The following is a 55,810-nucleotide window of genomic DNA, read 5'->3' as shown; positions in this document are numbered from 1 at the left end:
CCTTCCAGGTGTCGACGGCCAAGCTGCCCTTCGGTGGCGTCGGCGCGTCGGGCATGGGCGCCTACCACGGCAAGTGGGGCTTCGACGAGTTCAGCCACCGCAAGGCGGTCCTGACCAAGCCCACCCGGCCCGACCTGTCGAGCTTCATCTACCCTCCATACACCGAGCGGGCCTTCAAGATGGCCCGCCGGATGTTCTGACCCGGCTTCGCCGAACCAGTTGCTAGACAAAGTTTTTCACAGCAGAGAGGAACCTAATGCCCGGAGTGCAGGATCGCGTCGTCATCGTCACCGGAGCCGGTGGGGGACTGGGCCGTGAGTACGCCCTGACCCTCGCCAAGGAGGGCGCCAGCGTCGTGGTCAACGATCTCGGTGGCGCCCGCGACGGCACCGGCGCCGGCCACAACATGGCCGACGAGGTGGTCAAGGAGATCAAGGACGCCGGTGGCCGGGCGGTCGCCAACTACGACAGCGTCGCCGAGCCCGAGGGCGCCGAGAACATGGTCAAGACCGCGCTCGACGAATTCGGCAAGGTCGACGGCGTGGTCAGCAACGCGGGCATTCTGCGCGACGGCACGTTCCACAAGATGTCCTTCGAAAACTGGGACGCCGTGCTCAAGGTGCACCTCTACGGTGGGTACAACGTCATCCGCGCCGCGTGGCCGCACTTCCGTGAGCAGAGCTTCGGCCGTGTCGTCGTCGCCACCTCCACCAGCGGGCTGTTCGGCAACTTCGGGCAGGCCAACTACGGCGCGGCGAAGCTCGGCCTCGTCGGGCTGATCAACACGCTGGCCCAGGAGGGCGCCAAGTACAACATCAAGACCAACGCGGTCGCGCCGATCGCCGCCACCCGGATGACGCAGGACATCCTGCCGCCGGAGGTCTTCGAGAAGCTCACCCCGGAGTACGTCGCCCCGGTGGTGGCCTACCTGATGACCGAGGAGCTGACCGACACCGACTCGGTGTTCATCGTCGGCGGCGGCAAGGTGCAGCGCACCGCGCTGTTCCAGAACGACGGCATCACCTTCGACAGCGTGCCGTCGGTCGAGGACATCGCCGCCAAGTGGGGCCAGATCACCGACCTGTCCGCCGCCCAGCAGGCCAGCTTCAAGCTGGGCTGAGCCCGGCCTTCCCGAGTGGTCGGCGGGTCAGGCGAGCAGCGCCTCGCGCAGGCGCTCCACGTCTGACTCGCTGACGCTCGCGGCGCGCAAGTAGGCGTCCAGCGACCCGAATTCCTCGTCGATGGTTTGGCGCGCGGCGGCCAGGTAGACCTCGCGGACCCCGAGCACGCCGTCGGACAGCCGCGCCTCGGTCCAGGTCACCACCTCCGGGGTCAGCTCGGCGTCCTGGCGCTGCGCGATCATCGCGGAGATCTGCGCCCGCAGGGCGGGCGCGGCGTCGTTGCTGCGCAGGAAGTCGGCCAGGATGGTGTCGCGGTCGATGCCGATCGCCTCCAGCACGGTCGCCACCACGAAGCCGGTGCGGTCCTTACCGGCGAAGCAGTGCGTCAGCACCGAATGCCCGTCGGCCAGCAGCGAGATGACGCGGTGCAACGCCCGCTGCGCCCCGTTACGCGTTGGGAATTGGCGGTATTCGTCGATCATGTAGCGGGTGGCGGCCTCGTTGACCGACTGCTCCGATTCCTCGACGCCCTCGCCGGTGAGCAGGCGCTGGAAGGCGTGTTCGTGCGGCGCCGCGTCGTCGGTCCCGGCGTCCTGCTCGCCGAGATCGGGGAAGGGCAACAGGTGCACCTCGACGCCGTCGGGAACCAGCCCCGGCCCGCGCCGCGCGACCTCGCGGGCCGCCCGCAGATCGGCGACGTCGGTGATGCCCAGCCGGCTCAGCGTCGCGCGGCCGTCGTCGTCGAGCCCGCTCAGTTCGCCGGAGCGGAACAGCCGCCCGGGTTTGAGCGCCGGTGCGCCATCGGAGACGTCACGAAAGTTCCACGCGCCCGACAGTTCTCGCAACGCCTCAGTCATGCGCGGTGACCGCCGCGGCGAGCGCCGACTTCTCCCGGCCCAGCTCGGCGCGCGCGATGGTTCGCATGTGCACCTCGTCCGGGCCGTCGAAGATCCGCATGGCGCGGTGCCAGCCGTAGAGGCGGGCCAGCACCGTGTCGTCGCTGACGCCGGCAGCCCCGTGCACCTGGATGGCGCGGTCGATGACGTCGCAGGCCACCTGCGGGGCCACCGCCTTGATCTGGGAGACCAGCAGGTGCGCGGCCTTGTTGCCGTGCTGGTCGATGGTCCACGCCGCCTTCTCGCACAGCAGCCGTGCCTGGTCGATCTCGTTGCGGGACTTGGCAATTGACTCCCGAACCACGCCCTGCTCGGCCAGCGGGCGGCCGAACGCCACCCGCTTTTGGGCCCGGTCGGACATCAGGGCCAGGGCGCGCTCGGCCCCGCCGAGGGCGCGCATGCAGTGGTGGATGCGGCCCGGCCCGAGCCGGGCCTGGGCGATCGCGAAGCCGCCGCCCTCTTCGCCGAGCAGGTTGGTGGCCGGCACGCGCACGTTGTCGTAGACGATCTCGCAGTGGCCGTGCTGGTCCTGCCAGCCGAAGACCGGGGTGGAGCGCACCACCGTCACGCCGGGCGTGTCCATCGGCACCAACACCATCGACTGCTGCTGGTGGCTCGCGGCGTCGGGGTTGGTGCGGCCCATGACGATCAGGATCTTGCAGCGCGGGTCGGCCGCGCCCGACGTCCACCACTTGCGGCCGTTGATCACGTAGTCGGCGCCGTCGCGCACGATCGAGGTCTCGATGTTGCGGGCGTCGCTGCTGGCCACGGCCGGCTCCGTCATGGAGAAGGCGCTGCGGATCTCGCCGGCCAGCAACGGCTCCAGCCACTGCTTGCGCTGTTCCTCGGTGGCGAACAGGTGCAGCGTCTCCATGTTGCCGGTGTCGGGTGCCGCGCAGTTGAGTGCCTCGGGGGCGATCTCCAGGCTCCAGCCGGTGATCTCGGCCAGCGGCGCGTATTCGAGGTTGGTCAGGCCCGATTCGGCCGGCAGGAACAGGTTCCACAGGCCCTGCTGCTTGGCCTTGATCTTCAGTTCCTCCACGACGGGCGGAACCGTGTGGTCGCGCGGGCCGGCTTCGTGACGGAACTTGTCGTAGTCGGCCTCGGCAGGGAACACATACTCGGTCATGAAATCGGTCAGCCGCTTGTGGTAGTCGCTGGCCTTGGCCGACATCGCGAAGTCCATGCCCGTCACGATAGGTCACGCGCGACAAGGGGGCGCGAGCAGACGCAGAAGCACCGCGACACGCCGTTGAGGAGGTGCTCGGGTGTCTGTTCGCGGCAGGATTGGGGCGTGACCGAATCCCGCCCCCCGTTCCCGCCGTTCACGCGGGAGACCGCGCTGCAGAAGGTGCAGGCGGCCGAGGATGCCTGGAACACCCGCGACCCGCACCGCGTCAGCCTGGCGTACACGGTCGATTCGCGGTGGCGAAACCGCGGCGAGCACATCGTGGGCCGCGACGAGATCGTGGCGTTCCTGACCCGCAAGTGGCAGCGCGAACTGGATTACGCGCTGCGCAAGGTTCTTTGGGACTTCCACGACAACCGCATCGCGGTCCGCTTCCAATACGAGTGCCGCGACCAGTCGGGGCAGTGGTATCGCAGCTACGGCAACGAGCTGTGGGAGTTCGCCGAGTCGGGGCTGATGGCCCGCCGCGAAGCCAGCATCAACGACGTGCCGATCGACGAATCGCAGCGACGCATCTTCGGGCCCCGCCCGTCGTCCGAACACGCCCACGACATCCCGCTCTGGTAGCGGCGCGCAACAACGACGCCTTGTGACCTCACAACGGTGTGGCCGCTACTGCATCGGCATGCGGCGGCGAACCATCGACCGGGAGTCGATCGCCCGTCGGCGGGGTATCCCGCCCCGGGTGGCCCAGAGCCGATCACCCATCCATGGCGGAACCTGGTTAAGGTAGCGAAGCGCGCGGCCGAGCCAGCGCCACGCCCATCGGCACGGACAGTACGTAAGAGTACGGAAAGTAGATGTACGCGCCATGACAGATGCGCAGACGACGGTAGGAGTGGTCTCCGAGTCCGGGGCCGACGAGCGGCGGGTCGCGCTGGTGCCGAAGGCGGTGGCGTCGCTGGTGGGCAGCGGCGTGGCGGTCGTGGTCGAGTCCGGCGCGGGCGAACGGGCGCTGCTGCCCGACGCGCTCTACACCGAGGCCGGCGCCACCATCGGGGACGCGTGGGCCGCCGACGTCGTGGTCAAGGTCGCGCCGCCGACCGCGGACGAGGTCGGCAAGCTGCACAGCGGGCAGACGCTGATCGGCTTCCTGGCGCCGCGCAACGCCGAGAACTCGATCGGAGCTTTGAAGCAGGCGGGCGTGCAGGCGTTCGCGCTGGAGGCCATCCCGCGGATCTCGCGGGCGCAGGCGATGGACGCCTTGTCGTCGCAGGGCAACGTGGCCGGCTACAAGGCGGTGCTGCTGGCGGCCTCGGAGGCGACCCGGTTCTTCCCGATGCTGACGACGGCCGCCGGAACGGTGAAGCCGGCCACGGTGCTGGTGCTCGGGGTCGGGGTGGCCGGGCTGCAGGCGCTGGCGACGGCCAAGCGGCTCGGTGCCCGCACCACCGGTTACGACGTGCGGCCCGAGGTGGCCGATCAGGTGCGCTCGGTGGGCGCGCAGTGGCTCGACATCGGGATCGACGCGGCCGGTGAGGGCGGATACGCCCGCGAGCTGACCGACGAGGAGCGCGCGCAGCAGCAGCAGGCGCTGGAGAAGGCCATCAGCGGTTTCGACGTCGTGATCACCACGGCGCTGGTCCCGGGCCGGCCCGCGCCGCGGTTGGTGACCGCCGCGGCCGTGGAGGCGATGAAGCCCGGCAGCGTGGTGGTGGACCTGGCCGGCGAGACCGGCGGCAACTGCGAGCTCACCGAACCCGGCAAGACGGTCGTCAAGCACGACGTCACCATCGCGTCGCCGCTGAACCTGCCGGCGACGATGCCCGAGCACGCCTCCGAGCTCTACAGCAAGAACATCACCGCTTTGCTGGACTTGCTGCTCACCGACGGCAAGCTGGCGCCGGACTTCGACGACGAGGTCATCGCGGACTCCTGTGTGACGCGGGACTGAGAGGACTACATGTACGACGAACTGTTGGCCAACGTGGCGATCCTGGTGCTGTCCGGGTTCGTCGGGTTCGCGGTCATCTCCAAGGTGCCCAACACGCTGCACACGCCGCTGATGTCGGGCACCAACGCCATCCACGGCATCGTGGTGCTGGGCGCGCTTGTGGTGTTCGGCTCGGTCGAGCACCCCTCGCTGGCGGTGCAGATCATCCTGTTCGTGGCCGTCGTGTTCGGCACCCTGAACGTCATCGGCGGGTTCATCGTCACCGACCGGATGCTGGGCATGTTCAAGGGCAAGAAGAAACCGGTGCCCGCCGCGAGTGAGGAGCCGGCCGCCAAATGAACTACTTGGTCATCGGCCTGTACATCATTTCGTTCGCCCTGTTCATCTACGGCCTGATGGGCCTGACCGGGCCCAAAACCGCGGTGCGGGGCAACCTGATCGCCGCGGTGGGCATGGCGATCGCGGTGGCCGCGACGCTGGTCAAGATCCGCCACACCGACCAATGGGTGCTGATCATCGCCGGCCTGGTGGTGGGCGTGGTGCTCGGTGTCCCGCCGGCGCGCTACACCAAGATGACGGCGATGCCGCAGCTGGTGGCGTTCTTCAACGGCGTCGGCGGCGGCACCGTCGCGCTGATCGCGCTGTCGGAATTCATTGAGACGCAAGGCTTTTCGGCGTTCCAGCACGGTGAGTCGCCGACCGTGCACATCGTGGTGGCGTCGTTGTTCGCCGCGGTCATCGGCTCGATCTCGTTCTGGGGATCGATCATCGCGTTCGGCAAGCTGCAGGAGATCATCTCGGGCGCACCGATCGGTTTCGGCAGGGCCCAGCAGCCGGTCAACCTGCTGCTGCTGGTCGCCGCGGTGGCCGCGGCGGTGGTGGTCGGGGTGCACGCCCATCCCGGCACCGGCGGGGCGTCCCTGTGGTGGATGATCGGGCTGCTGGCCGCGGCCGGCGTGCTGGGCCTGATGGTGGTGCTGCCCATCGGCGGCGCCGACATGCCGGTCGTCATCTCGCTGCTCAACGCGATGACGGGGTTGTCTGCCGCGGCCGCCGGTCTGGCGCTGAACAACACCGCGATGATCGTGGCCGGCATGATCGTCGGCGCGTCCGGCTCGATCCTGACCAACCTGATGGCCAAGGCCATGAACCGCTCGATCCCCGCGATCGTCGCCGGCGGCTTCGGCGGCGGCGGGGTGGCCCCCAGTGGCGACGGCGGGGGAGACAAGACCGTCAAGGCCACCTCGGCCGCGGACGCCGCGATCCAGATGGCCTACGCCAACCAGGTGATCGTGGTGCCGGGCTACGGCCTGGCCGTCGCGCAGGCGCAGCACGCGGTGAAGGACATGGCGGCCCTGCTGGAGGACAAGGGCGTGGAGGTCAAATACGCCATCCACCCGGTCGCCGGCCGGATGCCCGGGCACATGAACGTGTTGCTGGCCGAGGCCGAGGTCGACTACGACGCCATGAAGGACATGGACGACATCAACGACGAGTTCGCGCGCACCGACGTCGCGATCGTCATCGGCGCCAACGACGTCACCAACCCGGCGGCCCGCAACGACGCGTCCAGCCCGATCTACGGCATGCCGATCCTCAACGTGGACAAGGCCAAGTCGGTGATCGTGCTGAAGCGATCGATGAACTCCGGGTTCGCGGGAATCGACAACCCGCTGTTCTACGGCGAGGGCACCAGCATGCTGTTCGGCGACGCGAAGAAGTCGGTGACCGAGGTCGCCGAGGAACTCAAAGCGCTGTAAAGACTGCGGTCCTCCGCGCCGGGGCTAAACGGGCGGGTAGGCCGGCGGCGGGTACCCGTTGCCGTCGGTGACACCGCGCAAGCCCCAGGTGAGGTACCGCATGAAGAACTCGATCTCGTCGCTTCCGTCGTAATCCGGGCTCGGATCCATCGGTCCCACCTCTCGAATCTCGTTCGAGGAGGAGTCTAGTCGCATGCCCGTCGACGTGACACCCGGCGTTTTTGCTTAAACTGTCCAACCAGTTGATTGATAGTTATTCTTGGCCGAACCGGGCCTGGCCTGCCCGTACCGACGATAGTGAGAACAGATGCCCACCGACAGCGTCACACCCAATGGGCAAACGCGGCGCGAAGAGCTGCTGGCCGTCGCCACCAAGCTGTTCGCGGCGCGCGGCTATCACGGCACCCGGATGGACGACGTGGCCGACGTGATCGGCCTGAACAAGGCGACCGTCTATCACTATTACGCCAGCAAGTCGCTGATTCTGTTCGACATCTACCGCCAGGCCGCCGAGGGCACGCTGGCCGCCGTGCATGACGACCCGTCCTGGACCGCGCGCGAGGCGCTCTACCAGTACACCGTCCGGCTGCTGACCGGCATCGCCAGCGATCCCGAGCGCGCCGCGGTGTACTTCCAGGAGCAGCCCTACATCACCGAGTGGTTCACCAGCGAGCAGGTCGCCGAGGTCCGCGAGAAGGAAGCGCAGGTCTACCACCACGTGCACGGCCTGATCGACCGCGGGATCGCCAGCGGCGAGTTCTACCAGTGCGATTCGCACGTGCTGGCGCTGGGCTACATCGGCATGACGCTGGGCAGCTATCGCTGGCTGCGGCCCAGCGGGCGGCGCTCCGCCAAGGAGATCGCGGCGGAGTTCAGCACGGCGCTGCTGCGCGGACTGATCCGCGACGAGGCGATCCGCACGACGTCTCCGCTGGGTCCTTAACCGCGCAGGTGCTTGTCGAGGAACGCGAGCTGGTCGGCGACCGCCCGCTCGAACGCGTCGTCGACATAGATCGCGAAATGGCACTCGGGATACAGCTTGACCTCGCCGCGGGGCGCTCTGGCCGCGTGGCGCAGCGTCGCCGCCGCGGGGGCCACCGAGTCGGCCTCGCACACGCAGAACAGGATCGGGCAATCGATCTTCGGTGTCAGGCGTCCCGGGCGATAGGTGAAGACCTGCAACGCGATTCGGGCGGCGACCTCGTTGCGTACGTCGGCGCCGTCGGGCACCAGCCGCAGGTAGCCCTCGTACGCGTCGGGCGTGTTCATCAACGCGACCTCGCCGGGCCGCCCCGCCGTCGCGACCATCACCGGTGGCCGGCCCCGCTTGCTCGCGAGCACGTCGCGCACCGCCCGCGCGGTGATGCGCGCGGTGATCAGCGGGTTGGTGATGGTGCGCGCGGACGCGATGCCGTCGGTGAAGGGGCACTGGGCGACGGCCGCGGCGATGCCCGGCAGCCGCGCCGCCGTCGCGATCACGTGACCGCCGGCAAAAGAGGTGCCCCACAACGCGATTCGGTCGGGATCGACACCCGGCAGGGTGCGCGCGTAGTCGACGGCCGCGGCCCAGTCGGCGAGCTGCATGCCGACGTCGAGGACCTGACGGGGCCGGCCCCCGCTGTCGCCGAAGTTGCGGTAGTCGAACACCAGGCACGCGTAGCCGGCCGCGCTGAAGCGTTCGGCGTAGGCGTCCAGGCGCATGCTCCGCACGGCGCCCAGGCCGTGGGCCATCACCAGCAGCGGCGCGGGGCCGTCGCCCGGCGGGCGGTAGAGCCAGGCGCTGATCAGGTCGTCGCCGGACGGGAACCGAAGGTCTTCGCGTGTGGTCATCAACGGTTGATTCTGCCCCCGCGGTCCACGGGCGTCCGCAGGTATGCGCGCCCAAATTAATGGACTAGTGTCTAGAAACGTTTTGAGCGCTCAACGGACGGAGACTGTCATGGCGATCCGCGTCGCGCACGTCGGTACCGGCAACGTCGGTGGGCTGGCCCTCGCCGAACTGATCACCAACCCGCAGTTCGAGCTGACCGGGGTGTGCGTCTCCACCCCGGAAAAGGTGGGTAAGGACGCGGGCGAGCTGTGCGGCGTCGGCCTGGACGCCGGCGTGGTGACGGGCGTCGCGGCCGTCGACGACCTGGACGCCATCATCGCCGCCAAGCCCGAGTGCGTCGTCTACTGCGCGATGGGCGACACCCGGCTGCCCGAGGCGATGGCCGACGTCATGCGCATCCTGGCCGCCGGCATCAACGTCGTCGGATCCTCGCCGGGGCTGCTGCAGTACCCGTGGGGCGTGATGCCCGACAAATACATCGCCCGCGTGGAAGACGCTGCCAAGCAAGGCAATTCAAGCATCTTCATCAGCGGCGTCGACCCCGGGTTCGCCAACGACCTGATCCCGTTCGCGCTCGCCGGGACGTGTCAGCGCATCGAGCAGGTGCGCTGCATGGAGATTCACGACTACGCGTCCTACAACGGCACCGAGGTCATGGACTACATGGGATTCGCCAAGCCCATGGACGAGATCCCGATGCTGCTGCAGCCGGGCATCCTCAGCATCGCCTGGGGCACCGCGATCCGTCAGCTGGCGGCCGGCCTGGGCATCGAGGTCGACGAGATCACCGAGTCCTACCAGCGCGAGCCCGCGCCCGAGGACTTCGACATCGCGGTCGGCCACGTCGCCAAGGGGACCGTGGCCGTGCTGCAGTTCGAGATCCGCGGCATGGTCAAGGGCCACCCCGCCATCGTCATCGAGCACGTCACCCGGCTGCGGCCCGACCTGCGCCCGGACCTGCCCCAGCCCGCCGCGGGCGACGGCTCGTACCGCGTCGAGATCACCGGCGAGCCCTCCTACGCGGTCGACATCATTCCCAGCAGCCGCAAGGGCGACCACAATCACGCCGCGATCGCGGGCGCCGCGGGCCGCGTCGTCAACGCCATCCCGGCGGTGATCGCGGCGCCCCCCGGCATCCGGACCACGCTCGGCCTGCCGCTGGTCACCGGAAAAGGCCTTTACGCACCAAGCACTTTGGTGACCAGTTAATCGAAAGGAGACCCAGGTGGGTCGCGTTGACGGAAAAGTTGCACTGATCAGTGGCGCCGCCGGTGGGATGGGCGCCGAAGACGCGCGCCTGCTCGTCGAGGAGGGCGCCAAGGTTGTCATCGGCGACATCCTCGACGACCAGGGCAAGGCGCTGGCGGACGAGATCGGGGAATCCGCGCGCTATGTACACCTCGACGTCACCCAGCCCGACCAGTGGGAAGCCGCGGTCGCGACCGCGGTCGGCGAATTCGGCAAGCTCGACGTTTTGGTCAACAACGCCGGCACCGTCGCGCTCGGCCCGCTCAGGAGCTTCGATCTGGCCAAGTGGCAGAAGGTCATTGACGTCAATCTGACCGGAACATTCCTGGGCATGCGGGTGGCCGTCGACCCGATGATCGCGGCCGGCGGTGGCTCGATCATCAACGTGTCGTCGATCGAGGGCCTGCGCGGTGCGCCCATGGTGCACCCGTATGTCGCATCCAAGTGGGGAGTGCGGGGCCTGGCCAAGTCGGCCGCCCTGGAGCTGGCAAAGCACAACATCCGGGTCAACTCCATACACCCCGGCTTCATTCGCACCCCGATGACCAAGCACCTGCCCGAGGACATGGTGACCGTCCCGCTGGGCCGGCCCGGGCAAGTGCGGGAGGTCGCAACGTTCGTGCTGTTTTTGGCCAGCGACGAATCGTCGTATGCCACCGGCAGCGAGTTCGTCATGGACGGCGGCCTGATCACCGACGTGAACCACAAGGACTTGTTCTAGTGCGGTGCTATAACCGCAATCATGCTGCGTAGGCTGGCCGGCCTGGTCGGATCGAATCACGTCGTCACCGACCCCGACGTGCTGGCGGCGCGCAGCGTCGACCACACCGGCCGCTACCGCGGGCGGGCGAGCGCGCTGGTGCGGCCCGGCTCGCCCGAGCAGGTCGCCGAGGTGCTGCGGGTGTGCCGCGACGCGGGCGCGCACGTGACGGTGCAGGGCGGCCGGACCTCACTGGTGGCCGGCACCGTCCCCGCACACGACGACGTGTTGCTGTCCACCGAGCGGCTGCACGCCATCGGGGACGTCGACACCGTCGAGAGCCGCATCGAGGTCGGCGCCGGAGCCACCCTGGCCGCGGTGCAACGGGCCGCGGCCGCGGCCAATCTCGTGTTCGGCGTGGACCTGTCCGCCCGCGACACGGCGACCGTCGGCGGCATGGCGTCGACCAACGCCGGCGGCCTGCGCACCGTCCGGTACGGCAACATGGGTGAGCAGGTGATCGGCGTCCAGGTCGCGCTGCCCGACGGCTCGCTGCTGCGCCGCCATAGCCGGGTGCGCCGGGACAACACCGGCTATGACCTTCCGGCGCTGTTCGTGGGCGCCGAGGGCACGCTGGGCGTCATCACCGGGCTGGATCTGCGGCTGCACGCCATCCCCCCGCACCGGGTGACGGCCATCTGCGGATTCGCCGACCTCGACGCGCTGGTTTCCGCCGGCCGGATCTTCCGCGACGTGGACGGCATCGCGGCCCTGGAATTGATCGACGGCCGGGCCGCCGCGCTGACCCGCGAGCATCGCGGCGTGGGGGCCCCGGTCACCGGGGACTGGCTGCTGCTGGTGGAGCTGGCCGCCGATCACGACCAGACCGAGCGCCTCGCCGGGCTGCTCGAGAACGTGCCGATGTGCGGTGAACCGGCGGTGGGCGTGGATCTTGCCGCGCAGCAACGGTTGTGGCAGGTGCGCGAATCACTCGCCGAGGTGCTCGGCGTGTACGGCCCGCCGCTGAAGTTCGACGTGTCGCTGCCGTTGTCGGCGATCAGCGAATTCGAAAGGCACGCCGTCGAATTGGTCAGCACGCACGCCCCCGGGGCGGTGCCGGTGCTGTTCGGGCATATCGGCGAGGGCAACCTGCACCTGAACGTATTGCGTTGCCCGGGCGAGCAAGAGCGGCACCTCTACGAGCCGATGATGGACCTCATCGCCCGCTGTGGCGGCAACGTCAGCTCCGAGCACGGCGTCGGCAGCCGCAAGCGGCCCTACCTCGCGATGTCACGCGAGCCCGCGGACATCGCCGCGATGCGCACGCTCAAGGCGGCGCTGGACCCGACCGGCTATCTCAACGCCGCGGTGCTGTTCGAGTAGCGCGCCTTCGCGAGCCCCTCGTTACCGACGCTGCTACTCGGGAAACGCGCTGCCAGTTACAGTTTCGCGGGGCTAGGACGAGCCCTTGATCCCGACCGCGTGGCGCAGCTGCGCCAGGAACTGGTCGGCGTCGTCGCTGCGCACGATGTAGTGCGAGATCGCGATCCGGATCACCGTCGCCGCCTTCACCGCGGAGTTGGGCCCGGGCAGGTGCCGCTGCAAGCCCTCGCGCATCTGCGGGATCACCCACGAGAACTGGGCGATGGTGTGCTCGGGCTCGACGTCGACCATGCGCACGCCGGAGTACGAATGCTGGTAATCGACGATGAACCGCAGCACGGCGTCGAGCTTGTCCACGCCCTTGAGGCCCGCGGTGGCCTTAACGAGGCCGCTTTCGAAGATCTGTCGCTCGTAGGCCGAAAACGCCGACAGCAACTCCTCTTTGGACGCGAACCAGCGGTACAGCGTCGGGCGGGAGACGCCCGCCTGGGTGGCCACGTCGGACAGGCTCAGCTTGGTCTTGCCGTTGCGGCCGAGCACCTCGGCGGTGGCCGCCAGAATGCGCTGACGGGTCGAGGTGTCGGTGTCGGCGATCGTCGTCGACCGGATCGGGTGGCTCATGTTTTCGCCTCCACGTTAGGCCCGAGGCGGGCGCCGGCGCACCAGCACCGACTGCTGGATGGCGCCGACCGCGCCCTGTTCGTCGAACAATGTGCCGATCGTCGTCCCGATCCCGTCCGGCCCGTAACTGGTTTCCGCCCTGATCCCGATCCAATCACCGTCGGGGACACGAAACACGTGCACGGCCAGATCGGTGTTGAGGAAGGTCCATTTGGTGATGTCCAGCTTGCTGCCGATGCCGTTGGCGCAGTCGGCGACCGCGAACAGCCGCTCCAGTTGGGTCATGGACTCGCCGTTGACCAGGTCGACGGTCGGGTTGATCCACGATTCGCCCGGGCCTTCGCTCAACGGCTCGGTCAGCCACAGCCACTCGAGGCTGTGCACGTAGTTGCGGTCCCAGTCCTTGGCCTTGAGGTTGCGGTCGTAGGCCTCGGCCCTCGGCCGGGGCAGGGGAGCCGCGGCGTGCGCGAGCTCCTCGGTGTCCTGGTGCTGCAACCGCCAACCGGTGGCGCGCGCCACCGGCCGGGGAGCGCCGTCGGGACCCGGCGCCAGCATCTCGGCGCTGACGAGTTCGATCTGCTTGCCGGGCCGTTGCACCTGCGAGCGGACCCACAGGTCGCCCTCGGCCGGCACCCCGCCCAGCAGGTCGATCACGACCCGGGACAGGCGGGTGTCGTCGCGCAGTTCGCACCGCTCCAGCGCCCGGACCAGCAGCCCCGACACCGGACCGCCGTGCTGGATCGCCGCCGACCAGGTGCCGCGCGCCAGGTCGGTCGCCCGGAACTTCTCGCCCGGCGCGTCGGCCGGGTCGATCAGCTCGTAGTAGGCGTCGGTCATCGTCAACCTCTTCGGGGGTCAGGGCAGGCCGGCGCCGGGAGTGGTCACCGTGACGGCGTCCAGCCGGGAAAGCCGGGTGCCGGCCAGGCGCTGAGGATAGGCGTCCGTGCTCGACAACAGAAACAGGGTGCGGCGCTGCGGGCCGCCGAGCGCGCAGGCGATGGCGACCCGATCGCCCATGTCGATCCGGTCGGTCACGTCCCCGCCCGCCACGATCCGCTCGAACTGGTGGGCCAGGGTCATCGACGTCCACACCCCGCCCTCGGCGTCGAGCGCGATGCCGTCGGGCGGCCCGTCCAGGCCGTCGGCGAAGATCCGGCGATCGGTCAGCCCACCGTCATCGCCGATCGAAAACGCGGTCAGCCGCCGGCCCGTCGACTCGGCGACGATCAGCGTCGTGCGGTCCGGCGTGATCACCATCCCGTTGGGGAAGTCGAGATCCTCGGCGACGACGGTCGCGCTGTCGTCGGGGTCGAGGCGGACGATGACGCCGCCGCGCAGCGCCTGGCATCCGATGTAGGCGCGGCCCACGTCGTCGATGACCATGTCACCGAGGTTGGCCGGCGCCACGTCGGCGAGATCGGCGATGGTGGCGACGCTTTCGCCGTCGTAGCGCAGCACCCGCCGGTCCTCGGTCGACGCGATCAGCAGCGAGCCGTCGGGACGGAAACCCAAGCCCGACGGCGAGTGCCCGGGCAACGGCAGCGTGGTCAGCGAGCCCCCCATGGTCGAGGTGTGGACCGCCTCGCCTAGCATGTCGGAGAACCACAGCAGGCCCTCGAACCAGCGCGGCCCCTCGCCGAAGCAGAACCCGTTGGCCAGCGGCTCGGGGATCATCCGCTCATGCCTTTGGCCAACCTTCCGCTTTACAAAACACCGAAAAAGTGTCACGCACCGCGGGTACCGGTGTCAATCTGCCGACCGGGCGAGTTCTCGTGCGACGGCCTCGTGGTAGGCGTCGATCTTCGCCGGGTTGGCCTGGATGAAGAGCTGATCCGGCAGGGGCGCGTGCTTGTACGCCTCGATCGTCATGGTCCGGGAGAACAGCGTGACGTCCTGGCCCGGCCGGGTGAAGTGGTACGACACGGTGATCCTGCCCTCCATGCCGCCGTTCCCGTCGCGGTCATGGCCCAGGCGGCCGATCGAGGTGAACACGAACAGCGTCGGCCGCACGGCGGCGGCCAGCTGCCAGCGGAAGATCCGGTCGCCGTCGGGCCCCGCTTCCTCCCAGGTGTCACCCACTTTCAGGGGTAGGTCGGGCAACCCGCCGATGTGCGCGCTGCCGGGGTAGGTCTTGGTCCAGTTCAACGGGTTGGTGACGAAGTCGTAGACGGTCTCGGCGGACTGCGTGAACGCGGTCTCCGAAGTGGTGGTCACGATACCCAATGGCGTTGCCTCCCTGCGCTTTTCGTCGGCGGGCTGGTCCGCCGGGCCGCGGTCTTGTTAGCCAAGCTTTACAAATCCTACTCAAAGTGTCACGCTGAGCCCTGAGCTGCTAGCGCGAGAGGTGGAGCGGATTTGACGAAAGCTTCCGAGGAGTCTCAGCAGACCGAGTGGACGGTGCAAGGCCTGCTGGGTCTGTTTGACGTGCAGGCCGATGGGCAGGACCGGTTCACCGGCGAGACCGGCATCGCCGGCGGCGACGAACGCCAGGTGGTGGAGGGCACCCAGGTGCTCGCACAGGCGATTGTCGCGGTGGGCAAACGATTCCCGGACAAGTCGGTGCGCTCGGCGCACGCGGTGTTCTCCCGCGCCGTGACCGTCGGCCCGCCGATCGAGCTGATCCTCGACGTCGTGGCCGAGGGCCGGTCCACCGCCACCGCCGTCGTGGCCGTGCACCAGAACGGCCGCCGGTGCCTGAGCATCACCGTGCTGGCCGACGTCCCGACCGCCGACGTCATCCGTCACCACCTGCCGCGCCCCGAGGTGGCCGCGCCGGCCGACGCCAACCCCTCACCGATGCCGATGGTCGGCCGCGAGCTGCGCCTGGTGGACGTCGTCGACGTCAACAGCCCCGACGAGGTCGGCCCGCCGGAGCTCTACGCGTGGCTGCACTACGACCCCATCCCGACCCGCGACGACCTGGCCAAGGCGCTGCTGGCGTACTTCACCGGTCACCTGGGGATCTCCACCACCATGCGCGCGCACGAGGGCATCGGCACCGCCCAGGCGCACCTGACCGTGTCCACCGCGCCGATGAGCATCTCGGTCGCCTTCCACGAGCCGGCGCGCTGGAGCGGCTGGCTCCTCTACACCCACGAGAGCACCCAGGTGGGCGCGGGCATGTCGTACGTGCGCGGCACCGTGCACGCCGAGGAGGGGGACCTGCTGGCGTCGTTCTCCCAGGAGGCGCTGATCCGCCCGCTGCGGACCAGCGACACCGCGATCGATTCCCGCGCGCGCTTCTGACGGCTGGAAAATCAGATGCGCTTCACCATCACCCACCCGATGCACAGCCATCCCTACAACCCGGAATTGGTCAGTGGGGACGGCATCGGCAAGGTGGCCGCGGCCACCGAAGCGGCCGGGATCCACGGTTTCGGCTTCACCGATCACCCCGCGCCGTCGCAGCGGTGGCTGGACGCGGGCGGGCATGACGCGTTAGACCCTTTCGTCGCACTGGGTTTCGCCGCCGCCACCACCTCCACCCTGCGGCTGATTCCCAACATCGTCGTGCTGCCGTACCGAAACCCGTTCGTGGTGGCCAAGTCCGGCGCCACCCTGGATCTGCTATCCGGCGGCCGCTTCACCCTCGCGGTGGGCGTGGGCTACCTCAAGCGCGAGTTCGCGGCGCTGGGCGTCAGCTACGACGAGCGCGCCGAGCTGTTCGAGGAAGCGCTGCAGGTGATCCGGGCCGTCTGGACCGAAGACGACATCTCCTTTGAGGGCAAGCACTTCAGCGCGCGCGGCATCACCGCGCATCCCCGGCCGCTGAGCAGCCCGCACCCGCCGATCTGGATCGGCGGCAACACCACCGCGTCGCGCCAGCGGGTGGCGCAGTACGGCGACGGCTGGTGCCCGTTTCCCGCCCCGCCCCAGTTGGCGCAGACCGCGGGCACGGCCACCATCGACTCGGTGCAAAAGCTCGCCGAGGGCATCGAGGACCTGCGACGCAGATGCGATGCGGCGGGCCGGGATTGGTCGGCGATCGACATCACCTTCACCAACTTCGAGGGCGGCGGCCCCGCCGATGACGCGTTCAACGCCGACGCGTACCTCGACGGCCTGGACAGGTTGGCGAAGCTGGGGGTGACGTGGGTCAGTGTCCACCTGCCCGGCGACAGCATGACGCATGCGCTCGAAACCCTCGACCGTTTCCGCACCCTCGTGATCGACGCGGCCTGAATGGACTTCTCCCGCGTCGCGCTCTCACCCGAGGACCAGGATTTCTACGATCAGTTCCGGGAGTTCATCGCCGAGCATGTCACCGATGAGGTGCGGCGGCGTGACCGGGAGACCGGTGAAAACTTCAGTGAACCGGTGCATTTGGCGTTGGGCGAAGCCGGTTATCTGGAATCGGACTGGAAGCTGGAGTCCGAGGGCGGCTTCAATCCGGTGCGCCGCCGGATCTTTCACCTCGAGATCGGTCGTGCCCACGCCCCGTGGTTCCACTGGGGCACCACGGCGGTCGTCGCGCGGTTGGTGCAGCAGTTCGGGGCGGCCGAACTCGTCGACGCGGTGCTGCCGGGCGTGCTGTCCGGCGAGATCCGGCTCTGCCTGGGCTACACCGAACCCGAGGGTGGCTCCGACGTCGCCACCTGCAAGACGCGAGCCGTGCGCGACGGCGACGCGTGGGTCATCAACGGGTCCAAGATGTTCACCTCGAACGCGCAGAACGCCAAGTACGTCTTCCTGCTCACCAACACCGATCCGCAAGGACCGAGACACAAGAACCTGACCATGTTTCTGGTGCCGCTGGATTCGCCGGGCATCGAGATCCAGGGCATCCGCACGCTGGATGGTGACCGCACCAACATCGTGTACTACAGCGACGTGCGGGTCGATGACCTCTACCGGATCGGCGAGGTCAACGGCGGGTGGACGGTGATGCGGTTCGCCCTCGACGCCGAACACGGCATCACCGAGGTCCAAGACCATGGCCTGCAGAACATCTCGATGCTCTCCGAGCACGGCCAGCTGATGGCCGAGGCGGCCGACGGGGTCGCGGCCATCCTGGCCACGCCCAATGCCGACGGGCGCCGCCCGATCGACGACGAGGCGACGAAATACCGCCTCGGGCGCGCCGTGGCCCGGATCGAGGCGGCCATGTCGACTCCCGGGATGTACGGGCGCGTGGGCCTCATCCAGACCATGCGGGAGGTCTCCCAGGAATTGATGGACCTGCTGGGGACGGCCTCGGCATTGCCCACCGACACAACGGGTTCCGCGGACGACGGCGCCATCGAGTTCATCTTCCGCCACGGCGTGCCCGCCGGAATCTACGGCGGCACCATGGAGGTGTTCCGCAACATGATCGCCCAGCACGAGCTGGGGCTCGGGCGTCCCAGCTACGGCCGCTGACCTTTGCCGCGAGAGTGTCACCACCGGCGGTGGCACCCGGGAGATGCGTTGCCAGTTACACTCTCGCGGGATCGCGGGGGCCACCGGGCAGCTCGGCGAGCACGTCGGCGCGGGTGTCGTCGAAGCTGAGAAATCCCTTGATCGGCAGGCTTTCCGGCGGCGGATCGGGATAACACCAGGCGACGTCCTCGACGACGCGCTCACCCGAGACCAACGACCAATACGTCGCAAAGCCCTTGTAGTTGCAGTAACTCGACGTCTCGGAGCGCACCAGCAGATCGGTGCGCACGTGCGCCGGGTCGACATACAACCTCGGCTCGAGCGCCGTCTCGAAGAGGATCGTCGTGTCGTCGGTGTCGACCAGCGTGGTGCCGCCGACGCGGACGCGCAGGCGGCGCTGCGTCGGACGGCAGTCGACGCGGTGATAGGGATTGGGCGGGTAGTGCACGAGTTTGCGCCCCTCCTCGAACCACGTGTCGACCGCGTCCCAGGGAACATGAATGAAACCCGGGGCCTCCGGCTCGGGCTCAGTCGGCAGGTCGCCGACGTCGTCGGGCGCGAAGACGTAGCTCAGCGGACGGCCCCGCCGGTGCACCATCAGCGCCCGCTCGGTGTCGATCACCAGCCGCCCGTCCTTGACCGCCTGCACGCGCCGGGGATGCGGCTCGACGTACACAATCCCTTCTGGCCCGTCGGGTATCGCGGGCGAGAAGCGCCCCGCCGGATCGCTGCTGAGCGGTCCCCGCCCGGCCACCAGAGTCATGCGTTCCTCCCGGTTGCAACCACTCATCTAGCTCCCGCGTAGGCCATTGTGGTGCACACCGGCCTCGATCCGACAGACCCGGTTAGGGCGGGAGCCCGACCGGAGGGTGGACGGGTAAGCGTGGCGGCATTCGGATTCGTGATTGAGAGTCAGGATGTGACGGGATCTCCGGGTGCGAGCAGGGCCGCGTACTGCTGCTCGAGCAGCTTGGCGACGCCCACCTGCCAGCGCTCCGCCAACGAACGCGACATCGGGTCGGGAAAGATCTCGTCGTCGCCGTTCTCCAGCCCGTCGAAGATGCCTTGCGCCACGGATTGCGTTGAGGCCTTGGGGATGTCGAGGCCTCGGGTCATGTCGGTGTCGACGGGACCGGTCAGCACCGCATGAACCCGCACGCCCCGCCCGGCCAGGATGACACGCAGCGATTGCGTGAGGGAGAACGCCGCGGCCTTGGAGATCGAATACGCGGGAATCAGCGGCAACGGCGCCAGGGCGTTCACCGACAGGTTGTTGACGATCGATCCCCCGGATCGCGTCAGCATCGGCAGGAAGGCCTGAATCACGTCGTACGTGCCGAGCAGATTCACCGCAAGGTGCGTCCGCAGTGCGGCGGCGTCGCCGAGATCGTCGTACACCGCCAGGCCCGCGTTGTTGACCAGGACATCGAGCGAGTCGACCCTGGCCACGGCCCGCCGAATCTGCGCGGGGTCGGTGATGTCCATGGCCAGCGGTGCCACGCGGGAATCACCGTTGCCGGCCAAGGCCTTCCGGGTGCCGACGTACACCCGCCGGGCGCCCCGGTGCAAGGCCTCCGCGACCAGCGCGGCGCCGACGCCACGATTTCCCCCGGTGATCAGCACCGCCCTGCCTGAGATTGTGGCCACGATGACGGCCTCCTTCATTGATTGGTGTCGGATTGGGCAGGCCGCATAGGTGGGGTGGCTTGCCGCGGCCAGTCGTTGCGCGACGCCCGCATGTATTCCGATACACGGGGCCGCCCAGATTCATCGGCGGGCAGATCAGAACGGCGAACCGGATGACCCGGTGGCAACGGGCGGCGGGCGCAGGGAGTAGGAACTTACGCATGGCGGGACCGGTGGAAGGCGTCAAGGTCGTCGAACTCGGGGTGTGGGTGGCCGGACCGGCCGCCGGCGGCATCCTGGCGGACTGGGGCGCCGACGTGATCAAGATCGAACCGCCGACGGGTGACCCGGCGCGCATGTTCGGCCGCATGCTGGGCTGCGACATGGGCCTCAACCCGCCCTTCGAAATGGACAACCGCTCCAAGCGCAGCGTGGTGCTCGATCTCGGCACCGACGCGGGCCGCGCCACCGCGTTCGAATTGCTCGCCGGCGCAGACGTTTTCCTGACCAACGTGCGACCCGGCGCGCTGCAGCGTCTGGGGCTGGACTTCGAGTCGGTGTCGGCGGCCAACCCCCGCCTGGTCTACGGGCTCATCACCGGGTACGGCGAAAACGGGCCGGACGCCGATCGCGCCGCCTTCGACGTGGCCGCGTTCTGGTCCCGGGCCGGGGTCGCCCACCTACTCACCCGGCCCGGCGAGACGCCCCCGTTTCAGCGCGGTGGCATGGGCGACCACTCCGCGGGGATGACGATGGCCGCGGCCGTGTGCGCGGCGCTGCTCGCGCGCGAACGCACCGGGGCGGGCCAACTGGTGACCACCTCGCTGTACCGGCAGGGCGCCTACACCGTGAGCTTCGACCTGAACACCTACCTGATGAGCGGGCAGCCGATCGCGATCGGGCAACGCGAGTCGATGGGCAACCCGTGCATGAACAACTACGCCGCCCAAGACGGGCGGCGGTTCTGGATCGTCGGCCTGGAACCCGAGCGGCACTGGCCGGCCCTGTGCCGCGCCGTGGGGCGACCCGAATGGCGCGACGACCCCCGGTTCGCCGACGCCCGCTCCCGCGCGGCCAACTCGGCGGCGCTGATCGTCGCGCTGGACGAGATCTTTGCGACGCGCCCGCTCGACGAATGGGCGCAGATCTTTGCCGGCGAACCGGATTTCTTCTGGTCGCCGGTCAACACGCTCGAGGACGTCGTGGCCGACGAGCAGTTCCACGCCGCCGGCGGCATCGTCGACGTGCCCGACGGGGACGCGGCCGTCCCGATGGTGGCCACGCCGGCGGATTTTCACGGCACCCCCTGGGCACCGCGTTCTGCGGCACCGGAACTCGGGCAGCACACCGAGGAGGTCCTGGCCGACCTCGAGGCGCGCCGCGGGTCGTGAGGACCCGACCGGACCTTTACAAATTTCGCCGGAAGTGTCACGCTGTGCGGTGAGTCGCTTCACCCGACGTGTGCAGCGGCTAAAGCCCTTGAGAAAGCCGTGACAAGCGCGTGAGGCCCGCCAACGGAGTCGTTGGGGCCGTGGTGAGGAATGGATCGATGGTCGCTCCAACGTTCGACATCAGCAAGACCGACGCCGCCCGAGCAACCCAGGCCAACGCCGACGGCCTGCGCTATCGACTGGACGTCGTCGCCGCCAGCGCCGTCGACGTCGTCCAATCGGCCGGGGGGTGGCTCTACGACCGGGCGATGGCCGGCTGGGAGGTGACGGTGCTGCTCCCGCAGGGCCGCGACACCCGAGCGCTGCGGATCCTGGGGGTGCGGGCGTCCGACCTCGAGCCGTCCCTGGGCGCGCTGGGGGCGGGCTCGACCAGCCTGGCCGTCAGCGCCGACGCGTTCACCGCCGACGCGCGGGTGCGCGACGCGGTGCTCGAGTCGCTGGGCAACCGGCTGACGGAGGTCGCGTTGTGGGGCGACGGGTGGCCGCTGGGAGTGCAGCGTGCCACGACCCGCGCCCAGCACCTGCTCAGCGGGGCGGCGCGCATGTTCAAGGGCTATGCGCTTGCGGCAGAGGGTATTTCGGACGCCACGGTCGCCCCGATGGAGATGCTGCTGTGCGACGTGGGTTCGGGGGCCGACTCCGAGCTGATCCGGCTCGACTAGGCCATGAAGAAGTACTACAAACACGCGCTGCTCTACCTGCACGAGACGATCTCGCTGGGATCCGGGCGCAGCGACCGGTTCGTCGAGGTCTTCGCCGACACCTACCAGCCGATGATGGAACAACTCGGCGCCCGGCTGTTCGCGATCTGGGAATCCACCCCGTACAACGGCCACTGGCCACAGGTGACGGTCATCTGGGAGATCGACGGGTTCTCCGACTACGCCAGGATCGGCGCCGCCCAGGCCCGCGGCGGCAGTCACGAGGCCGCCGCCGGCAAATGGTCGGCGTTCCTGGCCGACCTCGGCGCCTCGGGCGAGGGCCGCATCATGTACGCCGGCCCCAGTAACAGGACGCTCGCCCAGCTGCGCGAGGCCAATTTCACTGCGCCGCTGGTGATCCAGGAGATCATGCAGACCAAGCCCGGCCGCCAGGACGACTACATCCGGGAACTCGAGCGGCTCTACGTGCCGTGGTCGGAACGCACCGGAAAACGCTGGCTCGGTTCGTTCACGACGACCTTCCGCTTCAACGAGGTCATCCACTACTGGGCGCTGGACGGGGGATGGGACTGCTTCGCCGAGCACTACCCCTCGTGGAAGGAGAGCCCACCCGCCGAGATCGTCACCTGGATGAGCGTGGCCCCCGCGTTGCGGGACGGGTGGGAAGATTCCATCCTGGCTGCCCTACCGCCCTCACCCCTGCAGTGACCGAGCGCCAAGGACCCATGGACCAGACCGACTTCAGCTACGACCCCTTCGACGCTGCGGTGATGGCAAACCCCTTGCCGTACTACCGAATCCTGCGCGACCACCACCCGGTGTATTACATGCCGCAGTGGGACACCTTCGCGCTGTCGCGTTTCGAGGACATCTGGAAGGTGCTGGAAGTCAACAACGGCACGTTCGTCGCCTCGGAGGGCACGCTGCCGGCGGCATCGGTTCTGGCCCAACACAACTCCGGACCGGTCGACGACCCGCCGCTGCACCCGCTTCCGTTCCACGCCATGTTCGACGCCGACCTGTACGGCGAGATCCGGCGCACGCACTCCCGGCCGTTTCGGCCGCGTTCGGTCACCGACCTCGAGGGCAGGATCCGCGAGCTGGCCAACGAACGCCTCGACCTGCTGTTGCCGCGCGGCTCGTTCGACCTGACCCAGGACTACGGTGGCGTCGTGGTGGCCGCGATCGTCTGCGAACTCCTGGGCATTCCCACCGATCTCGCGCCGCAGGTCCTCGCCGCGGTCAACGCCGGCAGCCTCGCCCAGCCGGGTGTCGGCGTGGACACCGGGCAGGCGCGCCCGAACTATTTCGAGTTCCTGCTGCCCGCGGTCGCGCGCCGCCGTGCCGACCGGTCCGGGCCGCCGCTGGGCGTGGTCGACGGCCTGCTCGGCTACCACCTGCCCGACGGCAGCGCGCTGGACGACATGGAAGTCGCCACCCAGATGCTGTGCATCTTCATCGGCGGGACCGAGACGGTCCCCAAGATCGTCGCCCACGGGCTGTGGGAGCTCAGCCGGCGGCCCGACCAGTTGGCCGCAGTGCGCGCCGATCCCGAAGGCAACGTGCCCGTCGCCCGCGAGGAGATGATCCGATACTGCGCGCCCGCGCAGTGGTTCGCGCGAACGGCGCGCAAGCCCTTCGACATTCACGGTCAGACCATCAATCCCGGCCAGCGCGTCATCACCCTGCTCGCCTCGGCCAGCCGCGACGAGCGGGAATACCCCGAGCCCGACGAGTTCATCTGGGACCGGCCCATCCGCCGCTCGCTGGCGTTCGGCCGCGGCCAGCACTTCTGCATCGGCTACCACCTGGCCAGGCTGGAAATCGATGTGCTGCTTGCCGAATGGCTGCGTCGGGTGCCCGACTACGCGATCCAGGACCAAGCCGCCACCCGGTTGCCGTCCAGCTTCCAATGGGGCTGGAACAACATCCCGGTGGAGGTCTGAGGTGTGGTCCTACCGGCTCATCGCCCCGTATCTGTTCGAGCGGACGACGATCGCCGACACCGCCCCTGAGTCCCTGACCGACGGGCAGGTGCTGCTGCGGTTCCTGGCCGCCGGCGTCTGCGGCAGCGATCTGCCCGCGTTTCGCGGCGCCAAGGGCCGAATCCCCGGCGACGACGGCCGCAGCGGACCCGAGAAGGACGGCTTCCCCATCCACGAGGTCGCCGGCGAGGTGATCGCCAGCCGCCACCCCGCGCACCGCCCCGGGGACCTCGTCGTCGGCTGGGCCTCCGGGTTCGACGGCATGATGGAACGCATCGTCACCGACGGTGACGGTTTGGCGCCCTACGACCCGGCGCTGACACCGGCGCAGGCCATCGGCCTGCAACCGCTGGCCTGTGTGCTCTACGCCTGCGAGCAGCTCGGCGATCTGGCCGGGCGGCGCGTCGCGATCATCGGCCAGGGATCGGTCGGCCTGCTGTTCTCCTACGTCGCCAAGGCGGCCGGTGCGCGCCGCGTCACCGGGGTCGACCCGATCGACCGCCGCGATGTCGCAAGGGCATTCGGCGTCGACGAACCGGTGCGCGCCACCAGCGACCGCTGGGCGAGTCAGCTGGCACCCGGGGACCGCGCCGACGTCGTCATCGAGGCGGTCGGTCACCAGGTGGCCACCCTCACCCACGCCATCGACGCCACCGCCCCCGGCGGCACCGTCTTCTACTTCGGTGTCGCCGACGACGAGATGTATCCCATCAGCATGCGGGCCATGCTGCGCAACAACCTGACGCTGAAATCCGGTGTGACGCTTGACCGTCGGCGGATGCTGGAGCTCGCGAGCAAGTTCGCCGCCGAGCACCCCTGGCTGCTCGGCGCCTACCTCACCCACACGTTCGGCGTCGAGCAGGTGCAGGACGCGTTCGAGCTGGCCAGCCGACCGGTGGCCGAGCGCATCAAGATCGCGATCGCCGGGTGAGGGGCCGACCGTGACCGACGCTTCGCCGGGCAATCTGCAGCTGGCGCTCAGCAGCAAGCCCGCCATCTTCGGCGGCTGGGTCACCGGCCCCAGCTGGCTGGGACCCGAGGAATTCGCCCGCGCCGGTTACGACTACGTCGGATTCGACGCCCAGCACGGCTATCTCGACGACGCCGGCGTCGCCCGCATGCTGCGCCGCACCGAACACCTGCCGCTGGGCACCCTCGTGCGCCTGCCCAACGCCGACGCCGCACCGATCGGGCGGGTGGCCGACGCCGGGGCCGACGCCGTCGTCATCGCGATGATCGAATCGGCCGACGAGGCCGCCGCCGCCGTGGCCGCCACCCGCTACCCGCCGGCGGGCGTGCGCAGCTTCGGACCGCTGCGCGCCAGCCTGGGGCACGACCCCGCCGCCCACGAATCCCGGATCGGCGTGTTCGCGATGATCGAGACCGCGGCGGCGCTGGCGGACATCCGCGAGATCTGCGCGGTCGACGGCCTGACCGGAATCTACGTCGGCCCGGCCGACCTCGCCATCTCGATGGGCGCCGGCGTCCTCGGAGCGACCCGGCATCCCGAGGTCCTCGACGCGATCACGCGCATCCACCGGGCGGCCTCGGATGCGGGGCTGGTCACCGGCATTCACGCCGGGGACGGCATGACGGGCCAGGCCATGGCGCGGCTGGGTTTTCGCATGATCACCCTGGCCGCCGAGTCGCAGGCACTGCGCCGCGGGGCCGCCGAACACCTGCGTGAGGCGACGCAATGACCGGCCACCCGTCGGACGACGAGGCAGCGATCCGCGATTTGATCGCCGGCTACGCGCTCGCCCTCGACGCCGGTGATGTCGACGGCTGCCTCCGGCTGTTCGCCCCCGACGGCGAATTCCTGGTGTACGGCCGGACTTTCGCGGGCCATGACGGGATCGCCGAGATGTTCCGCGCCGCGGCGCGCGGCCTGCATCTGACCGGCGTCTCGCGGATCGCGGTGGACGGAGAGCGCGCCACCGCCCGATCGCAGGTGCTGTTCGTCCGGGCCGGCGACCTGCAGCTGCGGCCCGCCCTCTACGACGACGAGCTGACCCGCGTGGACGGCCGGTGGCGCTTCTCACGGCGCCGGTGCAGCTTCGTCACCAGCGGCGGGCTGGCCGACCACCCGGAGGGCGCGCCGGCATGAACCCACGTGTCGCACTCGTGACCGGCGCGGCCGGCGGGCAGGGCCGGGCCATCGCCGAACGCCTACGCGCCAAGGGTTTTTCGGTGGCCGCCTGCGATCGGCGGGCCGACGAACTCGCCACCGCGGTGCGCCAATCGGGCGACGAGGAACTGATCGCGGTGGAGCTCGACGTCACCTCGGAGCAGCAGTGGGACTCGGCCGTGGCACACGTCGTCGAGCGCTTCGGGTCGCTGAGCACGCTGGTCAACTGCGCCGGCGTGCTGCACCGCGCGTCGTTGACCGAGGAGACCGCCGAAGGATTCGAAAACTCGTGGCGGGTCAACTGTCTGGGCGCGTTCCTCGGCATGCGCGCCACGCTCGAACACCTGCGCGCGGCGCCCGACGCGTCCATTGTCAACATCTGCAGCACCGGCGCGATCCGCCCGTTCCCCCAGCACGGCGCCTACGGCTCGTCGAAGTGGGCGCTGCGCGGCCTGACCCAGACCGCCGCCGCCGAACTCGCGCCCTCCGGCATCCGGGTCAACGCCGTGTTCCCCGGGCCGATCGCCACCACGATGCTCGACGAGACCACCCAGACCCGGCTGGCCGCGGCATCGATGTTCGGGCGGATAGGCCGCGCCGACGAAGTCGCCGACGCCGTGGCCTTCCTGGTCTCCGGCGAGGCGTCGTTCATCACCGGCTCCGAACTCATCATCGACGGTGGGCAATGCCTGCAGATCCGATGACCGACCTGTCGGTCGGCATCATCGGCGCCGGCCCGGGCGGCCTGGCGCTGGGAATCATGCTGTCACGCGCCGGGTTTCGTGACTTCACCATCTTCGACCGCGAAGACGGCGTCGGGGGCACGTGGCGGATCAACACCTATCCGGGACTGGCGTGCGACGTCAAGTCGCACCTCTACTCGTTCTCGTTCGACCTGAACGCCCACTGGTCACGGCTGTGGTCGGGCCAACCCGAAATCCTGGACTACTTCCAGCGCAGCGCCGACAAGCACGGCCTGGGGCCACACCTGAAACTGCGCACCGAAATCCGCTCCGCACGATGGGATTCGGACACCCAGCGATGGTGCCTGACCACCGCGACCGGCGAACAGCACCACTTCAACGTCGTCGTCTCGGCCGTGGGCCTGTTCACCCGGCCGCTGATGCCCGACCTCGTCGAGGAAGAGCCCTTCACCGGAACGGTGATGCACTCGTCGCGCTGGGACCACTCGATCCCGCTGGAAGGCAAGAAGATTGCGGTGCTCGGCACCGGATCGACGGCTTCCCAGCTGATCCCCGAATTGGCCAAAGTGGCCGGCACGGTGTATTCGGTGCAACGATCACCCACCTGGATACTGCCCAAGCCCGACCGGCACTACACCCGGGGGGAGCGCTGGGCCTTCGCGCACCTCCCGTTCGCCAAAAAGGTCTACCGCACCCGGCTGTGGCTGCGCAGCGAATCCAACATCGCGGTGATCGAGCACGGCAGCGAAAAGACCGAGCAATTCACCGCCCTCGCCCTGCGGCTGCTCGAAAACACGGTCGACGACGAGGAATTGCGCCGCAAGCTCACACCGGACCACCCGATGGGCTGCAAGCGGCTGGTGTTCTCGTCGGACTACCTGCCCGCGCTGACCCGCCCCAACGTCGAGGTGCTGACCAGCCCGGCGCGCTCCCTGCGTGCCCGGTCCCTGGTCACCGAAGACGGCACCGAACGCGAGGTCGACCTGGTGGTGTGCGCCACCGGCTACGCCGCCGCCGACTATCTCGGGGAGCTGGACGTTTCCGGCGAACACGGAATCACGCTGCGGCAGGTCTGGCGCGACGGCGCGCACGCCTACCTCGGCATGGCCGTGCCGGATTTCCCCAATTTCTTCATGCTGTACGGGCCGAACACCAACGTCGGCTCGAACAGCGTCATCTTCATCCTCGAAGCCCAGGCGCGCTACATCGTGCGGGCGCTGCGGCACCTTCGCCGCCACCGCAAACGCTACGTCGCGGTGCGTGCCTCGGCGCTGGCCGAGTTCGTCGCCAAGATCGACCGCTGGATGGTGGGCACCGTCTGGAACACCCAGTGCAGCAACTACTTTCGCGCCCCCAACGGGCGCGTGGTCACCCAGTGGCCGCGCAGCGCCCGAACCTTCTGGGGGATGACGCGCAGGTTCAGGCCCGCCGACTTCCGTTTCGAACCGCCCGCCACCTCCGCCTCGCCCCCGGTCGCCGTGCCCGAGCGGGGAACTCGATGACGGAGCTCGACGGCGCCGACCGCCTCGATCCGGCGCTGCGCGCACTCGCGACCACCCGAACGGACTTCTCGGCCGCCGCGATCCAGCTGACGCGTGGACCGTTCAACGAACGCCGCCGCATCACCGCCGAGCAGACCGACGTCTGTGACGTCCGGATCGACGAGGACAACGCGGCCGGCGTCGGGGTGCGCATCTACCGCGGTGGCTCGGCCCCGGCGCCCGCCGTCGTGTATTGCCACGCCGGCGGTTTCGCGCTGGGCAACCTGGACACCGATCACCGCCAGTGCGTGGAGCTCGCCCGCCGCGGGCGTTGCACGGTGGTGTCGGTGGACTACCGGCTGGCTCCGGAGCACCCCTATCCGGCCGCGCTCGACGACGCGAGCGCCGTGCTGCGCTGGGCCATCGACGACGCGGCGTCGCTCGGCGTGGACCCGGCGCGGGTGGCCGTCGCGGGCAGCAGCGCCGGCGCCGCCCTGGCCGCATGCCTGGCGCAGCGCGCCGCCGACGGATCCTTGCCGCCGGTGGTGTTCCAGCTGCTGCACCAGCCGGTGCTCGACGACCGGCCCACCGGATCGAAGTCGGAGTTCCGCACCAGTCCCGCCTTCGACGGCGAGGGCGCCGAGCTGATGTGGCGCCACTACCTCGACCCAACGGCCGCGCCGGAGGCCGCGGTGCCCGCACGGCGACCCGAATTCGCCGGGCTGGCACCGGCTTTGATCACCTGCGCGGAGATCGATCCCTTCCGCGACGAGGCCATCGACTATGCGCTGCGGCTGCTGCGCGCCGGGATCTCGGCGGAGCTGCACGTGTTTGCGCGCGCCTGCCATGGATTCGACTCACTGCTGCCGGAATGGCCGGGCTCGCAACGCCTGTTCGCGCTGCAAGGCGAGGCGCTGGCCGGCGCGCTGCACGGCGACTAGGCGTCGAATCGGATCAGCTGGCGCACGGCGGTGCCGTCGGCCAGGTGGTCCATCGCCTCGTTGATGTCGTCGAGCGCGATCGTCGACGACACCAGCGATTGCACCGGCAGCCGGCCGGAACGCCACAGCTCGACGAAGCGCGGAATGTCCCGGCTGGGCACCGCCGAACCGAGGTAGCTGCCGATCAGCGACCGGCCCTCGGCCACAAAACCCAACGGCGACACCGTGATCCGGGCGTCCGGCGGGGGCAAGCCGACGGTGATGGTGCGCCCGCCCGGCGCGGTCAAGGCGATCGCGGTCTCGAGCGCGGCGGGGTGGCCGACGGCCTCGACGACAACGGCCGCCTTCACCCGCGCGTCCTCGGCCTGCTGCGGCGTGTACGCCTCGTGGGCGCCCAGGGCGCGGGCGGCGGCCAACTTGTCGGGCAACTGGTCGACGGCGACGACGCGCACGTCGTCATAGGTGAGGGCGGTGAGCAGCGCCGCCATCCCGACGCCGCCCAGCCCGACCACGGCGACCGTCTGGCCCGGCCGCGGCTGCCCCACGTTGAGCACCGCGCCGCCGCCGGTGAGCACCGCGCACCCCAACAGCGCGGCGACATCGGCGGGCACGTCGGGCGGCACCGCGACCGCGCTGGCCCGATTGACGACCGCGTGCGTCGCGAAACCCGAGACCCCGAGGTGGTGATACACCGGTTGGCCGGCCCGGCTGAGCCGAATGTCACCGCCCAGCAGGGTGCCGGCGCCGTTGGCGGCGCTGCCCGGCTCGCACGGCGTCAGGCCTTCGGTCGCGCACGCCGCGCAATGGCCGCAGCGCGGCAGGAACACCAGCACCACCCGCTGGCCGACGGCCACATCGCCGACACCGTCACCGGCCCGCTCGACGATCCCGGCGGCCTCGTGGCCGAGCAGCATCGGCACCGGGCGCACCCGGTTGCCGTCGACCACCGACAGGTCGGAGTGGCAGAGGCCGGCCGCCTCGATGCGGACCAGCACCTCGTCGCGACCCGGCGGCGCGAGGTCGACGTCGGCGACACTGATGGGCCGCGACCGCGCGTAGGGCCGGGGCGCCCCGATGTGCTCCAGTACCGCGCCCCGAATTCCGGACATGCTGGAATACAACCATGGCGTCGGCTCCAGTAGTTCCCCCCGCCCCGGACGGGTTGACCAGCAACGACTTCCCGGTGCTGTGGCCCGTCGGGACGCGATGGGCCGACAACGACATGTTCGGCCACCTCAACAACGCCGTCTACTACCAGTTGTTCGACACCGCGATCAACGCCTGGATCAACACCGCCACCGGGCTGGACCCGATCACCACGCCGGCGCTGGGCATCGTCGCCGAGTCGGGTTGCCGCTACTTCTCCGAACTGCATTTCCCCCAGGACCTCACGGTGGGCTTGGCCGTGACCCGGCTGGGCCGCAGCAGCGTCACCTACCGGCTGGGCGTGTTCGAGTCCGGTGACGGCGACCCGCGGCCGATCACCGCGCTGGGGCACTGGGTGCACGTCTACGTCGACCGGGCCACGCGCAAGTCCGTCCCGATTCCCGACCCCGTCCGGACCCTGCTGTCGACGGCCAGCGTCCGCGAATCGGCCTAGCTCCGGCCCAGATACCGCCCTGCGCTGGGGTTTTCGCTCACCCCGATATGCTGCGCGCATGCCAGTGTTGAGCAAGACCGTCGAGATCGGCGCCGACGCCGGGTTGATCATGAAGATCGTCGGCGACTTCGAGGCTTACCCGCAGTGGAACGAGGAGATCAAGGGTCTCTGGGTGCTCGCCCGCTATGACGACGGGCGGCCCAGCCAGCTGCGGCTCGACACCGATTACCAGGGCATGCAAAGCATGTTCATCCAGGCCGTGTACTACCCGGGGGAAAACCAGATCCAGACCGTCCTGCAGCAGGGCGACCTGTTCACCAAGCAGGAGCAGCTCTTCTCCGTGGTGGCGATGGGCGCTTCCAGCCTGCTGACCGTGGACCTGGACGTCGAGACCTCGATGCCGGTCCCGGCGCCCATGGTCAAGCAGCTCCTCAACAACGTCCTCGACCACCTCGCCGAGAGCCTCAAGCAGCGCGCCGAGCAGCTGGCCGCGACCTAGCCACCGCGACAGCCAGTTCTCGCCGCGAGCGTAAACCCACTGCGCAATGGCGGCCCCGAATTCGCGGTGTGCTTACGCTCGCGACCGTCAGGAAGCGCTGAGCCCGGTTCGGTCGCGCATCTCGGTCAGCCGGGCCGCCGCGTCGGTGAACTGCCACACGGTGTGCTCGATCACCGCCGCGGTGTCGCGGTGGCGCAGCGCGGCGATCAGCTTCCGGTGGTTGTCGACGGCGGCCTTGCCCCAATGCGGATCGGCGGCGTACACCAGCACCGGCATATAGCGGGCGGCGTTGAGCAGGAACCACGCCAGCTTGATCCGGCCGCTGGCCTGGTTGAAGACCCGGTGAAAGGCGAACTCGATGCCCGCGATGGTCTCGGCGTCGCCGGATCCGACGGCCGCGGCGAGCGAATCGTTGATGCGGTCCAGCTCGTCGATCTCGGCGTCGGTGATGTGGTCGGTGGCCGCGGCGGCCAGCTCCTTGGCGATCGAGGCCTGCAGCCAGAAGATGTCCTCGATGTCCTGGCGGGTAAGCGGCAACACGACGTGGCCGCGGTGCGGCTCCAGCTGCACCATGCCCTCGCCGCGCAACTTCAGCAGGGCTTCGCGCACCGGGGTGACACTGACCCCGAGTTGGGCCGCAGTCTCGTCGAGACGGATGAACGTCCCCGGACGCAGCGTTCCGGACATGATCGACGCCCGGAGATGGCCCGCGACCTCATCGGACAGCTGAGCCCGCCGCAGCGGCCGCCGGCTCCTCGGCTGCATGGACATCGGTGCGTTCACAGGGTCTGCCAGGACTTTCAGTGACTTGGCGGGACGGGATTCAAGTTTTGACGGACCTTGACGGGCGCTTGTCGAGGACTTGTCAGTGGACCGTCAAAGCCATAGTGTGACCCACACAACACTATGTTTTATCAAATATCAACCTGGCGCAAGCGGTGCGCGAGTGAAGGGAAGTGTCGAGTTTGACCGCGCAATTGGCAGACCATCTGACAGAGCAGCCGTACCTCGCCCGGCGGCAGAACTGGGTGAACCAACTCGAGCGGCACGCGCTGATGCAGCCGAACGCGACCGCGCTGAGGTTCCTGGGCAAGACCCTGACGTGGGGCGAACTGCGCGGCCGGGTGGCGGCGCTGGCCGACGCGCTGAGCCGCCGGGGTGTCGGCTTCGGCGACCGCGTCATGATCCTGATGCTCAACCGCACCGAGTTCGTCGAATCGGTGCTGGCCATCAACATGCTCGGCGCCATCGCCGTGCCGCTGAACTTCCGGCTGACCGCGGCCGAAATCGCCTTCCTGGTCCAGGATTGCGAAGCGCGGGTGATCATCACCGAATCGGTGCTCGCCCCGGTGGCAACCGACGTGCGCGACATCGAGTCGCTGCTCGGCACCATCGTGGTCGCCGGCGGTTCGACCGACGACACCGTGCTCGGTTACGAAGACCTCGTCAACGAGACCGGGGAGTCGCACCAACCCGTCGACATCCCGAACGACTCCCCGGCGCTGATCATGTACACCTCGGGCACCACCGGCCGCCCCAAGGGCGCCGTGCTCACCCACACCAACCTGACCGGCCAGACGATGACCGGGCTGTACACCAACGGCGCCGACATCAACAGCGACGTCGGGTTCATCGGGGTGCCGTTCTTCCACATCGCCGGCATCGGCAACTTGCTGACCGGGGTGCTGCTCGGCATCCCCACGGTCATCTACCCGCTCGGCGCGTTCGAGCCCGGGCAGCTCCTCGACGTGCTGGCCGCAGAAAAGGTCACCGGGATTTTTCTGGTTCCCGCGCAGTGGCAGGCGGTCTGCGCCGAGCAACAGGCGCGCCCGCGCGACCTGAAACTGCGGGTGATCTCGTGGGGTGCCGCCCCGGCTCCCGACGCGTTGCTGCGCGAGATGTCGGCGAGGTTCCCCGGCACCCAGATCCTGGCCGCGTTCGGCCAGACGGAGATGTCACCGGTCACCTGCATGCTGCTCGGCGAGGACGCCATCCGTAAGCGCGGCTCGGTCGGCAAGGTGATCCCGACGGTCGCCGCCCGGGTCGTCGACGAGAACATGAACGACGTGCCCATCGGCGAGGTCGGTGAAATCGTTTATCGCGCACCAACTTTGATGAGCGGCTACTGGAACAACCCGGCGGCGACGGCGGAAGCGTTCGCCGGCGGCTGGTTCCACTCGGGCGACCTGGTCCGCATGGACTCCGACGGCTACGTGTGGGTGGTCGACCGCAAGAAGGACATGATCATCTCGGGTGGCGAGAACATCTATTGCGCCGAGGTGGAGAACGTCCTGGCCAGCCACCCGAGCATCGTCGAAGTCGCCGTCATCGGCCGGGCCCACGACAAGTGGGGAGAAGTGCCGATCGCGGTCGCCGCGGTGGCGGGCGAGGGGTTGGCGCTCGACGAGCTGGACGAGTTCCTCACCGAGCGACTGGCGCGCTACAAGCACCCGAAGGCGCTCGAGATCGTCGACGCGCTGCCGCGCAACCCGGCCGGCAAGGTGCTCAAAACTGAGCTGCGGATCCGCTACGGGGCCGCAAAAATCGACTAAATCCATTCTAGGGCAAGAGGTTTTAGGACCAGAAAGGAAATTGGGCAGGGGCTGTAACGTTTGCCAGTCGTTGGCGAAGGGTTAATTGTGCGGATGCGGTTCACACGTGCTTGGCCATCGGGTACATTCCTGTGGTCTCCGTTACTACTTGCCAGTAGGGAGCCGATGGTCACAGACGTTGAGTCGGGGCGAGGAGGGGGCGTGCTATAATGTTCCGCCGCGGCGCCGGACGGCGCGCGGTGACGGCCAGAGGGGGCAGCGGTGACTTCGACGTCGACTAGTCGACGGGGCCCCTACCTGGTCGGCTATGTGCGCGATCAACTGCAAACCCCGCTGGAGCTTGTCGGCGGGTTCTTCCGGATGTGCGTGCTCACCGGGAAAGCGCTGTTCCGCTGGCCGTTCCAGTGGCGCGAATTCGTCCTGCAGTGCTGGTTCATCATGCGGGTGGCGTTCCTGCCGACGATCATGGTGTCGATCCCGCTGACGGTGCTGCTGATCTTCACCCTCAACGTTTTGCTGGCGCAGTTCGGCGCCGCCGACCTGTCCGGCGCCGGCGCGGCGATCGGCGCGGTCACCCAGCTCGGCCCGCTCACCACGGTGCTGGTGGTCGCCGGGGCCGGGTCGACGGCGATCTGCGCCGACCTGGGCGCGCGCACCATCCGCGAAGAGATCGACGCGATGGAGGTGCTCGGCATCGACCCGATCCACCGGCTGGTGGTGCCCCGGGTGATCGCCGCGACCCTGGTCGCCACCCTGCTCAACGGCCTGGTGATCACCGTCGGCCTCGTCGGCGGCTACCTGTTCGGCGTCTACCTGCAGAACGTGTCGGGCGGGGCGTACCTGGCCACGCTGACCACCATCACCGGCCTGCCCGAGGTCGTCATCGCGACGGTCAAGGCCGCGGTCTTCGGCCTGATCGCCGGACTGGTCGGCTGCTTCCGTGGGCTGACGGTGCGCGGCGGATCCAAAGGCCTGGGCACCGCCGTCAACGAGACCGTCGTGCTCTGCGTCGTCGCGCTGTATGCGGTCAACGTCGTGCTGACCACGATCGGCGTGCGATTTGGGACGGGGCACTGACATGTCAACGACCACCGTCTTTCGCTCCCGCTTCCCGCGGGCCGCAGAGAATCTCAACCGCTACGGCCTGGCCGCGGCGCGCGGGCTCGACGACATCGGCCAGATGGCGTGGTTCGGCGGGGTGGCCCTGGCGCACATCCCGCACGCGCTGCGCAACTACCGCAAGGAAACCCTGCGTCTGGTCGCCCAGATCGGGATGGGCACCGGCGCCATGGCCGTCATCGGCGGCACCGTCGCCATCGTCGGCTTCGTGACGTTGTCCGGTAGCTCCCTGGTCGCGATCCAGGGGTTCGCCTCCCTGGGCAACATCGGCGTCGAGGCGTTCACCGGATTCTTCGCCGCGCTGATCAACGTGCGCATCGCCGCGCCCGTCGTCACCGGCATCGCGATGGCCGCCACGGTCGGCGCCGGCGCGACGGCCGAGCTGGGCGCGATGCGCATCAGCGAGGAGATCGACGCGCTGGAAGTGATGGGTATCAAGTCGATTTCGTTCCTGGCGACCACCCGGATCATGGCCGGGCTGGTGGTGATCATCCCGCTGTACGCGCTGGCGATGATCATGTCGTTCCTGTCGCCGCAGATCACCACGACCGTGCTCTACGGACAATCCAACGGCACCTACGAGCACTACTTCCGAACGTTCCTGCGCCCCGACGACGTCTTCTGGTCGTTCCTGGAAGCCATCCTTATCACCGCGGTCGTCATGATCACCCACTGCTTCTACGGCTACAACGCCGGCGGCGGGCCGGTCGGCGTGGGCGAGGCCGTCGGCCGATCGATGCGCTTCTCGCTGGTGTCGGTGCAGGTTGTCGTGTTGGCCGCCGCGTTGGCGCTCTATGGCGTCAACCCCAACTTCGCGCTCACGGTGTAGCCATGTCAGCGCCGATCCAGACCAACGCCCCCCGGACCCCGCCGTACAAGTGGGCCGGGTTGGCGGCGCTGGTGATCGCCGCGCTGGTCCTCGGTTTCGTCTACGGCCAGTTCCGCGGCGACTTCACCCCCAAGACCAACCTGACGATGCTGGCGTCGCGGGCCGGTCTGGTGATGGATCCGGGGTCGAAGGTCACCTACAACGGGGTGGAGATCGGGCGGGTCGGCAGCATCGCGGAGACGGTGCGCGACGGCAAGCCGGCGGCGAAGTTCACGCTCGAGGTCTATCCGCGGTATTTGAAGCTGATCCCGTCGAATGTGAATGCCGATATCAAGGCGACGACGGTGTTCGGTGGCAAGTACGTGTCGCTGACGACGCCGGCGCACCCGTCGCCGCAGAAGATCTCGGCGCACACCGTGCTCGACGCGCGTTCGGTGACCACCGAGATCAACACGCTGTTTCAGACGATCACCTCGATCGCGCAGAAGGTCGATCCGGTCAAGCTGAATTTGACGTTGAGCGCGGCGGCGCAGTCGTTGGCCGGGCTGGGGGAGAAGTTCGGGCAGTCGGTGGTGAATGCGAACGCGGTCTTGGATGAGGTGAATCCGCGGATGCCGCAGGCGCGCAAGGACATTCAGCAGTTGGCGGCGCTGGGCGACACCTATGCGGACGCCTCGCCGGATCTATTCGACTTCTTGAACAACGCGGTGGTCACCTCGCGCACGATCAACGCGCAGCAAAAGGATTTGGATCAGGCGTTGTTGTCGGCGGCCGGGTTCGGCAACACCGGGGCCGAGCTGTTCACCAAGGGCGGCCCGTATCTGGCCCGCGGGGCCGCCGACCTGGTGCCCACGGCCCAACTGCTCGACACCTACAGCCCCGAGCTTTATTGCACCCTGCACAACTACCACGACATCGTGCCCATCACCGGCGCCTCCGAAGGTGGTTTCAACGGCTACTCGCTGAACATGAACACCGAGGTCACCTCGGGCCTAGGTCTGCTGCTCAATCCGGTCGCCACCGTCCCGGTCATCGCGTCGCTCCTGGGCGGCATCGCCGGGGTGGTCGGCGGGGCGCCCAACCCCTACATCTGGCCCGAGAACCTGCCACGCGTGAACGCCCGCGGCGGCCCCGGCGGCGCCCCGGGTTGCTGGCAGCGGGTCACCCGAGACCTGTGGCCCGCGCCCGAACTCGTGATGGACACCGGCAACAGCCTCGCGCCCTACAACCACCTGGACACCGGATCGCCGTACGCGATCGAGTACGTCTGGGGCCGCCAGGTAGGGGATAACACGATCAACCCATGAAAATCTCCGGAACCATTACCAGGCTCAGCATCTTCTCGGTGGTGCTGTTGATCTTCACCGTGATGATCTTCGTGGTGTTCGGTCAGATGCGCTTCGACCGCACCAACGGGTATTCGGCGGAATTCAGCAACATCAGCGGCCTGCGGGCGGGCCAGTTCGTCCGCGCCTCGGGCGTCGAGGTCGGCAAGGTCGACAAGGTGGAGCTGGTCGACGGCGGCAAGCGCGCCCGGGTGAAATTCAACGTCGACCGCTCCATCCCGCTGTACCAGTCGACGACCGCCCAGATCCGCTACCTCGACCTGATCGGTAACCGCTACCTGGAGATCAAACGCGGTCAGGGCGAAGGCGCGGACAAGGTCCTGCCGCCCGGCGGGTTCATCCCCCTGTCGCGGACGACGCCGGCGCTCGACCTCGACGCCCTGATCGGCGGTTTCAAGCCACTGTTCCGGGCGCTCGACCCACAGAAGGTCAACACCATCGCGACCGCGCTGGTCACCGTGTTCCAGGGCCAGGGCGGCACCATCAACGACATCCTCGACAACACCGCGCAGCTGACTAACCAACTCGGCGAGCGCGACCAAGCGATCGGGGAGGTCATCAAGAACCTGAACATCGTCTTGGACACCACGGTCCGGCACCGGCAGCAATTCGACCAGACGGTCGACAAGCTCGAGGTGTTGATCACCGGCCTCAAGAACCACGGCGACTCGCAGGCCGCGGGGTTCGCCCACATCAGCAACGCCGCCGGGACGGTCGCCGACCTGCTCGCCGAGGACCGAGCGCTACTGCACAAGACGATCAACTACCTGGACGCCGTTCAGCAGCCGCTGATCGACCAGCAAGACCAACTGCAGGACTACCTCAAGAAGGTGCCGACGGCATTGAACATGATCGGGCGCGCCATCGGGTCCTACGGGGACTTCGTGAACTTCTACGCCTGCGACATCACCTTGAAGATCAACGGCCTGCAGGCCGGTGGCCCGGTCCGCACGGTCCGGCTGTTCCAGCAGCCGACGGGTAGGTGCACGCCCCAATGAGAACACTGGAACCACCCAACCGGATCCGCATCGGGCTGATGGGCATCATCGTGACGGTGCTCGTGATCGGCGTCGGCCAAAGCTTCACCAGCGTTCCGATGCTGTTCGCCAGGCCGAGCTACTACGGCCAGTTCACCGACTCCGGCGGCATCAACACCGGCGACAAAGTGCGCATCGCCGGGCTGGACGTCGGCAAGGTGGAGGGCCTCAAGATCGACGGGGACCACATCCGGTTGAAGTTCTCCGTCGGCACCAACACCATCGGCACCGAGAGCCGGCTGGCGATCAAGACCGACACCATCCTGGGGAAGAAGATCCTCGACGTCGAGACCCGCGGCAACCAGCCGCTGCGGCCCGGCCAGACCCTGCCGCTGGGCCAGAGCACCACGCCGTATCAGATTTACGACGCCTTCTTCGACGTCACCAAGGCCGCCCAGGGCTGGGACATCGACACCGTCAAGCAGTCGCTGCACGTGCTCTCGGAGACCATCGATCAGACCTACCCGCACCTGAGCCCGGCGCTCGACGGCGTGGCCAAGTTCTCCGAGACCATCGGCAAGCGCGACGAGCAGGTCAAGCACCTGCTCGCCCAGGCCAACCAGGTGGCCGGCGTGCTGGGTGATCGCAGCGACCAGGTCGACCGGGCGTTGGTCAACGCGAAAACGCTTTTGGCCGCCTTCAACGAACGCGGCCGGGCCATCAACGCCCTGCTGGCCAACGTCGCCGCGTTCTCCGAACAGGTCAAGGGGCTGATCAACGACAACCCGAACCTGAACCATGTGCTCGAGCAGCTGCGCACGGTCAGCGACATCCTGGTGCAGCGCAAGGACGACCTGGCCAACGGGCTCACCGAGGTCGGCAAGTTCCTGCCGTCGCTGAACGAGGCCATCGCCTCGGGGCCGTTCTTCAAGGTGGTCCTGCACAACCTGGCCCTGTACCAGATCTCCCAGCCGTGGGTCGACGCGGCGTTCAAGAAGCGCGGCATCGATCCGGAGGACTTCTGGCGCAGCGCGGGTCTGCCGGCGTACCGGTTCCCCGACCCCAACGGCACCCGGTTCCCCAACGGCGCGCCGCCGCCGGCGCCCCCGGTGCTCGAGGGCACGCCCGACCACCCGGGCCCGGCCGTCCCACCGGGATCGCCGTGCTCATACACGCCGGCGGCCGACGGGCTGCCCCGGCCCGACAACCCGCTGCCGTGCGCGGGTGCGGTGTCCGGGCCGTTCGGTGGTCCGGGCTTCCCGGCGCCGGTGGACGTGATGACGTCACCGCCGAACCCCGCGGGCCTGCCACCCACGCCCGGCATCAATATCGCGGGCCGGCCGGGCGACCCGCCGCCGGACGTGCCCGGGACACCCGTCCCGTTGCCGACGCAGGCGCCCCCGGGTGCGCGTACCGAGAACCTGGCGCCGGCCGGACCGGTGCCGCCGCCGTCGACGTTCGCGCCGGGGCTGCCGCCGGGTCCGCCGGCACCGCCCGGGCCGGGCAACCAGTTGCCGGCGCCGTTCATCAACCCCGGTGGAGCCGGAGGCAGCGGTGTCACGGGAGGTAGCCAGAATTGAGCACCATCTTCGACATCCGCAACATTCGGCTCCCGAAGCTGTCCCGGGCGTCGGTGATCATCGGATCACTGGTGATCGTGCTGGCCCTCGTCGTCGGCTACGTCGGCTGGCGGCTCTACGAGAAGCTCACCAACAACACCGTGGTCGCCTACTTCCCGGCGGCCAACGCCCTGTATCCGGGGGACAAGGTCCAGATCATGGGCCTGCGGGTGGGCGCGATCGACAAGATCGAGCCCAGCGGCGACAAGATGAAGGTCACCTTCCACTACGAGAACAAATACCGGGTGCCGGCCAACGCGTCGGCGGTGATCCTCAACCCCACCCTGGTGGCCTCGCGCGCCATCCAGCTGGAGCCGCCGTACAAGGGCGGTCCGGTGCTGGCCGATAACGCCGTGATCCCCGAAGAGCGCACCCAGGTTCCCGTCGAATGGGACCAGCTGCGCAACAGCATCACCAACATCATCTCGAAACTGGGTCCCACCGCCGAGCAGCCGAAGGGCCCGTTCGGTGAGGTCATCGAGTCGTTCGCCAACGGGCTGGCCGGCAAGGGCAAGCAGTTCAACACCACGCTGAGCAACCTGTCGCAGGCGTTGACCGCATTGAACGAGGGCCGCGGCGACTTCTTCGCCGTGGTGCGCAGCCTGGCGCTGTTCGTCAACGCGCTGCACCAAGACGACGCGCAGTTCGTCGCGCTCAACCAAAACCTGGCCGATTTCACCACCCGGCTCGCGCACAACGACACCGACCTGTCCAACGCGATCCAGCAGTTCGACAGCCTGCTCACCACCGTGCGCCCCTGGCTCGACAAGAACGCCGGGGTGCTGACCTACGACGTCAACAACCTCGAGACCGCGACGAACGCGTTGCTGCAACCGGATCCGCTGAACGGTTTGGAGACCGCGCTGCACGTCGTGCCGACGGCCGCGGCGAACATCAACCAGATCTATCACCCGTCGCACGGATCGCTGGTCGCCATCACGTCGATCACCAACTTCGCCAACCCGATGCAGTTCATCTGTAGCGCGATCCAGGCCGGCAGCCGGCTTGGCTACCAAGAGTCGGCCGAACTGTGCGCGCAGTACCTGGCGCCGATCCTCGACGCGATCAAGTTCAACTACCCGCCGTTCGGCCTGAACCTGTTCAGCACCGCCGAGACGTTGCCCAAGCAAGTGGCCTACTCCGAGCCGCGCTTGCAGCCGCCCAACGGGTACAAGGACACGACCGTCCCCGGCATCTGGGTGCCCGACACCCCGACCTCGCACCGCAACACCCAGCCGGGCTGGATCGTCGCCCCGGGCATGCAGGGTCAGCAGGTCGGGCCGATCACCGCGGGCCTGATGACGCCGGAGTCGTTGGAAGAGCTCATGGGTGGCCCGAACATCGAACCCGTCCAGTCGAACCTGCAGACCCCGCCGGGTCCGCCGAACGCCTACGACGAGAACCCGATCCTGCCGGTGATGGGACTGAACGCCCCGGTGCCGATCCAGCCGCCGCCGCCCGGGCCGGGCGTGGCCCCGGGTCCCGTGGCGCCGACCCCGGCGCCGGTGTCCGCGCCCGCGCCGAACGCTGGCGGGCCGGCGTCGGCCGCTGACTTCGGAGGTGGCCAGTGACGAGCGCGATGAGGCTGATCCGCCACCGTGCGTGGCAGACGCTGGTGCTGCTGGTGGCCGCGATGGTGCTGAGCTCGTGTGGCTGGAAGGGCATCTCCAACGTCGCGATTCCGGGCGGCCCCGGCAGCGGGGCGGGGTCCATGACCATCTATGTGCAGGTGCCCGACACCCTGGCGATCAACGGCAACAGCAAGGTGATGGTGGCCGACGTGTTCGTCGGCTCGATCAAGGCCATCAACCTGAAGAACTGGGTGGCCACCCTGACGCTGGGCTTGGACAAGCACACCAAGCTGCCCAAGAACGCCACCGCCAAGATCGGCCAGACCTCGCTGCTGGGTTCGCAGCACGTCGAGCTCGCGGCGCCGCCGAACCCGTCGCCCGAGCTGCTCAAGGACGGCGACACCATTCCGCTGAAGAACTCGTCGTCGTACCCCACCACCGAGCAGACGCTGGCCAGCCTTTCATTGATCCTGCGCGGCGGCGGCATCCCCAACCTGGAGGTGCTGCAGAACGAGATCTACAACATCTTCAACGGCCGCGGCGAGGCGATCCGGTCCCTGCTCGGCAAGCTGGACACCTTCACCACCCAGCTCAACGCGCAGCGCGACGACATCACCCACGCCATAGACTCCACCAACCGGCTGCTGACCTACGTCGGCGGGCGGGCGGACGTCCTGGACCGGGTGCTCACCGACATCCCGCCGCTGATCAAACACTTCGCCGACACGCAAAACCTGCTGATCAACGCCGTCGATTCGGTGGGGCGCCTGAGCCAGGTCGCCGACCAGTACCTGTCGGAGGCGCGCGCGCCGCTGTACACCGACCTGCAGGCGCTGCAATGCCCGTTGAAGGAGCTCGGCCGGGCCTCGCCGTATCTCATCGGCGCGCTGAAGTTGATCCTCACGCAGCCGTTCGACATCGACACGGTGCCGAAGATCTTCCGCGGCGACTACATCAACATCTCGTTGACGCTGGACCTGACCTACAGCGCGGTCGACAACGCGTTCCTGACCGGGACCGGGCTGTCGGGAGCCCTGCGGGCGCTCGAGCAGTCGTTCGGGCGTGACCCCGAGACGATGATCCCCGACGTGCGCTACACGCCGAACCCGAATGACGCGCCGGGTGGACCGCTGGTGGAAAGGGGGGACAGGAATTGCTGACTCCCTTCATCCGACGCCAGCTGATCGCCTTCGGGATCCTGACCGTCATCTCGCTGCTCGTGCTCGGGGTGTACTACCTGCAGATCCCGAGCCTGATGGGCATCGGGCGGTACACGCTGAAGGCCGAGCTGCCCGCCTCGGGCGGGCTGTATCCGACGGCCAATGTCACCTATCGCGGCATCACCATCGGCAAGGTCACCGATGTCGAGCCGACCGAGCGCGGCGCCGAGGCGACGATGAGCATCGACAGCCACTACAAGATCCCGACCGACGCGACGGCCAACGTGCACTCGGTCTCGGCCGTCGGTGAGCAATACCTGGACCTGGTGTCGAGCGGAAACCCCGGCAAGTACCTCGCGGACGGACAGACCATCACCAAGGGCACGGTGCCCGCCGAAATCGGGCCGGCCCTGGACACGGCGAACCGCGGCTTGGCGGTGCTGCCCAAGGAGAAGATCGGCCAGCTGCTCGACGAGACGGCGCAATCCGTCGGCGGGCTGGGTCCCGCCCTGCAGCGCTTGGTCGACTCCACCCAGGCCATCGTCGGCGATTTCAAGACCCAGATCACCGACGTCAACGACATCATCGAGAACTCCGGCCCGGTGCTGGACAGCCAGGTCAAATCGCGCGACAACATCGAGCGCTGGGCACGCAACCTGAACAGGCTCGCCGCCCAGTCCGCGCAGCAGGACCAGCGTCTGAAAAGCCTGCTGCACCAGGCGGCGCCGACGGCCGATCAGGTCAACGACCTCTTCAGCGGCGTCCGGGAGTCGCTGCCGCAGACGCTGGCCAATCTTGAGGTCGTCTTCGACCTGCTCAAGCGCTACCACACCGGCGTCGAGCAGGTCCTGGTGTTCCTTCCGCAGGGCGCGTCGATCGCCCAGACGGTGGCCGCCCCATTCCCGAACATGGCCGCGCTCGACCTGGCGCTGTCGATCAACCAGCCGCCGCCGTGCCTGACCGGCTTCATCCCGGCCTCGGAGTGGCGGTCCCCGGCGGACACCAGCATTCAGCCGTTGCCGACGGGCACGTACTGCAAGATCCCGATGGAGACCCCGGCCAACAGCGTGCGCGGGTCGCGCAACATCCCCTGTACGGACATCCCGGGCAAACGGGCGGCCACCCCGCGGGAATGCCGCGACCCCAAGCCGTACGTCCCGGCGGGCACCAACCCCTGGTACGGCGACCCCAACCAGATCCTGACCTGCCCCGCGCCGGGAGCGCGATGCGATCAGTCGGTGCGCCCGGGCATGGTGATCCCCGCGCCGTCGATCAACAACGGGCTCAACCCCGCGCCCTCGGACCGGGTGGCGGGGACGCCCCCGCCCACCAGCGATCCGTTGTCGCGGCCGGGGTCGGGTAGCGTGCAGTGCAACGGCCAGCAACCCAACCCGTGTGTCTACACCCCCAGCGGGCCTCCCACGGCGGTCTACAGTCCCCAAAGCGGTGAACTGGTGGGGCCAGACGGGGTTAAATACTCCGTCGAGAATTCGACCAGAACAGGAGACGACGGATGGAAGGAGATGCTGGCACCAGCCGGCTGAACCCCATCGACACGGACGACGATTCGTTGAGCCCCGAAGACAAGGACGAGGATTCGACGGCACCCGACAGCGTAGCCGAGCAGGCCGATCCGCAGGGTGACCCCCAGGATCCGGTGGAATCCGGTGAGCCCGGTGCGACCGCGCCGCGCGGCGCGTCAAGAGTGGGACGCGGGTGGCTGGCCGCCATCGCGGTGCTGCTGGTGCTATGCGCGGGCGCGATCGGGGCGGGGGGCTACCTCGCGCAGCGCTATCACCGCGACAGCCTGGTGATCGCCCGCAACGATGCCACCGCGCTCAAGGCGGCGGTCGAATGCGTCACGGCGACGCAGGCGCCGGACACCAACGCGATGACCGCGGCTGAGCAGAAGATCATCGAATGTGGCACAGACACTTTCCGCACGCAGGCCTTGCTGTACACCAGCATGCTCGTTCAGGCGTACCAGGCCGCGAACATCCACGTTCAGGTGTCCGATGTGCGGGCGGCGGTCGAGCGCAACAACCCCGACGGGTCGATAAATATCCTTGTCGCGCTCCGCGTCAAGGTGGCCAGCGATCAGACTGAGAACGAGACCGGCTACCGCCTGCGGGTGAAGATGGCATTCGCCGAGGGGCAATACAGGATCTCCAAACTCGACCAGGTGACGAAGTGACGGTGGTGGTCGAACAGACTGCACCCACGGACGTCCCAGAGCCACCGCGGGAAGCCTTGGCGCCCTGGCATTCTCGCGTCGGCGCCTTCGCCATCGACGTGCTGCCGGGCGTGGCGGTGCTGGCGACGCTGGCGTTGGTGTCGCTCACGGTGCCGGCGCGCGGCCTGTGGTGGTGGGTGTCCATCTGCGTCATGGGGCTCGCCGTCCTGGCGATGCTGGTCAACCGGTTGCTGCTGCCGACGATCCTTGGCTGGAGCCTGGGCCGCGCCGTGGCGGGCATCGCCGTGACGCGTCGCGGCGGTGAGGCCGCGGGGCCGTGGACGCTGCTGCTGCGCGACGTCGCCCACCTGCTCGACACCGCGACGACCGTGGGATGGCTGTGGCCGCTGTGGGATTCGCGTCGCCGCACGTTCGCCGACATGGTGGCGCGCACCGAGGCGCGACGCCTGCAGCCGGACCAGGCGCCCCCGAACGTCCGGCGCTGGGCCGCGGCCGCGGTGGCGGCCGCGACGCTGGCATGCGTGGGCGGTGCCGCGTTGAGCTACGGCGCGGTGTACGCCCCGCAGCGGGCCAGCGAGCAGACCCGCGCCCAGCTCTCGACGCAGGGGCCGAAAATCGTGGCCCAGATGCTGACGTATGACCCCAAGTCCCTGCAGGACGACTTCACCCGGGCCCAATCGCTGGCGACCGACAAATACCGCGGACAGTTGGCGGCCCAGCAAGACCTGGTGCGCAAGGGAACCCCGGTGATCAACGAGTACTGGGTCACCAACAGCTCGATCGAATCGGCGGCCCCGAGGCGCGCCACCATGCTGTTGTTCATGCAGGGCCGGCGCGGCGCGGCGCCCGAGGTGCGCTACATCAGCGCAACCGTGCGGGTGAGTTTCGCCAAGGACGGCGGAAACGCTTGGCGCGTCGATGATCTCACCGTGCTGTCCAAGCCGAAACCGCCGGCGAGCGGCAAATGAGCCCGCGCCGCAAGTTCGTGCCCGGTGAGCGGCCCTTGCTCGTCGAGCGCCCGGTCGCCCCGCAGCGGGGATGGCTGGCGCCGTTGGCCAGCACGGTCGCGGCGGTGCTGATGGTCGCGGCGATCAGCGCCTGCGCGCTGGTGTGGGTGTCGCATGAATCCCGGGCCCGCGCCGCCTCGCGCGACCGCGAGGTGCTGACCTACGTGAGCGGCTTCATGACGCAGTTCACCTCGATTGACCCCTTTCACGCCAACGACTACGTGAACCGGATCCTGGCCCAGGCGACCGGAGATTTCGCCAAGCAGTACCAGAAGAACGCCAACGAGATCCTGCTTCAGGTCGCCCGGGCCGAACCGGCCACCGGCAGTGTCCTCGGCGCCGGCCTGGAGCGCTGGAACGACGATGGCAGCGCCAATGTCATGGTGGCCACGGCCATCACCACGAAATCACCGGACGAGAAACAGGTTTTGGAGAACGCCAATCGTTGGGCGGCAACCGCGACGCAGGAAGGTAACCAGTGGAAGATCAGCAACCTGCAGCAGGTGATCTGACCGCCGAGGACGAGGCGACCGTTGACGAGGCGACCGTTGCGGCGCCGGACGACGGCGACGCCGGGGCCACCGACGACGCCACCGACGCCGAGGTTACCGACGACGCCACCGACGCCGAGGCTACCGAGGACGCCGGCGAGCAGGCGGCGGACGCCCCGGCGCCGGCGCCACGCAAGCGGCGCCTCGCCGGTAAGGCATGGGCGATCGTCGCCCTGGTCGCCGCCGTGCTGTTCGTCGGCTCCGCCGGGTTCGCCGGCGCGATGGTGCAGCCCTACCTAACCGACCGGGCCGTCGCCGAAACGAAAATCAACGTCGCGCGCACGGCGGCCAACGCGATCACCACGCTGTGGACCTACACCCCGGAAAACATGGACACCCTCGCCGACCGCGCATCCGCCTATCTCACCGGCGATTTCGCGGCGCAGTACCGCAAATTCGTCGACGCCATCGTGGCGCCGAACAAACAGGCCAAGATCACCAACCACACCGACGTCACCGGCGCGGCGGTCGAATCGCTCGACGACAACAACGCCGTGGTCATCATCTACACCAACACCACGTCGACCAGCCCGCTGACCAAGAACGTGCCGTCGCTGAAGTACCTGTCCTATCGGCTGTTCATGAAGCGTCAAAAGAGCCGCTGGCTGGTGACCAGGATGACGACGATCACCTCGCTGGATCTGACACCGAAAACCTGACGCCGCAGCCACGGGCACGCCGAAATAGACTGCACCCCATGGCGGTTACCTCACCGGTCTCACAACGATCGACGGTGGCGGCGCTGCTGTTGCTGACGTTCGCGACGGGACTGGCCGACGCGATCAGTATCCTGGTGCTCGGCCACGTGTTCGTCGCCAACATGACCGGCAACGTGATCTTCCTGGGTTTCTGGCTGGCGCCGAGAACCAGCATCGACCTGACCGCCGTCGTGGTCGCCCTGCCGACCTTCGTGTGCACCACCGTGTTCAGCGGCCGGCTGTCCCGGCATTTCGGCGAGCGGACGCGGGCGTGGATCACTACGGTGCTGGCCACCGAGATCGTCCTGCTGGTTACCGTGTCGATCCTGGCGGGTGCGGGAGTGCTGACCTACCAACGGAATTCCACACTCGTCATGATCGGCATCCTCGCCGTGACGTTCGGGCTGCAGCACTCGAGCGCACGCCAGTTCGGCATTCCGGAACTCTCCACCACCGTGCTGACGTCGACGATCGTCAGCCTCGGCCTGGACAGCCGGCTGGCCGGCGGCACCGGTGAGCGCCAAAGGCTGCGGGTCGGCGTTGTCGTCACGATGGGCGCCGGCGCCTTCGTCGGCGCGACGATGTCGAGGTACACGGTCGCCCCGGTGTTCGTCGTGGCCGCGGCGGTGATAGCGACGAGCCTGCTGATCTTCAGGTTCGGGCCCGGTGCAACGAAAGGCGCTGCGGCCGTGATTAGTTGAACGCGAGCCAGCTCGGCAGCGCCCGCTCGTGTGAGTCGCAGAGCACCTGTCGGGTGTCGCACGACCCCCTGGGGGAGCCGGCGCCGGCCCACATGCCGCCGGTGTCACGGCGCAGCACGATCGCCGAGGAGCCACCGCCGTCGAGCAGCACGGCATTGTCGCTGCCCAGCCCCCGGAACAGGTCCTGCATGTTGTCCGGGGTGTAGTTGCCGCCCTCGAAGATGTACATCTCGTCCTTTTGCCGCGCGTAGGCCAACGCCGTTCGCGCCGCGCTGGGCCCGCCGTCGTGCAGCTGTTCGGTGTTGCCGGGTGCCAGCAGCCCGATGCCCGACACCGCCACGAACCTCTCGTTCTTGCTGAGCAGATCCTGGACGACCGGGGTCGCGGCGTCGTAGTCCTTTTTTGTCTTGGGCCACACCACATACGGCGCGCCGCCGGACGGCAGGATCATGGTCGTCAGCGCGCTCCAGCTCTCGCCGCCGCCGGAGAGACCCTGCTTGCCGGGATAGGCGAGGGTGCCCGTGACCGCCTGGTTGGCGCGGCCCCGGCCATTGGTGTTGTCCACGAAGGCGCCCAACGGTGAGCTGCACCCGGTCTGGCGCCACGAACCGCCCTTTTGCCCGCGCACGTCGAAGAAGTTGGCGTTGATCGCGATCGTCGGCTGGCCCATGCGTTGCCACGCTTGCAGCGGTGTGTAGAGCTCCGAGGCCTGCCACAGCCCCTCCCCGGTGCGGGCACCGGGATTGTTCTCGCAGCGGGCCTGGTCGCCCTGGTGCGTGTCGACCAGCAGGTGCGGTGAGAGACGTCCGGCCGCGTTCTTGATGATCATCAGGTGGCCGCCGTTGTTCATCTCATACCAGCTGCCGGCGGCGTTGAGCATCGGCGCGGGATGGCCGGGGCCGAAGTTGTACACCAGGTAGGAACCGCGGGTGCTGCCGATGGCGTTGGCGAGCAGATCGCGCCCGTCGGCGGCTCGCGCCAGGGGCAGCCCGTTGGTGGCGGCCAGCGTGAAGCAGGCGAGGAGGGCGGTGCAGCACGCCGCCAGCCGGCGGAAGCTGGCGCGTCGGGTCAGCACGATAGCCCTTTCGGCCATGATCTGGATGCAACAGAGACATCATCAGCCTCATTAGTCACACTGTCAATAAAGATAACGAGCCGATGACGCTGGGGCCACGTGCGAATTACGTTTGTTCGCTGGAACTTTCGGGCTCGGCGACGTCCGGGGTTGATTCGGTGGCGGCCGGCGTCGACTCGGTGGCGGCGGGCTCGGCCCGCTTGCCGCGGCGGGCCTTGTGTTGAGCCTGGTGTTCCTGCGCGAGCGCCAGGGCGGCCGCGCCCTGGATCCGGTGAAAGCCCTTGCGGTCGTAGAGGTGCGTGACGATGCCGCCGAGCAGCAGGCCGATGACGAGGCCCACCGACGTCATGGTCAGCGCCTGGCTCAGGCCCGCATCCCCGCGGCCGCCGAAGTACAGCAGCGATCGCGCGCCCAGGAAAACCTGATGCATCGGCTCGAATTCGGCCAGCCATCGGAAGAAGGACGGCGTCGCCTCCAGCGGCACCGTGGCTCCGGCCGACGGCAGGCCGAGGATCACGAAGATGAGCATGCTCACCAACATCCCCGCCGTGCCGAGCACCGAGAGCAGCGAACTGGACGTGATGCCCACCGCGGCGATCGCGAACACGCCGAACGCCCAGAGCTGCCAACTGAGATCGATGGGCATACCGAGCGCGTCGGCGATCCAGACGTACACCGCCGAGGTGAGCAGCCCGAGCAGCACCATCATGGCCCACTTGAGCAGCAGCGTCTGGAATCTCGAGATCCTGACCTGCTCGGCGAATCGGTACACCGGGCCGAATTCGGCCGGCACGTAGCCGAGCAGCGCGTCGACCAGCGTGCTGACCACGATGCTGCCGGTGAACCCGGCAAGCAGGAGCAGCAGCGCGTAATAGAACGCGGACAGCCCGTTGCCGGTGCCATTGGGCAGCGGGTTGTAGACGACCGACTGGATCTCGATGGGGGCGGCCAGCCCCACCTGGGCCGCGCCGGGTAGCGGCGCGCCGCCGGTCTGCGCGGCCACCTCCGCTGTAACCCGTTGCCCCGCTATGCCGTTGGCCATGCCCATGGCCGTGCTGAGCGTTTGGCCGGCGATGCTCGCGCCCAGCGTGCCGGCCCGCGGGTTGGTGGAGACGGTGATCGACGGCCGTTCGGCGCGGGTCGGCGCCACGGCGCTGGTCCCGAAGTCCCGCAGCTTGGACGAGAAGCTGGGCGGTATCACGACCGACCCGTACACCCGGCCGGTGTCCAGTTGACGTTTGGCCTCGCCGCGGGAGAGCACGCGGACGTCGAACTTGTTCTTGTCCAACCCATTGACCAACCGGTCGGTGATCTGCGCACCCCCGGGGCCGGCGTCCTCGTTCACCACCGCGATGGGGAAATGGTGCAGGTTGCTGCTCGGGTTCAAGATGCCGCCGAGGTAGAGCGCGCACAGCGCCGACATCAGCGCCAACGTGATGATCAGGGGCGCCGCCCAGAACCGCACGGTGCGGATCGCCTTGATGTTGTGCTTGGGATTGGGCGCCGCGTGCTGCGCGTGCGACTGAGGCATGCCGACTCCTGTCTGTCGTGCCCACTCTATGGGCTGCGTCGCCGGCCCTCCATGTCTCAGTCGCCCAGCTTGGCGTGCATCTCCCACAGCAGCAGTTCCGAGGGCTCGCTCGCCGCCGCGCGGCGGCCGTCGGCGTCGGTCAATCGCACGGCGTCGCCCGCGTGCAACTCCCCGATCCCTTCGACGCTGACCCGGCCGCGGGCCAGGAAAAGATGCAGGTAGGGCGCGGCCGGGAGGTGCGCGGCCGCCCCGGCCCCCAGGCGCGTGCCGTGCAGCGCGGCGTGGCGGTTGTGCAGGGTGATGGCCGCGTCGTGGGTGGGGATGCCAGAGGCGATCGTCACCAGGTTGTCGTCCAGCATTTTCGGGTCGATCTCGTGCTGTTGGTAGCTCGGGTCGATGCCGGACTCGTCGGGTACCACCCACATCTGCACGAAATGCACCGGCTCGCTGGGGGAGTCGTTGCGCTCGGAGTGCAGGATGCCGCTGCCGGCCGACATGCGTTGCGCCAGTCCGGGATAGACGACCCCGTGGTTGCCGGTGGAGTCGCGATGGGACAGTTCGCCGCGCAGCACCCAGGTCACGATTTCCATGTCCCGGTGCGGGTGCGTGTCGAATCCCGTTCCGGGGGAGACGATGTCGTCGTTGTTGACCAACAGCAACCCGTAGTGGGTGTTGTCCGGGTCGTAGTGGTCGCCGAAGGAGAACGAGTGCCGGGAGGTCAACCACGGTGTGGTGGTGACGGCCCGATCGGCCGCGCGGCGGATCTCCGCGGTGGCAGACATGATCCCAGCGTAATGCCCGGGCGGGTCAGCCGACCGCCGCGGTGAGCAGCCGCTGGGCGTGGCGGAGCGCGGCGTCGAGCTCGGGCAGGGTCAACCCGGTGGCGTGGCCCAGGTGGATCTCGATCTGATACTCCGGCTGGCCATCGGGGGAGAAGATCGGCAGCACGACGAATTCGGCGGTGGCCAAGTCCGTTTCGAGGACATCGGTGACCGACCGCAGCGTCACCATCGTCATCAGCGTGGTGAGCTGACGCGTGACGTGGGCCGTCGGCTCCAGCGAGGCCAGCACCTCGGCCAGCCGATGGTGCAGCGACTGGTGGGTGTCGTCGAAGCGCCACGCGCCATAGCCGCGGGCACGGATATCGGTCAGCACCCGCTGATGCTCGGAGATTTCGGCGCGGGTGAGCCGGGGCATCACGCGATGCAGCCAGGCCTGGACGAAATCCTCGTCGCGCCAGGCCATGGCGACCAGGCCGAAGGGCGGGTCGATGGGAAAGCGCTGGCCCACAGCGTGTTCGCCGTCGGTGCCGTGGCCGACCGTGTCGACGGTGATCAGGTGTCGGGCGCCGATCTTCGACATGGAGCAGCCCGCGTCGAGCCTGTCGTGCAGGAAGCGCAGCGCGTCGCGGCCGCGGTCCAGCAGCGGAAACTGCTCGCGCAGCCCGTGCACCAGCCCGAACAGCCCGCTGCCCAGCACGTAGCGACGATCCCCGCGCCGCGCCACCCAGGCGCGCCGTTCCAACTCGGCCAGCACGAGGGCGCACGTCGAGGTGCTGATGGCGCAACGTTTTGCCAGTTCCGCCGATGTGAGCCCACCCGGCGAATTTGCCAGGGCGGCAAGCACATCCATCACCCGCGCGGTCGGCGGCGATTTGGGGCGTGGTTCGCCCCGCGCCTGCGCCATTGACGTAGCCACCGCCGCCTCCCTACGATCCGTCCAAAATGCCAGAATATATGTCCTAATATTAGGAGACAATCGTGTTGAAGGTGGGGGTGTGGGGGCCCGGGTCCATGGGAGTGGTCGCCCTGCGTGGCGTGATCGACCATCCGGAGCTGCAACTGGTCGACGTCGTGGTGCACAGCGATGCCAAGGCCGGCCGAGATGCCGGGGAGCTGTGCGGCATTGCGCCGGTGGGCGTGGTGGCCACCCAGGATCCGGCGGCCATGCTCGCCGGCGACGCCGACGCCGTGGTGTACGCCGCCGCCGCCAACCTGCGGCCGCTGGACGCCGTCGAGGACATGGTGTCGATCCTGCGGGCCGGAAAGAACGTGGTGTCGTGTTCGGTGGTGCCGCTGGTCTTTCCCGACGCCGTCGACGCCGCGTTCACCGAGCCGCTGCGCCAGGCCGCGATCGACGGCGGGGTGTCGTTCTTCACCACCGGCATCGACTCCGGATTCGCCAACGACGTTCTGCCGCTGATGCTTACCGGCGTGTCGCGGGTGATCGAATCGGTGCGCGTGACCGAGATGTTCAACTACGCGACCTACCCGGACCGCTCCGCCGTCTACGAGATCCTCGGGTTCGGGCAGCAACCGGACTACCCGGCCTTCGCGGCCCAGCCGGGGATTTTCACCTTCGGCTGGGGGCCCGTGTTGCACCAGCTCGCCGCCGGGTTGGGGGTCAAGATCGACAACATCGAGGAGGCCAACGAGCGGATCCCCGCCGGCGAATCTTTCGACACGCCAACGGGGCACATCGCGGCCGGAACGATCGCGGCCATGCGCTCGACGCTGACCGGTTACGTCGGGGGGAAACCGACCTTCGTCCTCGACCACGTGACGCGCATGCGCGACGACATCGCCCCGGACTGGCCCCAGCCCCGCATCTGCATCGAGCCGAAGGACCTCGGTTACGGCCCGGCGTCCGGCCGCGGGTTGTACCGCGTGGAGATCGAGGGTTCTCCGAGCATGCGCTGCGAATTCGAGATGGCCGAAGACCACGACCACGATCTGGGGGCGCGCATCGCGGGCTCCTCGAGGATGGTCAACGCCATCCCCGCCGTGTGCGCCGCCGCGCCCGGGCTGCTCTCCGCGCTGGATCTGCCGCTGATCACCGGGAACGGCCTGGTGCGTCCGGTGCCGGGCCCGCCGCCCGACAGCCGGCTGTTCTAGTTGGTGACGGCGCGAGTGAGGAGGCGGGCAATCTTGCCTAGGACCGCGCGCCGGGGTACGTCGCGGCGGCGAGCTCCAGGATCTCGGCGCGGTCGGCCGCCAGAATGAATCCGGAGCGGATCGCCGCGTCGAGCGCGCCGGTGAAGCGCTCCAGGTATTCCGTGTTCCCGCCGGGATAGAGCCGGCGCAGCGTGGCGGCGTCGAAAAGCTCGCCGGAGCCGAAGATCATGGACATGATGCTTTCCTCGCCACCCAGCCCCGACGTCCGGGCGACCGGCACGTCCACCCAGGGGGTCCTGAGCCCTCCGCGGGCGAGGCCGTTGCCATCCAGAACCGGTTGCGGCCCTTCGGTTTCCCGGGCCTCAAGGGGTTCCGCGCTCGGCGCCGGCTCGCCGCTGGCGACCCACGTGTTGAGGGCGGTGAGCGCGGCCTGCACCACATAGTGGTGTTGCGGCCCGAAGTTGATGCAGTGCGCCAACTGCTGGCCCATCAGCATGTTGGTCGGCGTGTAGGCGGCGGCGATGTCCGCGAGCGGCGCCGACCCGCTGTCGATGAACGCGACCTGGATGGTGTAGTTGTCGGCGTGGGCGGCGCCGGCGATCTCCCAGACCCGCAGGTATTGGTTGTCGGGCTGGCGGGCGAAGTAGTAGCCCTGCCGGGCTCCGCCGAACACGTCGGTTTCCGTGACGACCGTCAGCAGCGGGACGCGCAGCTCCGGGCGGAACGCAACCCCTTGCGGCTCTTCGGTTTCCGCGAAGATCGAGGTTCCGTCGAGCGGGGCGGCTGAGCCGAAACGGGAATGGACGAGGAACCCGTCGTAGCTGCGGGCCAACGGGTCGACGGCGTTGATGTAGGTCGTGAGGAACATGGCCGATTGCGATTCGCCCAGAGCGATGACGCGCCGCACGGGCAGATCCCCCAGCAGGGCCCGGCCTTCGTCGCTTTTGAGCAGGCCGCCGATCTGGGAGAAGATGTCGTAGCAGAAGGCGTCGCCCGGGTGGTGTAGGGGCGCATACCGTTGTGGGTCCTGGGTTTTCAGCGACATGTCCGCGCCGAGCAGGCTGTCGCCGCCCTCGACCCCCACCCGCTGCGCCGAGACCCCGACGTAGGCGTAGCCCGACCGGATGATTTCGCGGTGCGCCATCATCCATACCGCGGGAGCGTCGATGCCGCCGCTCACGTTGAGCCATTCGACCAGCACTGTTCCGTTGAATCGGGCCGGATCGGTGGGTGTCAACACCACGATCCGCGTCGTGAAATCGGCGGAGCCCGAGGGTGTTACGTCCCAGCGGCCATCGGGTCCCAACTCGGTCACCGGGGTATAGGACGAGGCCGTCGCGGAAACGAAGAATTCCTTGACGCGGTAGCCCACGTCGGCGAGGTCATAGGCGCTCAGCAGCAGCAGCGGCTTTCCGGGCGCGGCTGTGACCAGGGCGGTGGAATTCGTCATGTGCGCAACCTTCTTACTCCTGACCGGCGGACAGTGAACCGGGCAGCCCGAACTTCGTGAACAACGTCTCATCGAGGAACGCCACCACGTGAGACACCTTCTCGCCGTGCACATCCAGCACATGCAACTGGAAGGGGACATGCACGTCGCCGGCGCGCATGTACATCGCGGCGGCGAGCTGACCGTTGGCGACCAGCGGCAGCAGCCGCATGTCTCCGCCCGCCTCGGCCGGGCATTGCTGGTGGATCAGGGTCACGATGTCCGCCGCGCCCCGATACCAGCCGGCGTACGGCGGCATTTCCCAGATCGCCTCCGCGGTGAACAACTCCACCAGGCGGTCGATGTCGTAGGTCTCGAACGCGGCGATGTAGCGGGCCAGCAGGTCTTGGGCCTCGGGCGAATCCGGCGGCGCCAGTTGGTCGTCGGCGCTGGGACCGACGGCATCCAGTTGCGACCGGGCCCGCTGCAGCAGGCTGTTGACGGCGGTCGTGGTGGTGCCGACCGCCTCGGCGACCTCGGCGGAGCGCCACTGCAGCACGTCGCGCAGCAGCAGCACCGCCCGCTGCCGCGGCGGAAGGTATTGCAGCGCAGCCACGAACGCCAGCCGTACCGACTCCCGCGACCCGACGACCACCGACGGGTCCGCCGGGTGATCGGTCAACTCCGGCAGCGGCTCGAGCCAGGGCACTTCGCGGCGCTCCACCAGCTCCGCGGTCGGGTCCGAGCTCGGGGCGCCCAGGCCCACCGGCAACGCCCTGCGCCCCTTGCCCTCCAGCGCGCTCAGGCAGGTGTTGGTGGCGATGCGGTGCAGCCAGGTCCGCAGCGAGGACTTGCCTTCGAAACGGTCGTAGGACTTCCAGGCCCGCAGCAACGTCTCCTGCACCAGATCTTCGGCGTCGTGCAGCGACCCGGTCATTCGATAGCAGTGGGCGAGCAGCTCGCGGCGATAGGGCTCGGCCTGGGCCGAGAAATCGGTCCCCAGCACCGCGTCGCCTTCGGGGTCTTGGGCGAGAAGACTCACGCGGATGAGCCTACGCAGTGTCCGCAACCCCGGCCGGGATCCCAGCCATTACGCTGCACCTCAATGACTAGGACCAGCCGATGAACCGCACCGAACGCAGTTTCGACGGATTCGGCGGTGTGCGTATCGTCTACGACGTCTGGACCCCCGACACGCCGCCACGGGCGGTCGTGGTGCTGGCGCACGGTCTCGGCGAGTACGCCCGCCGCTACGACCACGTCGCCCAGTGCTTCGGGGCGGCGGGCCTGGTCACCTACGCGCTGGACCATCGCGGGCACGGCCGCTCGGGCGGCAAACGGGCGGTGGTGCGTGACATCCACGAGTACACCACCGACTTCGACACCCTGGTCGGCATCGCCGCGCGCGAACACCACGGCCTCAAGTGCGTCGTGTTGGGCCACAGCATGGGCGGGGGGATCGTCTTCGCCTACGGCGTC

59 protein-coding genes (2 of these 59 only partly in view) are annotated in these 55,810 nt (G+C 68.5%); 41 read left to right on the top strand and 18 right to left on the bottom strand.

Features of this window, described 5'->3' with window-relative positions:
• Window positions 1–200: the 3' end of an aldehyde dehydrogenase family protein gene (locus tag P6281_RS25180; protein ID WP_009956640.1), read on the top strand. It extends 1,234 nt beyond the left edge of the window; 200 of the gene's 1,434 nt are visible here — the last part of the coding sequence; its start codon lies off the left edge, out of view; it ends in the stop codon at window positions 198–200.
• Window positions 201–256: 56 nt separating this feature from the next.
• On the top strand, window positions 257–1,120 hold the full coding sequence (locus tag P6281_RS25175; RefSeq protein ID WP_008262046.1) for an SDR family oxidoreductase: 864 nt from the start codon (window positions 257–259) through the stop codon (window positions 1,118–1,120).
• 27 nt (window positions 1,121–1,147) lie between these two features.
• Here P6281_RS25175 and P6281_RS25170 read toward each other — a convergent pair whose 3' ends face one another.
• On the bottom strand, window positions 1,148–1,978 hold the full coding sequence (locus P6281_RS25170; RefSeq protein WP_009956639.1) for a tyrosine-protein phosphatase: 831 nt from the start codon (window positions 1,976–1,978) through the stop codon (window positions 1,148–1,150).
• Window positions 1,971–3,191, bottom strand: a complete 1,221-nt coding sequence (locus tag P6281_RS25165) for an acyl-CoA dehydrogenase family protein (RefSeq protein WP_009956638.1) — start codon at window positions 3,189–3,191, stop codon at window positions 1,971–1,973. The genes P6281_RS25170 and P6281_RS25165 overlap by 8 nt, the downstream gene beginning before the upstream one ends.
• A gap of 120 nt (window positions 3,192–3,311) precedes the next feature.
• On the opposite strand from P6281_RS25165, the gene P6281_RS25160 reads away from it, so the two are divergent.
• The 4 genes from P6281_RS25160 (at window position 3,312) to P6281_RS25145 (ending at window position 6,860) form a co-directional block, all read left to right on the top strand.
• Entirely contained in the window at window positions 3,312–3,773 is a 462-nt protein-coding gene (locus P6281_RS25160) for a nuclear transport factor 2 family protein (RefSeq protein WP_014386056.1), read from the top strand.
• 244 nt (window positions 3,774–4,017) lie between these two features.
• The gene (locus tag P6281_RS25155) at window positions 4,018–5,100 is read left to right on the top strand and encodes a Re/Si-specific NAD(P)(+) transhydrogenase subunit alpha (RefSeq protein ID WP_026071122.1); all 1,083 of its coding nucleotides are present in this window, start codon (window positions 4,018–4,020) and stop codon (window positions 5,098–5,100) included.
• A 9-nt stretch (window positions 5,101–5,109) separates the two neighbouring features.
• On the top strand, window positions 5,110–5,439 hold the full coding sequence (locus P6281_RS25150; protein ID WP_008262035.1) for an NAD(P) transhydrogenase subunit alpha: 330 nt from the start codon (window positions 5,110–5,112) through the stop codon (window positions 5,437–5,439).
• On the top strand, window positions 5,436–6,860 hold the full coding sequence (locus tag P6281_RS25145) for an NAD(P)(+) transhydrogenase (Re/Si-specific) subunit beta (protein ID WP_009956633.1): 1,425 nt from the start codon (window positions 5,436–5,438) through the stop codon (window positions 6,858–6,860). Before P6281_RS25150 ends, P6281_RS25145 begins: the two co-directional genes overlap by 4 nt.
• Window positions 6,861–6,884: 24 nt before the next feature.
• Here P6281_RS25145 and P6281_RS25140 read toward each other — a convergent pair whose 3' ends face one another.
• Window positions 6,885–7,010: a hypothetical protein gene (locus P6281_RS25140; RefSeq protein ID WP_003874194.1), complete on the bottom strand. Its 126-nt coding sequence runs from the start codon at window positions 7,008–7,010 to the stop codon at window positions 6,885–6,887.
• A gap of 157 nt (window positions 7,011–7,167) precedes the next feature.
• Between P6281_RS25140 and P6281_RS25135 the strand changes: the two genes are divergently transcribed.
• Window positions 7,168–7,803 (top strand): TetR/AcrR family transcriptional regulator, encoded by a 636-nt coding sequence (locus P6281_RS25135; protein ID WP_008262031.1) that lies wholly within the window; start codon window positions 7,168–7,170, stop codon window positions 7,801–7,803.
• Here the strand turns inward: P6281_RS25135 and P6281_RS25130 are convergent.
• Window positions 7,800–8,690 carry an alpha/beta hydrolase gene (locus P6281_RS25130; RefSeq protein ID WP_014386055.1) on the bottom strand — a complete coding sequence of 297 codons (891 nt, stop codon included), beginning with the start codon at window positions 8,688–8,690 and terminating at the stop codon, window positions 7,800–7,802. The genes P6281_RS25135 and P6281_RS25130 overlap by 4 nt on opposite strands.
• A gap of 109 nt (window positions 8,691–8,799) precedes the next feature.
• On the opposite strand from P6281_RS25130, the gene P6281_RS25125 reads away from it, so the two are divergent.
• Genes P6281_RS25125 through P6281_RS25115 form a run of 3 tightly spaced genes read left to right on the top strand, consistent with a single transcriptional unit; the run spans window position 8,800 to window position 12,022 of the window.
• On the top strand, window positions 8,800–9,900 hold the full coding sequence (locus P6281_RS25125; RefSeq protein ID WP_324738550.1) for an NAD(P)H-dependent amine dehydrogenase family protein: 1,101 nt from the start codon (window positions 8,800–8,802) through the stop codon (window positions 9,898–9,900).
• Between the two features lie 16 nt (window positions 9,901–9,916).
• Window positions 9,917–10,660 (top strand): glucose 1-dehydrogenase, encoded by a 744-nt coding sequence (locus tag P6281_RS25120; protein WP_009956630.1) that lies wholly within the window; start codon window positions 9,917–9,919, stop codon window positions 10,658–10,660.
• 21 nt (window positions 10,661–10,681) lie between these two features.
• On the top strand, window positions 10,682–12,022 hold the full coding sequence (locus P6281_RS25115) for an FAD-binding oxidoreductase (RefSeq protein ID WP_014386053.1): 1,341 nt from the start codon (window positions 10,682–10,684) through the stop codon (window positions 12,020–12,022).
• Window positions 12,023–12,094: 72 nt separating this feature from the next.
• Here the strand turns inward: P6281_RS25115 and P6281_RS25110 are convergent, their stop codons facing one another.
• The 4 genes from P6281_RS25110 to P6281_RS25095 form a co-directional block, all read right to left on the bottom strand.
• Window positions 12,095–12,643 (bottom strand): TetR/AcrR family transcriptional regulator, encoded by a 549-nt coding sequence (locus tag P6281_RS25110; protein WP_036459890.1) that lies wholly within the window; start codon window positions 12,641–12,643, stop codon window positions 12,095–12,097.
• A gap of 15 nt (window positions 12,644–12,658) precedes the next feature.
• The gene (locus tag P6281_RS25105; protein ID WP_008262015.1) at window positions 12,659–13,480 is read right to left on the bottom strand and encodes a thioesterase family protein; all 822 of its coding nucleotides are present in this window, start codon (window positions 13,478–13,480) and stop codon (window positions 12,659–12,661) included.
• An 18-nt stretch (window positions 13,481–13,498) separates the two neighbouring features.
• Window positions 13,499–14,317, bottom strand: a complete 819-nt coding sequence (locus P6281_RS25100) for an SMP-30/gluconolactonase/LRE family protein (protein WP_008262013.1) — start codon at window positions 14,315–14,317, stop codon at window positions 13,499–13,501.
• A 72-nt stretch (window positions 14,318–14,389) separates the two neighbouring features.
• Window positions 14,390–14,866, bottom strand: a complete 477-nt coding sequence (locus tag P6281_RS25095) for a polyketide cyclase (RefSeq protein ID WP_008262011.1) — start codon at window positions 14,864–14,866, stop codon at window positions 14,390–14,392.
• A 132-nt stretch (window positions 14,867–14,998) separates the two neighbouring features.
• On the opposite strand from P6281_RS25095, the gene P6281_RS25090 reads away from it, so the two are divergent.
• Genes P6281_RS25090 through P6281_RS25080 form a run of 3 tightly spaced genes read left to right on the top strand, consistent with a single transcriptional unit; the run spans window position 14,999 to window position 18,001 of the window.
• Window positions 14,999–15,889, top strand: a complete 891-nt coding sequence (locus P6281_RS25090) for an acyl-CoA thioesterase (RefSeq protein WP_020823837.1) — start codon at window positions 14,999–15,001, stop codon at window positions 15,887–15,889.
• A gap of 15 nt (window positions 15,890–15,904) precedes the next feature.
• Entirely contained in the window at window positions 15,905–16,825 is a 921-nt protein-coding gene (locus P6281_RS25085; RefSeq protein WP_014712534.1) for an LLM class F420-dependent oxidoreductase, read from the top strand.
• Complete coding sequence (locus P6281_RS25080) at window positions 16,826–18,001, top strand: acyl-CoA dehydrogenase family protein (protein WP_020823836.1); 1,176 nt, start codon at window positions 16,826–16,828, stop codon at window positions 17,999–18,001.
• Between the two features lie 55 nt (window positions 18,002–18,056).
• Here the strand turns inward: P6281_RS25080 and P6281_RS25075 are convergent, their stop codons facing one another.
• Both P6281_RS25075 and P6281_RS25070 read right to left on the bottom strand, forming a co-directional pair.
• Window positions 18,057–18,764, bottom strand: coding sequence for a DUF427 domain-containing protein (locus tag P6281_RS25075; protein WP_036454157.1), 708 nt, complete (start codon window positions 18,762–18,764; stop codon window positions 18,057–18,059).
• Between the two features lie 149 nt (window positions 18,765–18,913).
• On the bottom strand, window positions 18,914–19,666 hold the full coding sequence (locus tag P6281_RS25070) for an SDR family NAD(P)-dependent oxidoreductase (protein ID WP_008262000.1): 753 nt from the start codon (window positions 19,664–19,666) through the stop codon (window positions 18,914–18,916).
• 182 nt (window positions 19,667–19,848) lie between these two features.
• Between P6281_RS25070 and P6281_RS25065 the strand changes: the two genes are divergently transcribed.
• The 10 genes from P6281_RS25065 to P6281_RS25020 all read left to right on the top strand — a co-directional run bounded on the left by P6281_RS25065 (window position 19,849) and on the right by P6281_RS25020 (window position 28,979).
• Window positions 19,849–21,018, top strand: a complete 1,170-nt coding sequence (locus P6281_RS25065; protein WP_008261998.1) for a CaiB/BaiF CoA transferase family protein — start codon at window positions 19,849–19,851, stop codon at window positions 21,016–21,018.
• Between the two features lie 158 nt (window positions 21,019–21,176).
• Window positions 21,177–21,740, top strand: a complete 564-nt coding sequence (locus tag P6281_RS25060) for a hypothetical protein (RefSeq protein ID WP_008261996.1) — start codon at window positions 21,177–21,179, stop codon at window positions 21,738–21,740.
• A gap of 3 nt (window positions 21,741–21,743) precedes the next feature.
• Window positions 21,744–22,448: an NIPSNAP family protein gene (locus P6281_RS25055; protein ID WP_008261995.1), complete on the top strand. Its 705-nt coding sequence runs from the start codon at window positions 21,744–21,746 to the stop codon at window positions 22,446–22,448.
• 17 nt (window positions 22,449–22,465) lie between these two features.
• On the top strand, window positions 22,466–23,686 hold the full coding sequence (locus P6281_RS25050) for a cytochrome P450 (protein WP_008261994.1): 1,221 nt from the start codon (window positions 22,466–22,468) through the stop codon (window positions 23,684–23,686).
• Between the two features lies 1 nt (window position 23,687).
• On the top strand, window positions 23,688–24,656 hold the full coding sequence (locus P6281_RS25045; RefSeq protein ID WP_008261993.1) for a zinc-binding dehydrogenase: 969 nt from the start codon (window positions 23,688–23,690) through the stop codon (window positions 24,654–24,656).
• A 10-nt stretch (window positions 24,657–24,666) separates the two neighbouring features.
• Window positions 24,667–25,425 carry an HpcH/HpaI aldolase family protein gene (locus P6281_RS25040; protein ID WP_008261991.1) on the top strand — a complete coding sequence of 253 codons (759 nt, stop codon included), beginning with the start codon at window positions 24,667–24,669 and terminating at the stop codon, window positions 25,423–25,425.
• Entirely contained in the window at window positions 25,422–25,832 is a 411-nt protein-coding gene (locus P6281_RS25035; protein WP_008261990.1) for a nuclear transport factor 2 family protein, read from the top strand. Before P6281_RS25040 ends, P6281_RS25035 begins: the two co-directional genes overlap by 4 nt.
• A complete protein-coding gene (locus P6281_RS25030) occupies window positions 25,829–26,557 on the top strand; it encodes an SDR family NAD(P)-dependent oxidoreductase (protein ID WP_036429565.1) in 729 nt (242 codons plus the stop codon). The genes P6281_RS25035 and P6281_RS25030 overlap by 4 nt, the downstream gene beginning before the upstream one ends.
• Window positions 26,539–28,059 (top strand): flavin-containing monooxygenase, encoded by a 1,521-nt coding sequence (locus P6281_RS25025; RefSeq protein WP_085976861.1) that lies wholly within the window; start codon window positions 26,539–26,541, stop codon window positions 28,057–28,059. Before P6281_RS25030 ends, P6281_RS25025 begins: the two co-directional genes overlap by 19 nt.
• The gene (locus P6281_RS25020) at window positions 28,056–28,979 is read left to right on the top strand and encodes an alpha/beta hydrolase (RefSeq protein WP_008261984.1); all 924 of its coding nucleotides are present in this window, start codon (window positions 28,056–28,058) and stop codon (window positions 28,977–28,979) included. The genes P6281_RS25025 and P6281_RS25020 overlap by 4 nt, the downstream gene beginning before the upstream one ends.
• Here the strand turns inward: P6281_RS25020 and P6281_RS25015 are convergent.
• Window positions 28,976–30,088: an alcohol dehydrogenase catalytic domain-containing protein gene (locus tag P6281_RS25015; protein WP_324738549.1), complete on the bottom strand. Its 1,113-nt coding sequence runs from the start codon at window positions 30,086–30,088 to the stop codon at window positions 28,976–28,978. The genes P6281_RS25020 and P6281_RS25015 overlap by 4 nt on opposite strands.
• 14 nt (window positions 30,089–30,102) lie before the next feature.
• Here P6281_RS25015 and P6281_RS25010 point away from each other — a divergent pair, with 14 nt between their 5' ends.
• On the top strand, window positions 30,103–30,579 hold the full coding sequence (locus tag P6281_RS25010; protein WP_050989401.1) for an acyl-CoA thioesterase: 477 nt from the start codon (window positions 30,103–30,105) through the stop codon (window positions 30,577–30,579).
• 58 nt (window positions 30,580–30,637) lie between these two features.
• Window positions 30,638–31,078 (top strand): SRPBCC family protein, encoded by a 441-nt coding sequence (locus P6281_RS25005; RefSeq protein ID WP_008261971.1) that lies wholly within the window; start codon window positions 30,638–30,640, stop codon window positions 31,076–31,078.
• A gap of 87 nt (window positions 31,079–31,165) precedes the next feature.
• Here P6281_RS25005 and P6281_RS25000 read toward each other — a convergent pair whose 3' ends face one another.
• The gene (locus P6281_RS25000) at window positions 31,166–31,849 is read right to left on the bottom strand and encodes a GntR family transcriptional regulator (protein WP_014712523.1); all 684 of its coding nucleotides are present in this window, start codon (window positions 31,847–31,849) and stop codon (window positions 31,166–31,168) included.
• A 194-nt stretch (window positions 31,850–32,043) separates the two neighbouring features.
• Here P6281_RS25000 and fadD5 point away from each other — a divergent pair, with 194 nt between their 5' ends.
• The 14 genes from fadD5 to P6281_RS24930 all read left to right on the top strand — a co-directional run bounded on the left by fadD5 (window position 32,044) and on the right by P6281_RS24930 (window position 47,402).
• On the top strand, window positions 32,044–33,630 hold the full coding sequence (fadD5, locus tag P6281_RS24995; RefSeq protein WP_008261967.1) for a fatty-acid--CoA ligase FadD5: 1,587 nt from the start codon (window positions 32,044–32,046) through the stop codon (window positions 33,628–33,630).
• Between the two features lie 261 nt (window positions 33,631–33,891).
• A complete protein-coding gene (locus P6281_RS24990; RefSeq protein WP_014381458.1) occupies window positions 33,892–34,707 on the top strand; it encodes an MlaE family ABC transporter permease in 816 nt (271 codons plus the stop codon).
• Window position 34,708: 1 nt separating this feature from the next.
• On the top strand, window positions 34,709–35,578 hold the full coding sequence (locus P6281_RS24985) for an MlaE family ABC transporter permease (RefSeq protein WP_008261964.1): 870 nt from the start codon (window positions 34,709–34,711) through the stop codon (window positions 35,576–35,578).
• Between the two features lie 2 nt (window positions 35,579–35,580).
• Window positions 35,581–36,885, top strand: coding sequence for an MCE family protein (locus tag P6281_RS24980; protein ID WP_324738548.1), 1,305 nt, complete (start codon window positions 35,581–35,583; stop codon window positions 36,883–36,885).
• A complete protein-coding gene (locus P6281_RS24975) occupies window positions 36,882–37,922 on the top strand; it encodes a virulence factor Mce family protein (protein ID WP_009957839.1) in 1,041 nt (346 codons plus the stop codon). The genes P6281_RS24980 and P6281_RS24975 overlap by 4 nt, the downstream gene beginning before the upstream one ends.
• Entirely contained in the window at window positions 37,919–39,481 is a 1,563-nt protein-coding gene (locus tag P6281_RS24970) for a virulence factor Mce family protein (protein ID WP_020823821.1), read from the top strand. Before P6281_RS24975 ends, P6281_RS24970 begins: the two co-directional genes overlap by 4 nt.
• Window positions 39,478–41,091, top strand: coding sequence for a virulence factor Mce family protein (locus P6281_RS24965; protein WP_020823820.1), 1,614 nt, complete (start codon window positions 39,478–39,480; stop codon window positions 41,089–41,091). The genes P6281_RS24970 and P6281_RS24965 overlap by 4 nt, the downstream gene beginning before the upstream one ends.
• Before the next feature lie 8 nt (window positions 41,092–41,099).
• Window positions 41,100–42,251, top strand: coding sequence for a virulence factor Mce family protein (locus tag P6281_RS24960; RefSeq protein ID WP_036455308.1), 1,152 nt, complete (start codon window positions 41,100–41,102; stop codon window positions 42,249–42,251).
• Window positions 42,245–43,795, top strand: a complete 1,551-nt coding sequence (locus P6281_RS24955) for a virulence factor Mce family protein (protein ID WP_008261958.1) — start codon at window positions 42,245–42,247, stop codon at window positions 43,793–43,795. Before P6281_RS24960 ends, P6281_RS24955 begins: the two co-directional genes overlap by 7 nt.
• A complete protein-coding gene (locus P6281_RS24950; protein WP_008261956.1) occupies window positions 43,765–44,445 on the top strand; it encodes a hypothetical protein in 681 nt (226 codons plus the stop codon). The genes P6281_RS24955 and P6281_RS24950 overlap by 31 nt, the downstream gene beginning before the upstream one ends.
• Entirely contained in the window at window positions 44,442–45,413 is a 972-nt protein-coding gene (locus tag P6281_RS24945; protein ID WP_020823818.1) for an RDD family protein, read from the top strand. Before P6281_RS24950 ends, P6281_RS24945 begins: the two co-directional genes overlap by 4 nt.
• Window positions 45,410–45,964 carry a mammalian cell entry protein gene (locus P6281_RS24940; RefSeq protein WP_324738547.1) on the top strand — a complete coding sequence of 185 codons (555 nt, stop codon included), beginning with the start codon at window positions 45,410–45,412 and terminating at the stop codon, window positions 45,962–45,964. Before P6281_RS24945 ends, P6281_RS24940 begins: the two co-directional genes overlap by 4 nt.
• Window positions 45,931–46,662: a hypothetical protein gene (locus tag P6281_RS24935; protein ID WP_008261950.1), complete on the top strand. Its 732-nt coding sequence runs from the start codon at window positions 45,931–45,933 to the stop codon at window positions 46,660–46,662. Before P6281_RS24940 ends, P6281_RS24935 begins: the two co-directional genes overlap by 34 nt.
• Before the next feature lie 74 nt (window positions 46,663–46,736).
• A complete protein-coding gene (locus P6281_RS24930) occupies window positions 46,737–47,402 on the top strand; it encodes a YoaK family protein (protein WP_008261948.1) in 666 nt (221 codons plus the stop codon).
• Here P6281_RS24930 and P6281_RS24925 read toward each other — a convergent pair.
• The 4 genes from P6281_RS24925 to P6281_RS24910 form a co-directional block, all read right to left on the bottom strand.
• Window positions 47,395–48,504 (bottom strand): phosphodiester glycosidase family protein, encoded by a 1,110-nt coding sequence (locus tag P6281_RS24925; protein WP_085976465.1) that lies wholly within the window; start codon window positions 48,502–48,504, stop codon window positions 47,395–47,397. The genes P6281_RS24930 and P6281_RS24925 overlap by 8 nt on opposite strands.
• A 79-nt stretch (window positions 48,505–48,583) precedes the next feature.
• Window positions 48,584–50,008, bottom strand: a complete 1,425-nt coding sequence (locus P6281_RS24920; RefSeq protein ID WP_008261945.1) for a YhgE/Pip domain-containing protein — start codon at window positions 50,006–50,008, stop codon at window positions 48,584–48,586.
• 56 nt (window positions 50,009–50,064) lie between these two features.
• The gene (locus P6281_RS24915; RefSeq protein WP_008261943.1) at window positions 50,065–50,790 is read right to left on the bottom strand and encodes a pirin family protein; all 726 of its coding nucleotides are present in this window, start codon (window positions 50,788–50,790) and stop codon (window positions 50,065–50,067) included.
• Between the two features lie 25 nt (window positions 50,791–50,815).
• Complete coding sequence (locus tag P6281_RS24910; RefSeq protein ID WP_008261941.1) at window positions 50,816–51,694, bottom strand: MarR family transcriptional regulator; 879 nt, start codon at window positions 51,692–51,694, stop codon at window positions 50,816–50,818.
• Window positions 51,695–51,768: 74 nt separating this feature from the next.
• Between P6281_RS24910 and P6281_RS24905 the strand changes: the two genes are divergently transcribed.
• Window positions 51,769–52,902, top strand: a complete 1,134-nt coding sequence (locus tag P6281_RS24905) for an NAD(P)H-dependent amine dehydrogenase family protein (protein WP_008261939.1) — start codon at window positions 51,769–51,771, stop codon at window positions 52,900–52,902.
• 37 nt (window positions 52,903–52,939) lie between these two features.
• Here the strand turns inward: P6281_RS24905 and P6281_RS24900 are convergent, their stop codons facing one another.
• Both P6281_RS24900 and P6281_RS24895 read right to left on the bottom strand, forming a co-directional pair.
• The gene (locus P6281_RS24900) at window positions 52,940–54,352 is read right to left on the bottom strand and encodes an alpha/beta hydrolase domain-containing protein (RefSeq protein WP_008261937.1); all 1,413 of its coding nucleotides are present in this window, start codon (window positions 54,350–54,352) and stop codon (window positions 52,940–52,942) included.
• Between the two features lie 13 nt (window positions 54,353–54,365).
• A complete protein-coding gene (locus P6281_RS24895; RefSeq protein ID WP_369751755.1) occupies window positions 54,366–55,418 on the bottom strand; it encodes a sigma-70 family RNA polymerase sigma factor in 1,053 nt (350 codons plus the stop codon).
• A 35-nt stretch (window positions 55,419–55,453) separates the two neighbouring features.
• On the opposite strand from P6281_RS24895, the gene P6281_RS24890 reads away from it, so the two are divergent.
• On the top strand, window positions 55,454–55,810 hold the start of the coding sequence (locus P6281_RS24890) for an alpha/beta hydrolase (protein ID WP_008261933.1). 477 nt of this gene lie beyond the right edge of the window; 357 of the gene's 834 nt are visible here — the first part of the coding sequence; it begins with the start codon at window positions 55,454–55,456; its stop codon lies beyond the right edge, outside the window.

Origin of the sequence: Mycobacterium sp. 5-140-3-2, from assembly GCF_035666375.1 — a bacterium.
Classification (GTDB): domain Bacteria; phylum Actinomycetota; class Actinomycetes; order Mycobacteriales; family Mycobacteriaceae; genus Mycobacterium; species Mycobacterium intracellulare.
Note: the sequence above shows the minus strand (reverse complement) of the source record. Positions and strands in the feature narration are given on the sequence as shown.

What these genes read in the sequence shown, in the direction of transcription:
- P6281_RS25165 (WP_009956638.1), bottom strand. Translation starts at nt 3,191, where the DNA reads ATGTCGGCCAAGGCCAGCGACTACCACAAGCGGCTGACCGATTTCATG.
- P6281_RS25065 (WP_008261998.1), top strand. Translation starts at nt 19,849, where the DNA reads ATGGCGGGACCGGTGGAAGGCGTCAAGGTCGTCGAACTCGGGGTGTGG.
- P6281_RS25175 (WP_008262046.1), top strand. Translation starts at nt 257, where the DNA reads ATGCCCGGAGTGCAGGATCGCGTCGTCATCGTCACCGGAGCCGGTGGG.
- P6281_RS25010 (WP_050989401.1), top strand. Translation starts at nt 30,103, where the DNA reads ATGGCGTCGGCTCCAGTAGTTCCCCCCGCCCCGGACGGGTTGACCAGC.
- P6281_RS25060 (WP_008261996.1), top strand. Translation starts at nt 21,177, where the DNA reads ATGGTCGCTCCAACGTTCGACATCAGCAAGACCGACGCCGCCCGAGCA.
- P6281_RS25130 (WP_014386055.1), bottom strand. Translation starts at nt 8,690, where the DNA reads ATGACCACACGCGAAGACCTTCGGTTCCCGTCCGGCGACGACCTGATC.
- P6281_RS25170 (WP_009956639.1), bottom strand. Translation starts at nt 1,978, where the DNA reads ATGACTGAGGCGTTGCGAGAACTGTCGGGCGCGTGGAACTTTCGTGAC.
- P6281_RS24950 (WP_008261956.1), top strand. Translation starts at nt 43,765, where the DNA reads ATGGAAGGAGATGCTGGCACCAGCCGGCTGAACCCCATCGACACGGAC.
- P6281_RS24910 (WP_008261941.1), bottom strand. Translation starts at nt 51,694, where the DNA reads ATGGCGCAGGCGCGGGGCGAACCACGCCCCAAATCGCCGCCGACCGCG.
- P6281_RS25025 (WP_085976861.1), top strand. Translation starts at nt 26,539, where the DNA reads ATGCCTGCAGATCCGATGACCGACCTGTCGGTCGGCATCATCGGCGCC.
- P6281_RS25155 (WP_026071122.1), top strand. Translation starts at nt 4,018, where the DNA reads ATGACAGATGCGCAGACGACGGTAGGAGTGGTCTCCGAGTCCGGGGCC.
- P6281_RS25035 (WP_008261990.1), top strand. Translation starts at nt 25,422, where the DNA reads ATGACCGGCCACCCGTCGGACGACGAGGCAGCGATCCGCGATTTGATC.
- P6281_RS25075 (WP_036454157.1), bottom strand. Translation starts at nt 18,764, where the DNA reads ATGACTCTGGTGGCCGGGCGGGGACCGCTCAGCAGCGATCCGGCGGGG.
- P6281_RS25145 (WP_009956633.1), top strand. Translation starts at nt 5,436, where the DNA reads ATGAACTACTTGGTCATCGGCCTGTACATCATTTCGTTCGCCCTGTTC.
- P6281_RS25085 (WP_014712534.1), top strand. Translation starts at nt 15,905, where the DNA reads ATGCGCTTCACCATCACCCACCCGATGCACAGCCATCCCTACAACCCG.
- P6281_RS25125 (WP_324738550.1), top strand. Translation starts at nt 8,800, where the DNA reads ATGGCGATCCGCGTCGCGCACGTCGGTACCGGCAACGTCGGTGGGCTG.
- P6281_RS25000 (WP_014712523.1), bottom strand. Translation starts at nt 31,849, where the DNA reads ATGTCCATGCAGCCGAGGAGCCGGCGGCCGCTGCGGCGGGCTCAGCTG.
- P6281_RS25115 (WP_014386053.1), top strand. Translation starts at nt 10,682, where the DNA reads ATGCTGCGTAGGCTGGCCGGCCTGGTCGGATCGAATCACGTCGTCACC.
- P6281_RS25100 (WP_008262013.1), bottom strand. Translation starts at nt 14,317, where the DNA reads ATGATCCCCGAGCCGCTGGCCAACGGGTTCTGCTTCGGCGAGGGGCCG.
- P6281_RS25135 (WP_008262031.1), top strand. Translation starts at nt 7,168, where the DNA reads ATGCCCACCGACAGCGTCACACCCAATGGGCAAACGCGGCGCGAAGAG.
- P6281_RS25070 (WP_008262000.1), bottom strand. Translation starts at nt 19,666, where the DNA reads ATGAAGGAGGCCGTCATCGTGGCCACAATCTCAGGCAGGGCGGTGCTG.
- P6281_RS24970 (WP_020823821.1), top strand. Translation starts at nt 37,919, where the DNA reads ATGAGAACACTGGAACCACCCAACCGGATCCGCATCGGGCTGATGGGC.
- P6281_RS25055 (WP_008261995.1), top strand. Translation starts at nt 21,744, where the DNA reads ATGAAGAAGTACTACAAACACGCGCTGCTCTACCTGCACGAGACGATC.
- P6281_RS24940 (WP_324738547.1), top strand. Translation starts at nt 45,410, where the DNA reads ATGAGCCCGCGCCGCAAGTTCGTGCCCGGTGAGCGGCCCTTGCTCGTC.
- P6281_RS24985 (WP_008261964.1), top strand. Translation starts at nt 34,709, where the DNA reads ATGTCAACGACCACCGTCTTTCGCTCCCGCTTCCCGCGGGCCGCAGAG.
- P6281_RS25050 (WP_008261994.1), top strand. Translation starts at nt 22,466, where the DNA reads ATGGACCAGACCGACTTCAGCTACGACCCCTTCGACGCTGCGGTGATG.
- P6281_RS25080 (WP_020823836.1), top strand. Translation starts at nt 16,826, where the DNA reads ATGGACTTCTCCCGCGTCGCGCTCTCACCCGAGGACCAGGATTTCTAC.
- P6281_RS25015 (WP_324738549.1), bottom strand. Translation starts at nt 30,088, where the DNA reads ATGTCCGGAATTCGGGGCGCGGTACTGGAGCACATCGGGGCGCCCCGG.
- P6281_RS25105 (WP_008262015.1), bottom strand. Translation starts at nt 13,480, where the DNA reads ATGACCGACGCCTACTACGAGCTGATCGACCCGGCCGACGCGCCGGGC.
- P6281_RS25005 (WP_008261971.1), top strand. Translation starts at nt 30,638, where the DNA reads ATGCCAGTGTTGAGCAAGACCGTCGAGATCGGCGCCGACGCCGGGTTG.
- P6281_RS24900 (WP_008261937.1), bottom strand. Translation starts at nt 54,352, where the DNA reads ATGACGAATTCCACCGCCCTGGTCACAGCCGCGCCCGGAAAGCCGCTG.
- P6281_RS24915 (WP_008261943.1), bottom strand. Translation starts at nt 50,790, where the DNA reads ATGTCTGCCACCGCGGAGATCCGCCGCGCGGCCGATCGGGCCGTCACC.
- P6281_RS25110 (WP_036459890.1), bottom strand. Translation starts at nt 12,643, where the DNA reads ATGAGCCACCCGATCCGGTCGACGACGATCGCCGACACCGACACCTCG.
- P6281_RS24975 (WP_009957839.1), top strand. Translation starts at nt 36,882, where the DNA reads ATGAAAATCTCCGGAACCATTACCAGGCTCAGCATCTTCTCGGTGGTG.
- P6281_RS24980 (WP_324738548.1), top strand. Translation starts at nt 35,581, where the DNA reads ATGTCAGCGCCGATCCAGACCAACGCCCCCCGGACCCCGCCGTACAAG.
- P6281_RS25150 (WP_008262035.1), top strand. Translation starts at nt 5,110, where the DNA reads ATGTACGACGAACTGTTGGCCAACGTGGCGATCCTGGTGCTGTCCGGG.
- P6281_RS25020 (WP_008261984.1), top strand. Translation starts at nt 28,056, where the DNA reads ATGACGGAGCTCGACGGCGCCGACCGCCTCGATCCGGCGCTGCGCGCA.
- P6281_RS24960 (WP_036455308.1), top strand. Translation starts at nt 41,100, where the DNA reads ATGAGGCTGATCCGCCACCGTGCGTGGCAGACGCTGGTGCTGCTGGTG.
- P6281_RS25030 (WP_036429565.1), top strand. Translation starts at nt 25,829, where the DNA reads ATGAACCCACGTGTCGCACTCGTGACCGGCGCGGCCGGCGGGCAGGGC.
- P6281_RS25140 (WP_003874194.1), bottom strand. Translation starts at nt 7,010, where the DNA reads ATGGATCCGAGCCCGGATTACGACGGAAGCGACGAGATCGAGTTCTTC.
- P6281_RS24920 (WP_008261945.1), bottom strand. Translation starts at nt 50,008, where the DNA reads ATGCCTCAGTCGCACGCGCAGCACGCGGCGCCCAATCCCAAGCACAAC.